Origin of the sequence: Actinomyces sp., from assembly GCF_030524025.1 — a bacterium.
Lineage (GTDB): Bacteria > Actinomycetota > Actinomycetes > Actinomycetales > Actinomycetaceae > Actinomyces.
On the sequence record NZ_JAUNHI010000001.1, the window covers coordinates 1 to 54,610 of the forward strand.

Below are 54,610 nucleotides of genomic sequence, written 5' to 3' on the forward strand. Positions count from 1 at the left end.
GGAGATCGCCGCGGATGCGGTGGAGGCCGAGCCCACGCCTGAGGATGAGGAGGGTGTCGAGCCCGAGGAGGTCGCTCCGGAGATCGCCGCGGATGCGGTGGAGGCCGAGCCCACGCCTGAGGATGAGGAGGGTATCGAGCCCGAGGCGGATGCCACGGAGCCCGAGCCCGTGGTTGAGGCTGAGGAGGGTGCTGAGCCCGAGGTCGAGCAGGACCTCGAGGCCGAGGAGGTCGTTTCGCAGATCGCCGCGGATGCGGTGGAGGCCGAGCCCATGGTTGAGGCTGTGGCCGAGCCCGCACCTGAGGATGAGGAGGGTGTCGAGCCCGAGGCGGATGCCGCGGTAATCACCGCGGATGCGGCGGAGCCTGAGCCCGTGGTTGAGGCTGTGGCCGAGCCCGGGGTTGAGGCTGTGGCCGGTGGTGTGGTGGTTGCTGTGGCGGAGCCCGTGGTTGAGGCGGAGGCCGAGCCCGCACCTGAGGATGAGACAGGCACGGAGCCCGATACGGACCAGTTCTCGGAACCGGTCGCCCCGGAGAGCGCCGCGCCGGAGGCCGAGGCGGCGCCCGCCCTCGAGGGGGCGGCCGACACCGAGCCCGAGACCGCTGAGGAGCCCATCGCCGAGGAGCCCGTCTTCGTGCTGCCCGCTGCTATCCCTCCAGCCGCCCGCGCGACAGGTGGGGCCGCGCCCGGGCCCACGGGCGTCGACCAGGTGCCACCGACGCCGGTGGCTGGGGTGGCCCAGAATGACGAGCCCGCCGAGGACGTTGAGGAGCCCGCCGGGGCGGGCGGCTCCGGGACGGGCGCATCGGTCCTCGTCAACGCCGAGCACGCGGTCCCCGAAACCCCCGAGCCTAACGAGGCCCTCGAACCTGACGAGCCCATCGAGTCAGCCGAGGTCACCGAGGCCGCAGCGGCCTTACAGCCCGCGGCGCGCTCCCGCGTGGTCAAGACGGCGGCAGCCACCGGCGTCCTTTCCCGCATCCGCCGCCTGCCCCGCGGGCGGGTCGCAGGGATCGCGACGGCCGCCATCCTGCTCCTCGTGTGGGGCGGCGCCGCCTGGGTCACCACCCTGAGCACATCGGCCGGGGCGACGATCGCCGGCGTCGACGTCGGCGGGATGAGCAGCCAGGAGGCCCGCGCCGCCGTCGAGAGCTCCATGACCGCGAGCCTGTCCCAGCCCGTGACCGTGACCGTGACCGACTCCTCCGACCAGCTCGTTCCGGCCGAGTCGGGGGTCACGGTCGACGCCGCGGCCAGCGTCCGGCAGCTGACGGGATTCACTCTCAACCCCGTCACGATCATCCAGCGCCTGACCGGCCCCGAGGTCGAGGCAGTCACCGTCGTCGACGACAAGGCCCTGACCGCCGCGCTCAACGACCGCCTGCCCGCCCTGTCGATCGGCACTGTCAACGCGACCGTTGCCCTGGAAGGGACCACCCCGGTCGTCACCCCCGCCGCCAACGGGACCGGGCTCGACGTGGCGGCCACGGTGAGCGCCCTGTCCCAGAACTGGCCCCTGGGGGAGTCGAGCATCGCGCTCCAGGAGGGTGTCGCCGTCCCCGCGATCACCGATGAGGACGCCGCCACCTTCGTCGACGGCACGCTGACCCCACTGCTGTCGGGCGACCTGACCATCACCGCCGCCGGCACCTCCGTGGAGTCCAAGGCCGTGACCCAGGACCTCGTGCTCACCCCCGAGGAGATCGCCGCCCTGCTGACCATCAGCACCGAAGGCGGCGACCTCAGCGCCGTGCTCAACAACGAGGCCCTCCACGCGGCGATCCTCGCGGCCATGGGCGAGATCGAGGTCCCCGCCCAGGACGCCACCTGGACCATCGACGGCACCGCCGCCGGCGCGGCCACCGCCACACCCCAGTACGTCGCGCCCTCCACGGGTGAGGGCGTGGACATGGCGGCGCTGAGCACCGCACTCATCGAGGCCGGCTCCTCGGGCACGACGCCCGCCCAGCGCACGGTGCCACTGCCGGTCACCGTCCTGGAGCCGACCAACACGACCCCGCAGGACCAGTGGGGGATCGTCGAGGTCGTCGGCGAGTACTCCACACCCTTCACCTCCGACTCCGCGCGCGACCAGAACCTCACCCGGGGCGCCGAGCTGATGAACGGGCAGGTCGTCCAGCCCGGACAGACCTTCTCGGTCAATGACGCCCTGGGCGAGGTCGATGCCGAGCATGGGTTCGCCGCGGCGGGTGTCATCTCCAACGGTGAGCATGTCGATGCCATGGGCGGAGGGCTGTCCCAGATCGGGACGACCATGTTCAACGCCGGGTTCGAGGCCGGGATGGACGACGTCGAGCACCACCCGCACTCCTACTGGTTCGAGCGCTACCCGGCGGGTCGTGAAGCGACGATCTGGACCGGAGACAAGGACGTCAAGTTCGCCAACACCACCCCCTACGCCGTCCTCATCCAGGCATGGGTCGCCGACGGCCAGGTGCACGCCCGGATCTGGTCGACCCACTACTACGACGTGACAATCACCAGCGGTGAGCGCTACAACTACCGGCCCATCCAGACGGTCACCAGGCCGGCGGGCCCCAGCTGCACCCCCTACGGGGGAGGCTCGGCAGGTTTCGACATCGTCGTGACCCGCACCCGCACCGCCCCGGACAAGACGGTCCCCGACGACGTCCTGACGACCAGCTACCAGGCCGACAACACCGTCCTGTGCGTCGCCGGGGCCTCCTCAACGTCCTCCGCCGCACCCTCGGCAGGCACAGCCACCGACTCCGGGAGCACGCCGGAACAGGCGGCAACAACCCAAGACGAGCCGGCACCTGCCAACCCCTCGACGCGCTCCACCCAGCCGGCCACCGCCCCGACGTCCAAGGCCACCTCCCCCGCCCCCGTAGAGACCCGCCAGCCGATCACCGGGGACAATGGGCCGGACGACGCGGGCACGGACGACTGACGCGCACGAACGTCACCCCGGTCCGGTTGCGTGCCCAGGACCACCACCGGCACGGCTTGGGCAGCGCGGGGCCAAGGACGATACTTGCTGCGTGACCGGCACGTGCCGGCACGGTCATCTCGATCAGGAGAGGAAACTCAGTATGACCTACGTCATCGCCCAGCCCTGTGTGGATGTCAAGGACCGTGCCTGTGTCGACGAGTGTCCGGTCGACTGCATCTATGAAGGCGAGCGCAGCCTGTACATCAACGCCGACGAGTGCGTCGACTGCGGTGCCTGCGAGCCGGTCTGCCCGGTGGAGGCGATCTACTACGAGGACGACGTCCCCGAGGAGTGGTCGGACTACACCCGGGCCAATATCGACTTCTTCGAGCTCAGGGGCCTGGGATCGCCCGGGGGCGCCCAGAAGACCGGGCCGCTCGACTACGACGACCCCATGATCGCCGCCCTGCCCCCGCAGAACGGCGGCTGAGGCGACTGCACGCCGCTGACGGCGCACGGAGGCGCACCCGTGCCCCGTCAGCGGCGCGCCGGCGACCGTGTGGGCGGACGGGCGCAGTGGGGCGCCGATAGGCACGGACAGGTACGGACAGGCACGGTGTCGGGCACGGTCGGGCCGGCGCACGCGGTCCTGGGGCGCGGTCGCGCCCCGGGGGAGAGCTGGTCGCGCACGTGGAGCCCGGGCCGGGGCACAATCGGCCTGTGAGCGACACTCCCTCCCGCCGGCACGCCGCCACGGCGTCCCGCGCACGCATCCTGCCGCGCCCTCCGGCCCTGCCCGACTTCCCGTGGGACTCTCTGCGCCCCTTCCGTCAGCGTGCGGCCGAGCACCCGGGTGGCGTGGTGGACCTGGCCGTCGGCACCCCCGTCGACCCCACCCCCGGGCTCGCTCGGTCCGCCCTCGCCGCAGCCTCGGACGCCCCCGGCTACCCCACGGCCGTGGGCACCCCCGAGGTCCGCGCGGCGATCATCGACTGGATGGGGCGCCGTCGCGGGGTGACCGGCCTGGGCCAGGACTGCGTCGTGCCCACGATCGGGTCGAAGGAGTCGGTGGCGCTCCTGCCGCTCCAGCTCGGGGTGGGGCCCGGCGACCTCGTCCTCCACCCCCGGGCCGCCTACCCCACCTACGACGTCGGCGCCCGGCTGGCCGGGGCCCGTCCCGTCGCCGTGGACACCGACGCTGACCCCGACACCTGGGAGCTGCCCGAAGGCGGCACGGTGGCCCTCATCTGGCTCAACAGCCCCGGCAACCCCGACGGCCACGTCCTGTCGGTCGCCCAGCTGCGCCGGATCGTGGAGTGGGCCCGCCGCTTCGGCGCGGTGGTCGCCGCCGACGAGTGCTACGCCGAGCTCGCCTGGGACGAGCCGTGGGCCACTGGGGGAGTCCCTAGCCTCCTCGACCCCGGCGTGACCGGCACGGGGAGCGGCTCCGCCCCCGACCTGTCCGGCCTCCTGGTCCTGTACTCCCTGTCCAAGCAGTCCAACCTCGCCGGTTACCGGGCGGCCTTCGTGGCCGGTGACCCCGTCCTGGTCGACGCCCTTACGCAGGTGCGCAAGCACGCCGGGCTGCTCGTGCCCGCGCCGGTCCAGGCGGCCATGGCGGCCGCGCTGGGTGATGAGGAGCATGTCCGCTCCCAGCGTGCGACCTACCGCCGGCGCCGCGAGATCCTCCTGGAGGCCACGGCGGCGGCCGGCCTGCTCAACGACCCCGCCTCCGCCGCCGGCCTGTACCTCTGGCTCTCGGGCCCGCAGCGCATGAGTGCCCTCGACCTCGTGGGCGCTTTCGCCGAGCTGGGGATCGTCGTCGCACCGGGCGACTTCTACGGTGAGGCGGGCACCGGCCGGGTCCGCATGAGCCTGACCGACACCGACGAGCGGGTGGCCGCCGCGGCCTGCCGGCTCAGGGCCACCGACCTGTTCCGTCCCTGAGTGCCGGAGCGGGGCGCGCCAGTGAGGCTCACGGCACGGAGCCCCGGGCGAGACGCGGCGGCACGAGGGTGCCCGACCCCGTACAGTGGTCTGAGGATGAGGACCACTGACCCCAGGACGCATGTCCCGGGGCCGTTCGCTGCCGCCAGCAGTTAAGGAGACACCATGACCGACGCGGTCACCGACCTCAACGACCTGGACGTCCCCGGCGTTCTGACTGTGGGTGGGACGAGCCTCGAGCTGCCCCGCACCCACGCCACCGACGGCTCGGACGGTCTGGGCGTCGGCCGCCTGCTGGGGGCCACCGGCCTGGTCACACTCGACCCCGGTTACACCAACACCGCCTCGTGCACCTCCGACATCACCTACATCGACGGCGACGCGGGCATCCTGCGCTACCGCGGCTACCCGATCGCCGAGCTCGCCACCTCCTCGAGCTTCCTGGAGGTCGCCTACCTGCTCATCAACGGCGAGCTTCCCGACGGCCAGACCCTGGAGCGCTTCGAGCGCCGCATCGGCCGCCACCGCCTCCTGCACGAGGACTTCCTCAGCTTCTTCACCTCCTTCCCCTCCTCGGGCCACCCCATGGCGATCCTCCAGGCGGGCATCGCCGGCCTGGCCACCTACTACGAGGACACCCTCAACCCGCATGACCCCTACGAGCGCGAGCTGGCCACCGTCCTGCTGCTGAGCAAGATGCCGACGATGATCAGCTACATCGCCCGGCGCGCCATCGGGCTGCCGCTGCTCTACCCCGACCCCAAGCGCGGCTACGTCGAGGACTTCCTCAACATGACCTTCGGCATGCCCTACCAGGTCCACGACATCGACCCGGCGGTCATCCGCGCCCTGGACATGCTGCTCATCCTCCACGCCGATCACGAGCAGAACTGCTCGACCTCGACCGTCCGGCTCGTGGGATCCTCGGACGCCAACATGTACGCCTCGGTGGCCGCCGGGGTGGGCGCGCTGTCCGGGCCGCTGCACGGCGGAGCCAATGAGGCCGTGCTGCGTATGCTCGACACGATCCAGTCCGAGGGGATGAGCACCGCCGAATTCGTCCGCAAGGTCAAGAACAAGGAGGACGGGGTCAAGCTGATGGGCTTCGGCCACCGGGTCTACAAGAACTACGACCCGCGCGCCGCCCTGGTCAAGGCCACTGCCCACGACGTGCTGACCCGGCTCGGCTCGGACGACGGGGACCGCAAGCTCGAGATCGCCATGGAGCTCGAGGAGGTCGCCCTGTCCGACGACTACTTCATCTCCCGCAAGCTCTACCCGAACGTCGACTTCTACACCGGGCTCATCTACCAGGCGATGGGCTTCCCGACGAAGATGTTCACCCCGCTGTTCGCCCTGGGGCGCCTGCCGGGCTGGATCGCCCAGTACCGCGAGATGATGGACGACCCGGCCAAGCGCATCGGCCGGCCCCGCCAGGTCTACACCGGCGAGCCCGAGCGGCACTACGTGGCCATGCACCGCCGCGAGCGGGCGGCCGCCTACCCCGGCACCCGTGCCGGCGTGCCCAGCCTCGACCAGGTCACCCGCGTGTGAGGCTCCGGGGCCTGACCCAGTCGGGCGCCGGTCCCCGCCCGCAAACGGGCCACCGCTCGACAGCGGTCGTCTAGGCTGGGGCGGTCCCGCACGAGCCTCGACGGAGAGGATCCCCTATGACCACGAGTGAGGTCGCCCAGGCCCTGACCACTGCCACGGGGGAGGACCGCTGGGTCGACCCCCGGCTCAGCGAGCTGGCGCGCCACGCCGCGGCACAGGGAACCGTCCTGCTGCGCAACGACGGCGCGCTGCCGTTGGCCGCCGACCAGCCGGTAGCCGTCTTCGGCCGGGTGCAGGTCGACTGGTTCGCCGTCGGCTACGGGTCGGGCGGCGACGTCAACGCCGCCTACACGACCACCCTGCTCGACGGGCTCGAGGAGCTGGGCGCCGCGGTCGACCCCGAGCTGGCTGCCACCTACCGTCGCTGGTGCGCCGCCCAGGAGCCCCCGGTCGAGGAGTGGGGCAACTGGCCGCGCTTCTACCCCGAGATGGAGCTCGACGACGCGGTCGTCACTAGTGCCGCCGCACGCGCCGCCACCGCGGTCGTCGTCGTCGGCCGGGCGGCCGGCGAGGACCGTGAGAACGTCCTGGAGCCCGGCTCCTACTACCTCACCGCCGCCGAGCGCACGCTCCTGGAGCAGGTGACCAGCCGCTTCGAGCGCACCGTGGTGGTGGTCAACACCGGCAACGTCATGGACCTGTCCTGGGCCGAGGAGCTGGGAGTCAACGCCCTGGTCCTGGCCTGGCCGGGCGGCATGGAGGGGGGCCGTGCCCTCGCGCAGGTCCTCACCGGCGTGCTCGAGCCCGGCGGGCGCCTGACCGACACGATCGCCCGCACCTACGAGGACTATCCCAGCGCCACCTTCTTCGGGGGCAAGGAGTTCAACAACTACGCCGAGGACATCTTCGTCGGCTACCGCTACTTCGAGACCTTCGCCCCCGACACCGTCCTGTTCCCCTTCGGCCACGGGCTGGGCTACACGACGATCACCCTGACACCCACCGGTCTGTCCGACGACGGCCGGACGGCCACACTGCGCCTGCGGGCCACCAACACCGGTGATCGTCCCGGCACGACGGTCGCGCAGGTCTATCACGGCGCCCCGCAGTCGGCGGCGCTGCCACGTCCGGCCCGCGAGCTCCTCGCCTTCATCCGCACCCCGGAGCTCGCGCCCGGCGCCTCCCAGGACCTTGAGCTGTCCTTCGACCTCGACGGCCTAGCCTCCTTCGACGACTCCGGCGCCACGGGCCGCAAGGACGCCTGGGTCCTGGAGCCCGGCACCTACCCCGTCCACGTCGGCACCTCGGTGCGCGAGACCGTCGAGGCCGGGCGGATCGAGGTCGCCGCCCTGCGCGTTGTCGAACAGCTCGCCGAGGCCCTCGCCCCGGACCCGGCCAACCCCTTCGAGCGGATGACCCTCGTGCCCGGGCCGGCAGGTCCGTCCCTGGGCTGGGAGCCCGTGCCCACCTCGACCATCGACCTGCGCGAGCGGATCCTGTCCCGCCTGCCCGAGACGATCACCCCCACCGGCGAAGGCGGCATCACCTTAGAGGACGTGGCCGAGGGCCGGGCCGGCCTGGAGGACTTCGTCGCCCAGCTGAGCGTGGCCGAGCTCGCCCAGCTGTCCTACGGCGACGTCGAGATGAACTCGCCCCTGGGCGCGCCCGGCAACGCCGGTGCCTTCGGGGGGCTGACCGCCCAGCTGCGCGCGCGGGGCATCCCCCCGGTCATCACGACCGACGGCCCCTCGGGGATCCGTCTGTCGGCTTGGGCCAGCCTCCTGCCCTGCGGCACCGCCCTGGCCTCGACATGGGACCCCGACCTGCTCGAGCGGATCGCCTGCCTGCACGGGCAGGAGATGATCCGCAAGGGCTCCGACGTGCTGCTGGCCCCGGGGATGAACATCCACCGCGACCCGCTGTGCGGACGCAACTTCGAGTACTACTCCGAGGACCCCCTCCTGACCGGGCTGTGCGCGGCGGCGGTCGTGCGCGGCATCCAGTCCCAGGGCGTGGCCGCCTGCCCCAAGCACCTGGCCTGCAACAACCAGGAGACCGAGCGGATCTACAACGACTCCCGGGTCTCGGCGCGGGCGCTGCGGGAGATCTACCTGCGCGGTTTCCGCATCTGCGTCGAGCAGGCCGGGCCGCGCACCATCATGACCAGCTACAACAAGATCAACGGCCAGTGGGCGCACTACAACTACGACCTGGTCACCACCATCCTGCGCGGCGAGTGGGGCTATGAGGGCATGGTCATGACCGACTGGTGGATGCGCTACGCCCCCGACCCGCACTTCCCCGCCCTGCAGGACTCGGCCACCCGCGTGCGCGCCGGGGTCGATGTCCTCATGCCCGGCGGGCGGACCTGGACCTCCACGCGCGAGGAGGGGCACGACGACGCCGTCCTGGCCGGGTATGACCCGCAGGACGCCAGTGGCGAGCACCTGACCCTCGGCGAGCTCCAGCGCACCGCGCTCCACGTCCTGCTCATGGCCCTGAGCACGAGCAAGGCGCGCCCGGCCGAGTAGTAGTCGCGCTCGGACTCGGGAATCTCGTGGGGCGGACGGTCGTCCTCGGCACGGGCGGCACCCAGGGGCGCTCATGGGATCACCCCGGTGACGATGAGCAGGGGGAGCGCCCCGTTGACCAGGGCGACCGCGGCCGCCACGGCCAGGGCGATGACCAGGACCGTGCGGCGCAGTCGCGCCCCCGTGCCGCCCAGGTCGTGGACGACCGACCACAGCCCGTGGGCCAGGTGGATCCCCAGGGTGAGCATGACCAGGGTGTAGAACACGGCCATGCCCGGGCGTGAGAGGCTGGCCAGGAGGTTCTCGTAGGCGTGGACCCCGGTGCCCGTCGGTGCGAGGAACCCCCCGGGGGCCACGAGCCTGCCGATCGTCAGGTCCAGGAGGTGGATGACGACGAAGGCGAGGATGAGGCCGCCGGTGACGACCATCGAGCGGGCCCCTGCCGTCCGGGATTGTCTCGTGGATCACACCCAATGGTGGGAGGGTGGGCGATCTTCCCGACATGCGGGCCGGACCGTCTCGCCGCGCGCCGGAGGCCGGCGCTCCCGGGGTGGCCACCGGCGGGCGGGGCGGCCGCTTACTGGTCGGTGTGCAGGGCCGAGTTCAGCTCGATGCCCTTGCCGCCCCGGGCCATGGCCTCGACGGCGCCGGACTGGGAGTTGCGGCGGAACAGGACGTTGGAGGCCCCGGCCAGCTCCCGGGCGGAGACCACCCGCGGCTCCTGGAACAGGCCGTGCTTGCCGGGCACGACGCCTCCGGAGGGCAGCACCGAGACCTTCGTCCCCGCGGTCACGTACAGGCCGGCCTCGACGACGCAGTCGTCGCCCAGGGGGATGCCCAGGCCCGAGTTTGCCCCGAGCAGGCACCGCTCGCCCAGGGCTACGCGCTGGCGGCCGCCCCCGGAGAGCATGCCCATCGTCGAGGCCCCGCCACCGACATCGGAGCCGTCCCCGATGACAACGCCCTGGGAGATGCGGCCCTCGACCATGGAGCGGCCGAGGGTGCCGGCGTTGTAGTTGACGAAGCCGGCGTGCATGATCGTCGTCCCCTCGGCCAGGTGCGCACCGAGGCGGACGTTCGAGGCGTTGCCGATGCGCACCCCCGAGGGCAGGACGTAGTCGGTCATGCGGGGGAACTTGTCGACCGACAGGACCTGGACCGGGCGGCCCAGTGCCGCGCGCAGGCGGGTCCGGGTGGTCTCGAAGTCCTCGGCGGCGCAGGGGCCCGCCGAGGTCCACACGACATTGGGGAGGCGGGAGAAGATCCCGTCGAGGTTGACCGTGTTCGGCAGCGCCAGGCGGTGGGACAGGACGTGAAGACGCAGGTAGGCTCCGGCGACCGTCTCAGGGGCGTCGTCGAGGTCGACCCAGGTGCGCACCACCGTCGTGTGGACGCCGCGGGCGGCGTCCCGCCGCTCCATCGCGGTCAGCGTCGACAGGAGAGCAGCGTCGCCGTCGGCGGGCTCGTCTCCGAGGATGGGCTTGGGGTACCACACGTCCAGGGTGTTGCCGTCGTCAGTCACGGTCGCCAGACCGAGACCCCATGCGCTGCGAGTCGTCATGGCCGACACGATACGGGACGGCCACCACCGACGCCCTGCGATGCCCGCGATCCGGGCGCGGCCGGGCCGCACCGGGCGCCGGTCCCCCCGCCGGCGCCGGAGGAGCGTCTCGATCACGGCCTGTCGGGCACCTGGTCGGGTGCCAAGAGGCTGCCGTTCTCCCATGGCGCTGCCGCGGCCGGAGGGACGGGTCGGTCCGGCCGGAGCGGAGCGCGGACCAGGCGTGACAGAATCGCCCCATGGCGCGCACGACGATCCACCTCATGAGGCACGGCGAGGTCTACAACCCCCAGGGCGTCCTGTACGGGCGCCTGCCCGGCTTCCACCTCTCCGAGCTCGGCCACCAGATGGCCGAGCAGGTGGCCGAGGTCCTGTCGGCCTCTGGCCACGACATCACCGCCGTCATCACCTCCCCGCTGGAGCGGGCCCGGGAGACCGGGGCGCCCACGGCCGCGGCCTACGGTCTGAGGGCCACAACCGACGAGCGTCTCATCGAGGCCGACAACCGCTTCGAGGGGCTCCCGGTCAACCGCGACCGCAGGACCCTGGTGCGGCCCGAGCACTGGCTGTCCTACGTCAACCCGCTGCGCCCGGGCTGGGGGGAGCCCTACACCGAGCTCGTGGCCCGGATGCGGGGCGCGATCATCGACGCCCTGGGGCAGGCCGAGGGGCATGAGGCCCTCCTTGTGTCCCACCAGCTGCCGGTGTGGACGGTGCGCCTGTGGCTGGAGGGGCGCCCCCTGGCCCATGACCCGCGCCGTCGCCAGTGCGCCCTGGCCTCCCTGACCTCCTTGACCTTCGACGGGCGCACGCTGGTCGGCCTGTCCTACTGGGAGCCGGCAGGCGACCTGCTGCGCCGCGCCCACGACATGGTGCCGGGAACCTCCGCGGCCGTCGAGGCGGTCGGCGCCCCCCAGGAGGGGGAGTGAGCCGTCCCCCGTCCCCCGATCTGTGGCCCGAGCCCCCAACCGGCGAGCTCGTCAGGCTGCCCGCCGCCGACCTGGCTCACGCCGCCCGGCCTGCGCCCCGACGGCCCTGGACCGGCCAGGACTTCGTGTGGTGGAACAGTGCCGCCGTGCTCACCGCGGTGTGCTCGGGGGCGCGGCCCAACCCCGTCTCCCCGGTCATCGACCCGGTGCGCCGCGCCTTCGCCTCCGACGAGGTCATGCTGGCCAGCTGCGACGCCGAACTGCTCATGTGGCGCCGCGGGGACGCGACCTACAACCCCTCGAGGGGCTTCTTCCTGGCGGCCGGTCCGGTGGGCCTGGCGCTGACGGCCGCCTTCTTCGGGGGCCAGGCCTACCTCAACTCCCGGCGCAAGAAGGCGGCGGAGGCCGACGCGGTCGAGAAGTGGCGCCACCTGGCCCGGGCCCGCCTGACCGTGTCGACGCACGGGATCTACCTGGGGACGGGCGAGGGAATCATGCCCGTGGGTTTCCGCGACGTCCAGGAGGTCCAGTGCACGGGGACCGGAGAGATCGTCATGGCGGCGGCCAACGCCTCGGGGTCGGCACGCTGGAAGCTGCGGGCCCAGTGGGCCGAGCTCGTCCTCATCCTGTGGGCCTGCCGTTACCTGCCCGACCATCCCCAGATCGTGGGTCGGACCTGGCTGCCCGCCGACTGGCTCATCCACGCCAGCGCGCACGGTTACGACGTCGACACCTCCTCCTGGCCCCGCGTCCTCCCCCGCGCCCTGCCCTGAGGGGCGCCCAGGACCCGCACCAGCCGCCCCCGGACCCACCCCTCACCGAGATCGGGACTTATGGCACCTCGAGATCGGGACTTATGGCACCTCGAGATCGGGGAAGGGGTGGGGCGGTCGATCCTCCTGCGGTGGGCCGCACCTGTGCGAGCGCCACCCGTGACACCCGGATGCCTCACCCCTGCCCTCGGGCCGCGCCGGAACCACCCCGACTGTCGCCACAGACCTTAGTGGCCTGGCGCTCCCGGCCCGCCGGTCGTGCCGTCGGGGTCGGTGCCCGGCTCCTCCGGCCCTTCCCCGTCGGGCCCCTCGTTCTCGCCGTCCTGGCCCGGGGAACCGGGCGTTGTCCCGTTGTCCGGCCGGTCTGCCCGACGGCGGCGGATGTCGCGCTCCAGCCCGCGCAGGAACTCGGGGTCGTCGTCGGGGGCCACCGGGCGCGGCCGCTCGGGCCGCTTGAAGGCGGTGCCCTCCCGCGAGGACCACACCGTCGGCTCGACGGTGCCGCCCCGCTCCTCGGCCGCCTTGACCCGCGAGGTGATGATCCACGCGATCGCCCCGATGGTTGGGAAGAGCACGATGAGCATGATCCACACGAACTTCGGGATCCTGGCGGGCATGTCCTCCTCCGGGGTGCGCGCGCAGTCCAGGAGGGAGTACAGCACGAGGGCGAGCACCACGACGATCAGGACAATACGCATGCCCACCACCTTAGAGGACTGCGGGCAGCCCGCCGAGGCGCGCACCAAAGGCCGGGACACCCCGGGTGCGGGTGTCCCGGCCCTCGGTGCCGGGCGGCTCACTTGACGGTGAGCGCCTCGGTCTGGGAATAGGCCTCGTAGCTGACCCCGGTCTCCACGCTCTCGAAGCGGTCGCGCTCGTAGACCATGGACCACGTGCCGTCGGCCAGATCGGTCGGCTCGGAGAAGTAGTTCTCCAGGGCGATCCAGCCGTCGGCGCTGCGCGTGTTCCACCCCGCGCTGATGGGGGTCAGGCCCGCCGCCTCGATCTCCTCGCCGGGCTCAGTGGTCTGCTCCTGGCCCTGCTGGCCCGCGCGCCGGCGGGATGGGACCCTTGTCGCGTGAGACCGATCCAAGCAGGGGACAGGGCCGTCACCCTCCTGCGGGGAGGGACGGCCCCCGAGGACGTCGCCGCCCTGAGCCGCGCCCTCCTGGCCCGCCTGGAGGACAAGGGGCTGCTCGCCGCAGGACCCCACCCGCCCGCAACCGCGCCGGCGCGCGGCGACCGTTCGCTGCTCGTCCCGGTGGCACCCGACGAGGAGCCCGGCGGTGTCCTGGCCGACCTCGGCCGTCGCCTGGGGGAGGTGCCCCTGGCCACCGACCTCATCCTGCGCACGTCGGGTTCGACAACCGGCACGGGCAGGCTGGTGGCCATGAGCGCCGAGGCACTCGTCACCTCGGCCCGGGCGACCCACGCCCGGCTGGACGGGCCGGGCCGGTGGGTCCTGGCCCTGCCCGCCCACCACGTCGCCGGGCTTCAGGTGCTCGTGCGCAGCGCGGTGGCGGGCACGGCCCCCGTCGTCGTCGATGGACGTCGGGGCTTTTGCCCCCGGGAGCTGGCCGGCGCGGTGCGCGCCGCGGTCCGGGCGGGCGGGCCGCCGGTCTACACCTCCCTGGTACCCACCCAGCTGCACGCCGTGCTGGCCCCGGGCCAGGAGCGCTGGGCCGCCGACCTGGCCCGGGCCGCGGGCATCCTCATCGGCGGGGCGGCCGCCGACCCCGATCTGTTGGCCCGCGCCCGGCGCGCCGGTCTGCGCGTCGTGACGACCTATGGGATGAGCGAGACCGGCGGCGGCTGCGTTTACGACGGGCTGCCCCTGGACGGGGTCTCGGTGCGTATCGAGGACGCCGGCCCCGACGGCGTCGGCAGGATCATCCTGGCGGGCCCGGTGCTGGCCGAGGGCTACGTCGAGGCCTCCGGCGTGGCGAGCTTCCCGGGCGAGGAGCTCGTCACCGCCGACCGGGGCCGCATCGGGCACGACGGGCGGCTCGAGGTCCTCGGACGCATCGACGACCTCATCGTGACCGGCGGGGTCAAGGTCGACCCCCGGCAGGTCGAGCAGGTCCTCCTCGACCTGCCGGGCGTCGGACAGGCCTGCGTCGTCGGCCTGCCCGACCCGCGCTGGGGCAGCGCCGTGGCGGCCGCGGTCGTCCCGCAGGCCGGCGCCTGCCTCGACCCCGAGACAATTCGGGCCCTGGCGCGCGAGCGCCTGGGCGGTGTGCGCGCCCCCAAGACCGTCGCGTTGCTCGCCGAGCTGCCCGTGCGCGGACCGGGCAAGGTCGACCGCCAGGCCCTCGTCGAGCGCCTCACCAGAGCCGCTCCCCGGTCCAGGGCCGGGGGAGCGGTAGGCTCCCAGGCCGATGGATGAGGATCGGGGAGCAGTGGCCGCGCCGGGCCGCGTGTCGGCGACGAGCTGGGCGGAGGTCGTGCGCCTGCGCACCCTGCCGGCGGCCCTCGCCCCCGTCGTGCTCGGTGCGGGGGCGGCCGTCCTCTTGGACTCCTTCTCCGCACCGCGCACCGTCCTGGCCGCCGGGGTCGCCCTGGCGCTGCAGATCGGCTCCAACCTCGCCAATGACTACTCCGACGGCGTGCGCGGCACCGACGACCACCGCGTCGGCCCGCCCCGCCTGACGGCCTCCGGGCTGGTGCCCCCGGCCACGGTCAGGAACGCCGCCCTGGGCTGCTTCGGTGCCGCCGGGGTGCTCGGCCTCGTGCTTGTCGCACTGAGCGGCCAGTGGTGGCTCCTGGGCGTCGGCGCCGCCGCCGTGGCAGCCGCATGGTTCTACACCGGTGGCTCCCACCCCTACGGTTACGCCGGATTCGGCGAGGTCTTCGTCTTCGTGTTCTTCGGGCTGGTCGCCGCCGCCGGGACGCTCTACGTCCAAGCGGGTTCCGTGCCCGGCTGGCTGTGGGCGGCGGCCTGCGGGATCGGCCTCATCGCCTGCGCCCTGCTCATGGTCAACAACCTGCGGGACATCGCCACCGACCCCGCCCACGGCAAGCGCACCCTGGCGGTGCGGCTGGGGGAGCGGCGCTCCCGGGGCACCTTCACGCTCATGGCCGGCGCCCCTGTCCCCCTGGCGGCGCTGGCCCTGACCTGGGCGGCGCAGGACTCCGGGGCCGGACCGCTCCCGGTGCCCGGATTGCTCGGCGGCGCCGCGGGCCTCGTGCTCCTCGGCCTGTTGGCGGGCAGGGCCATCGCGCCGGTCCTGCGCGGGGCCACGGGCGCCGACCTCATCGGCGTGCTGCGCGACGTCGGCCTCTACGAGCTGGCCTACGGCGCCGTCATGGCACTGGGGCTCGTGGCGCTGGGCGCCCGATAGGCCGACGCCTCCGCCTCGGGGCCGGTCTCGCCCCAGGACATGAGGGCGGTCTTCCTGTCCGACCGGGGGCTGGGGTACCGGCCGGTCGCCGAGGTCCAGACCCTCAACACCAACGACGACTGACACCCCGAGATCGGGACATATGACACCTCGAGATCGGTAGATTCCGTAGATATGGCGCGGCGGGGAGCGAGAAACGGCCTGTTCTCCACCCCCGAGGACATCACGCCCACCTCAGCGGGTGGCGTCGACCAGGGCGACCTCGGCGTCGGGCTCGTGGGTGATGCGGTTGCGCAGGTCGCGGCGCACGATCTCGATGCTCCACATCCACACGATGTGGCCGAAGAACTCCGAGAAGTGCTCCGACCAGGTCTGGGCGCCCTCGATCCACGGGAAGGGGTTGGGCGCCCAGCCCAGCAGCGGCATGACGACGACATGCGCCCCGATATACACGGCGATCCCGAAGACCGCGCCCTGCCAGAGCTTGATCCGGGGGTAGTACTCGGCGGCCACGCAGTACAGGAGGCCGAAGACGATCGCGAAGCTGAAGTGCACGATGAAGGACATGATCGGCAGCTCGTTGTTGCTGAAGGTGACCATCGTGTGCGAGGTCTCGGGGCTCATGCCGAACCACTCGAGCATCGCCTGGGGCGGGTTGGTGTCCGACCGCGGCCCGGGGGTGCGGGGAGGGAAGGGCACCTCCCAGCCGAACTTGACGATGGCGGAGAAGACTCCTGCGATGAGGCCAATGACTCCGGCCACCTTGACCCGACGGCGGGCCGGCTCGGTCGTGATGAGGTGCTGCGTGAGCCACTGGGTCATGGTGCTGCCTCCAGGGAAGCGGGTGATGCCGGGCTTCATGTCGGTGACGCCCCGGCTCGGGCCTCCCTAGGGTGTCACGTGCCGGGACCACGGTCTAACCAGTGCCCGGTGCCGGACCGGCCGGTGAACGCCGGTTGATGCCTGTCGGGACGGGGCCGGGTCAGAAGCTGCGTCAGAAGTAGTAGGGGAAGGCCGACCAGTCCGGGGCCCGGCGTTCCAGGAAGGCGTCGCGTCCCTCGGCGGCCTCGGCGGTCATGTAGGCCAGGCGTGTGGCCTCCCCGGCGAAGACCTGCTGGCCGGCCAGTCCGTCGTCGGCGAGGTTGAAGGCGAGCTTGAGCATCCGGATCGCCTGGGGGGACTTGCCCGCCACGATCGCGGCGTAGTCGAGCGCCCGCTCCTCGAGCTCGGCGTGGGGCACCGCCTCGTTGACCACCCCCCAGCGCTCGGCGTCCGCTGCCGAGTACTCGCGGGCCAGGAAGAAGATCTCGCGGGCGCGCTTGTCCCCGACCTGCCGTGCCAGCAGCGCCGAGCCGTAGCCGGCGTCGAAGGAGCCGACGTCTGCGTCGGTCTGCTTGAAGCGCGCGTGCTCGATGCTGGCCAGCGACAGGTCGCACACGACGTTGAGCGAGTGCCCACCACCGGCGGCCCAGCCACTGACCGCGGCGATCACCACCTTGGGCATTGTGCGGATGAGCCGCTGGACCTCGAGGATGTGCAGGCGCCCGGCGCGTGCGGCGTCGATACGCGCACGACGGGAGGCGACCTCGACGTCGTGGGGGTCCGGTGCTCCCTGGGGCGACGGCGGTGCGCCGGCGGGGGTCCCGGCCTGCCGAAGGTCTGCGGACGGTAACGCCTCCGACTCCTGCGGCCCGTCCTCGTGCTCGTAGCGGTAGCCGTCCGCGGCCCGGACGCGCTGGTCTCCGCCGGAGCAGAAACCCCACCCGCCGTCCTTGGGGCTCGGCCCGTTGCCGGTGAGCACGACTGCGCCGACGTCTCCGCTCATGCGGGCGTGGTCGAGGGCGAGGTAGAGCTCATCGACGGTGCGCGGCCTGAAGGCGTTGCGCAGCTCGGGGCGGTCGATGGCCACCCTGACGACGGGCAGGTCCCGCTGCCAGGTCCCGGCCTCGTCGCGCAGGCAGCCGCGGTGGTAGGTGACGTCGGTGAGGTTCTCGAAGCCCTCGACGGCGCGCCAGCGGGAGGGGTCTAAGATCTGGGAGACCCGCGGGGGCAGCGGGTGTGCGGTGGCCTCACTCATGGCTACCAGCGTAGGGGCAGTGCGCGTCGTTCCGGGGCCGGCGCCCATGGCCGTCGGGCTCCCCGGGGCAACGACCGGGGAACGCCACGCCGAGGGCAACGTGCCGGGGCGCGCCCGCGGGCCCGGTGTCCGGGGCGTCACCGAAGGGTGGCCGTACTGCAATCTGAGCGTGGACGCGGATGGCTATCCTTGTTCCGTGACAAGCCACTTCCTAGAGCACACGTTCGATGCCAAGAGCATCCGTGGTGAGATCGACCTCCTGGCCCTGCACGCCTCGGACCGTGCAGGGATCCTCGACGGCATCGACAGGGCCGTCGTGTGGGATGTGGCCTTGACGACCCGCTTCCGGGGCATCACCCGCCGCGACGGCGTCCTCCTCCACGGGCCCGGCGGGTGGGGGGAGGTCGCTCCGTTCTGGGACTACGGCCCGGAGGAGGCCGCGCCCTGGCTGGCCAGCGCCCTGGACTCGGCCGTGCGCGGGCACGACGACCTGCCGTGCCACCGGGACTCCGTCCCCGTCAACGTCACCGTCCCGGAGGTTGACGAGGTCAGTGCCCACGCCCTCGTCCTGTCCTCGGGCGCCACCACCGCCAAGGTCAAGGTCGGGGCCTGCCGCACCGTGCGCGGCTCGGCCCTCGCCGACGACCTGCACCGCCTGGCCGCCGTGCGCGACGCCCTCGGCCCCTCGGGCCGCATCCGTATCGACGTCAACGGCGCCTGGGACCTGGAGACCGCGCGGGCTAACGTCCCGCTGCTCAATGCCGCGGCCAAGGGTCTGGAGTACGTCGAGCAGCCCTGCGCCTCGGTCGAGGACATGGCCGCGCTGCGTCGCGTCGTGGACGTGCCGATCGCCGCCGACGAGTCGATCCGCCTGTCCGACGACCCCCTGGCCGTGGCCCGCCTCGAGGCCGCCGACGTCGCCGTGCTCAAGGTCGCGCCCCTGGGCGGGGTCCACCGTGCGCTGGCCCTGGCCGAGCGCCTCGAGATGCCGGTCGTCGTGTCCTCCGCCCTGGACACCTCCGTGGGCATCGCCGCCGGTGCCGCTCTGGCGGCCGCGCTGCCCGAGCTCGACCACGCCTGCGGCCTGGGCACCGTGTCGATGCTCACTCGGGACGTCGCCGTGCCCAGCGCCGCACCGGTGCGCGGGAGCCTGGCGGTCCGGCCGGCCCATGTCTCCAAGGCGCTGCTCGGCTCGACACTGGCCGACGCCGAGGTCACCGGCCACTGGCAGGTGCGCCTGTCCCATCTCGTCGCGGCACTGACCGCCCGCCGGGAGCGTGAGGCCTGGGGGCCGGCGACGGCGGTGGCGGGGCTGCCCCTGTGAGTGGGGCGCGCGCCTCGCAGGAGGCCCACGGCTCGCAGGCCTCGGCGGCGGCGCCGGAGGACGCCCCCTCCCTGAGCGCCGCGCGGACGGTGGTCGCCGCCCTGGTCGCCGCCGGGGTGCGCGAGGCCGTCCTGTCACCGGGCTCACGCAGCGCGCCCCTGGCCTACGCCCTGGCCGAGGCCGAGGACCGCGGCGCGCTGCGCCTGCGGGTCGTGCTCGATGAGCGCTCGGCCGGCTTCACCGCGCTGGGCCTGGCACGCGCCCACCTCCAGGCCGGCGGCGGCGAACCGGTCAGTCCCGTGGTGGTGGTCACCACCTCGGGCAGCGCCGTGGCCAACCTCCACCCCGCCGTCCTGGAGGCCGACGCCGCGGGAGTGCCGCTGCTCATCGTGTCGGCCGACAGGCCCCACGAGCTCGTGGGCACCGGCGCCAACCAGACCACCGAGCAGGCCGGCCTGTTCGCCACGGCGCCGCGCCTGGTCATCGACATCCCCGCCGACCTGGCCGGGCACAGGCCGGCCGGGTCGGCGGGCGCCCTCGCCCTCGGTGGGCAGGTGCGCCGCGCCGTGCTCGCCGCCAGCGGTGCACTGAGCCGGGACCCCGGCCCGGCCCATCTCAACCTTCGCCTGCGTCCGCCGCTGGCCCCCTCGCCCTCTCAGGCCCCCGTCCCGGAGGCGGTGGCCCTCCCCGATGCCCCGGCGGCCGGCGCCCCCCGGCCCGGCGGCCGCCCAGGCGTCTCGCCGCAGCCCGATGCCTTCGGCGGGGTCGGCGTGTCCGACGCCGGCGGCCCCGCGCAGCCGGCACCCGCCGCGGCGACCGCCGACCAGCCCGTGGCGGGTCAGGACCCGCGCTCCGGCCCGGCGCAGTGCGGCCTCGTCGTCGTCGGGGACTGCCCCGACCCGGCCACTGGACGCCTCGGCAGGGCCCTGGCCGAGCACCTGGCCTGGCCGCTCCTGGCCGAGCCGACCTCGGGCGCACGAGGGGGCGCCATGGCGTTGACCCGCTACGCCGAGCTGCTCGGCACCCCGGAGGGCGCCCGGCTCGTCGCGTCCACCGAGCGGGTCGTCGTCCTGGGCCACCCCAGCCTCACCCGCTCGGTCAGCGCGCTGCTGGCGCGCACCGATCTGCGCGTCGACGTCGTGGCCGACCGGGCCCGCTACACCGATGTCGCAGGAACCGCGCATGTCCTTCCCGCCCCGGCCGGCCACGGCGGCTGCGCCGGGGGCGAGCCGGGCGAGGTCCTCCTCGCGCGTGCCCTGGGCGCCGTGCCCGCCGACCCCGGTTGGGCACCGATGTGGCACCGGGCCCTCGAGTGCCTCGAGCCGGCCGCGCCCCGACGGCCCGACGGCGCCCGGCCGGGGCTGAGCGCGGACGCCGCCGTCCAGGCCGTGTGGGAGGCGGCGCTTAAGGCCTGCGCGGGCCCCGACCGCGGCGCGGCGGGCGGCCCCGCCGGCGACACCACTGAGGACACCGCCGGGGGCGCCGCGGGGGGTGGGGCGCCGGCGGTGCTCATGCTGGGCTCGTCGATGACGGTGCGGCGCCTCGATCGGCTCGCCGCCCCGGCCGCTGCCGGGCTGCCCGTCCCGGCGGCCGTCGCCAACCGGGGCCTGGCGGGCATCGACGGCACACTGGCCACGGCCGCGGGCGTGGCCCTGGGTGTGGGGGCTCCCGTGCGCGCCGTCGTCGGCGACCTCACCTTCCTCCATGACGCGATGAGCCTGGGGCGGGGGCTCCACGAGACCGAGCCCGACCTCCAGGTCATCGTCCTCGACGACGCCGGGGGCGCCATCTTCTCGACCCTGGAGTACGCCCGGGTCCCCGGTGCCGCCAGGTTCGACCGCCTCTTCACCACACCGCAGACCCCGAGGATCGGCGCGCTGGCACAGGCCCTGGGCGCCACCGTCCACAGCCCCGGGGACCTCGAGGGGCTCAGGCGGGTGCTGGCCGCCCCGGTGCGGGGCCTCAGCGTCGTCCACGTCGTGCTCCACCCCTGCGAGCCCCGGTGACTCCCGTCAGCCGGGGCGCCGGGGTTGCGGGGTGAGCGGAATCGCGTCGGTGCGACACGCTGAGCGGCATTGGTGCTGGCGCTCAGCGTGTCGCCCGGGTGAGGATTCACAGGTCAGACCCAGTCGGGAGTTGGTGAGGACCCAGACGAACGTTATTGGGTGTGCCCGACTGACAGGTGCTCCCTGGAGCCGAGGAGGAACCCCATGACCACGAACGACGAGTACCCCGGTTACGGCGCGCAGTCGGTCCCCGGTCAGTCCGACCAGCCCAGTCAGCCCAGTCAGCCCGGCCGGCCCGTTCAGCCGGGTGAGGTGCGGGACGAGCAGGAGGCGCCCGAGGCCGCGCAGGCCCCCGACCCCGGCGACACCACCCCCCTGCCCGCCGAGCAGCGCGAGGCCCCGGCTTCCGCGGAGACCAGCCGCTTCGCCCCACCGGCCCCGGAGGACGGCCGTGTGGCCCCGCCCGCCTCCACGCCCTACGGCACTGCGCCGCAGGCGCCGGCGGGCTACTCGGTGCCCTCCTCCTACTCGGCTCTCGGCTCCCCTGGCGCTCCCGGCGAGGCGGCGGAGCCTCCCGCGGCCCACACCTCCCCGGCCGCCTACGTTGCGCCGGGGAGCGCGCCGCAGCCCCCGGCGGCCTACTCGGCGCCGTCCTCCTACTCGGCTCTCGGCGCCCCTGGTGCTCCCGGCGAGGCCGGAGAGGCCCTCGCCGCCTACTCCGCCCCGGCGGCCGGGCCTCAGGACGCCGGTTCTCGACCCGCCCCCGTCGCGGCCGCGGGCGTGCCGCCCTACGTCCACGCCTCCTCCGAGCCCTCGGCCTCCCCGCGCCGGAGGCGCCGCGGACCGGGGTGGGGCGGTGTCGCCGCGATCTCACTGACGACGGCGCTGCTGGCCTCGGGCGGGGCGGTGGCCGCCACCCAGCTGCTCAACGACGAGCCCTCGCCGGCGGCCTCGACCCCGGCGCCGACCTCGATCGCCACCGGCCCGACCACGCAGACGGTGACCTCCACCGGCACGACCCCCGACTGGGAGGCCGTCACCGCGGCGGTGTCCAACGCCGTGGTGTCGATCACGGTCGCCACGGCCGCTGGCACCGGTGTGGGCTCGGGCGTCATCTACGACTCCTCGGGCCACATCATCACGAACAACCACGTCGTGGCCGGGGCCACCCAGATCCAGGTCTCCCTGGCCGATGGCCGTATCTACGACGCCGAGCTGACCGGCACCGACCCCGCCACCGACCTGGCGGTCATCGAGCTGGTCGACGCCCCCGACGACCTGACGGTCGCCCGTTTCGAGGACTCCGACAGCCTCGTGACCGGGCAGGACGTCCTGGCGATCGGCAACCCCCTCGGCCTGTCGTCGACCGCGACGACCGGGATCATCTCGGCGCTCAACCGCCCCGTCGTCACCACCCAGGAGCAGCAGTCCGAGGAGAACTCCTCGGACCTGCCCGACTCGCTGGGCGGGCTGCTCGGCGACGGCCAGTCGACCACGACCGAGGTGTACACCAACGCCATCCAGATCGACGCCGCCGTCAACCCGGGCAACTCCGGAGGCCCGCTGTTCGACGAGACCGGCGCGGTCATCGGCATCACGAGCTCGATCGCCTCGACCTCCGAGACCAGCGGCTCGATCGGCATCGGCTTCGCCATCCCCGCCAACCTGGCGACCAAGGTCGCCGACCAGCTCATCGAGACCAGCGCCGCCACCCACGCCTTCCTGGGGGTGGGCACCCAGAACGGCGGCGCGACGGCCGATGGCGTGACACGGGCCGGCGCGGAGGTCTCGACGGTCGAGGAGGGCTCACCGGCCCAGGACGCGGGGATCCAGGAGGGCGACGTCATCATCGCCGTCGACGGCAAGGCGACCAACCAGTCGGCCGCGCTCATCGGCTTCGTGCGGCAGTACTCCGCCGGCGACGAGGTGACCCTGACGATCATCCGCGACGGCCAGGAGATGGAGGTCCCCGTGACCCTGTCGGAGCGCAGCGACCAGTAGCCCTACCGGCGGCCCGGAGGGCCTGCGTCAGGGCGCCCCGAGCGCGTCGAGGACCGGGCGCATCTTGGCCGCCGTCTCCGCCAGCTCGTCGGCCGGGTCGGAGCCGGGCATGATGCCGCCCCCGCCCAAGACCCGCACGGGCGCCTGCGGGCCGGCCCCCGTGGCGCCGCCGTCGGCCAGCTGGGCGCTGCGCAGGGCGATGCACCACTCGCCCTCCCCGTGCCAGTCCACCCAGCCCACCGGCCCGGCGTAGCGGCCCCGGTCCATCCCCTCGAGCTCGACGATGAGGCGGGAGGCCGCGGGGGTGGGGGTGCCGCACACCGCAGCGGTCGGGTGCAGGGCGCCGACGAGGGCGAGCGCCCCAGTGTCTCCGGCGACGACGCCGGAGATGTCGCTGGCCAGGTGCAGCACGTTGGGCAGGGTGAGCACGAAGCGTTCGGGCGCCTCGACCACCGAGCACAGGGGCTCCAGGGCCGTCAGCGCCGAGGCGCGGGCCAGGGCGTGCTCGCGGTTGTTCTTCGGGTCCTTCTCCAGCCACGCCGTCAGGTGGGAGGGGTCCTCGTCGCGGCCGCAGGCCCGGCGACGACGCGCGGTGCCCGCCAGCACCCGGCTCGACAGGCGCCGGTCGCGCAGGCGCACGAGCAGCTCCGGGGAGGCCCCCACCATGCCGTCCACCGCGAAGGTCCAGCACGAGGGGTAGGCGGCGGCGAGCCTTGCCAGCAGCCCGCCGGTGGTTCGTGCCTGCCTCGGAACGGCCACGACATCGCGGGCCAGGACGACCTTCTCGGCCTGGCCGGCGCGCAGCCTGGCGCTCGCCGTGGCCACCGCCGCGCGCCAGGAGGCCTCGCTCCTGGCTCCCGGGGCGAGGGCCGCCCCGGGAGCGGTCGGGACTCCACCGCCGGTCGCGGCGGCCGTCAGCGCGGCGGCGTCGAGCCCCGCGTCGGGGTCCTCGCCGCGGGCGCCGACCGTCGTGACCCAGGAGCCCTGGGCGTCGCGCCCGACGAGCACGCGGGGGACCAGGAGCACGGAGGGCTCGCGGGAGGACGGTGCGAAGGTGATCGCACCCAGCGCCACCGGCCCGGTGCCCGGGCGCACCAGAGGGTCGGACCACCACGAGGCCTGCACGACCGCCCGCCAGGCGGCGCGCAGCTCCTCGATCCGCCCCGGCCCCGTGGCCTCGATCCGCAGCAGCGGGTCCCAGCCGGCCAGGCCATGGCCCTCGCGCACCCAGGCGACGACGTCGTTGCGCTCGGCCAGAAGCGACAGGGGCGGGCCGGAGCCCGTCCAGGGCGGGCCGGCGAGCGCCGTGGTGGAGAAGGTGAGGCGGGGAGGGCGGGCCAGAAGGTCGCGGGCGGCCAGCCGCAGGCAGCGGGTCACCTCAGCGGTCCGTCGGCAGCGTGCCGCGGTGCACCGCCACGATGCCCCCCGAGAGGTTCTTGTAGGCGACCGAGCGCCACCCGGCCTCCTGCATGAGTGCGGCCAGCCCGGCCTGGTCGGGCCAGGCCAGGATCGACTCGGCGAGATAGTCGTAGGCCTCGGTGTTGGACGACACGAGGCGTCCGGCGGCGGGCAGCGCGGTGCCGAGGTAGAAGCGGTAGAGGCGCCGGAAGGCGCCCGCAGTGGGGGTGGAGAACTCGGCGATGACGATCCTGCCGCCCGGCCGGGTCACCCGGGCCATCTCGCGCAGGGCCAGGGGGACGTCCTGGACGTTGCGCAGACCGTAGGAGATGGTGGTCACGTCGAAGGTGGCGTCGGCGAAGGGCAGTGCCGTGGCGTCCCCCGCCACGAAGTCGATCCCGGGGTGGCGGCGCTTGCCCTCGGCGACCATCCCGGTGGAGAAGTCGCAGGCGACCACCTGCGCACCGTCGGCGGCGTACTCCACCGAGGAGGTGCCGGTGCCGGCAGCCAGGTCGAGCACCCTCGTGCCGGGACCCGCGCCGACCGCCGAGCGTGTCACCGTGCGCCACATGCGGACCTGCCACAGGCTCATCACGTCGTTGGTCAGGTCGTAGCGGTGTGCGACCGCGTCGAACATGCCCGCTACCTCCCGCGGGTCCTTGAGGAGGGTGGCTCGGCTCATGGCCCGATCATCGCAGACCCCGGCCCCCGCGGGGACCACGGTCACGGCACACGGCCGCCGAGGACCGGCGCCGGCACACAGACAAGAAATACGTCATACCATGGGGTCTTAAATGCGGGCGAATTGGTGCCTGCGGCCGCGGCCGGCCTGCCCAGGGGTCGGTGCAATGATGCAGAAAACACTGGACCCGAGGTGGCTTGTCAGGACCGCCGGCGCGCCTCGGTAGAGTCGGGGCCGGTCCTCCACGTCCTGGGAGGACCTCGGTCGTGCCCAGCGGCCGACCTCGACAGCCCCATGCACGACGCGGACGACACCAGCGACGCGGACGACAGGGGCGACACGGACCACGCGGACCACACGGACACGACGCAGACAAGGAGGCACCATCGTGGCGCACAGCACCGCCCCCGCCTCCGCAGCGACGGACACCCTGCGCTCCCCGGTGCGTCGGGTCGAGGCCGCCGACGTCATCGTCGTGGGGGCGGGCCCGGCCGGCGCCTCGGCCGCCTACCACCTGGCCACCCTCGGCCTGGACGTCGTCGTCCTCGAGCGCCAGGAGCTGGGCCGGGACAAGGTCTGCGGCGACGGGCTGACGCCCTCGGCGGTGCGCGAGCTCATCCGCATGGGGGTCGACACCTCCTCCTGGCAGCGCAACGCGGGCCTGCGGGTCGTCGGTGGCGGCCACCTCCTCCACGTCCCCTGGCCCGAGCTGCCCTCCCTGCCCTCCTACGGGCTGGCCCGGCGGCGCGCCGAGCTCGACCGGGACCTGGCCGAGCACGCGGCCAACGCCGGCGCGCGCCTCCTGACCGGGGTGAGTGTCACGGCTCCGGTCACCACCGCCTCGGGGCGCGTCGTCGGGGTCGAGGCGCGGCCCTCGGCCCGCGCCGCCCACCCGGGCCTGAGCTCCCCGGCCACCCTGACCGCCCCGGTCGTCGTCGACGCCGGAGGGGTCTCGGCCCGCCTGGCCACGGCGGCGGGCCGCCTCAGGGACGAGGCGAGGCCGTTGGGGGTGGCCGTGCGCGCCTACTTCCGCTCCCCGCGCGCTGATGACAACTGGATGGAGTCCCGGCTCGAGCTGTGGGACGGCCCTGCCGGCCGCTCCGACCTCCTGCCCGGTTACGGCTGGCTGTGGCCGGTGGGTGACGGGCTGGTCAATGTCGGGCTCGGCTCGGTGTCCTCCGGGTCGGGGTCCTCGCGGCGCGTGCGGCTCTCCCGGCACCCGCGGTCGGCGGGGACGCGGAGCGCCCGGCGCCCCGGCGCCTCCCGCGGGCGCGTGCCGGCTCGTCCGGCGGGCCGCGCGGCGGGTGCCCGGTCGGGGGCGGGCATCGACTACAAGGCGGTCTTCGGGCGTTGGATGGCCGCGGCGCCCCCCGCGTGGGGACTGACCCCGGACAACCAGGTGGGGCGCCTGGCCTCGGCGGCCCTGCCCATGGCCTTCAACCGCAAGCCCCACTACGCCGATGGCCTCATGCTCCTGGGGGATGCCGGCGGGATGGTCTCGCCCTTCAACGGCGAGGGCATCGCCCAGGCCCTCATGTCCGGCCGCCTGGCGGCCGAGGCCGTCGCCCAGGCCGCCGCCCGCTCGACAGCGGCCGGCCGCGAGCAGGCCCTGGCCCAGTACCCCGTGGCCCTGCGCGCCGAGCTGGGCGGCTACTACACCTTGGGACGCGTCTTCGTGTCCCTCATCGAGCACCCCGAGGTGATGCGCCTGTGCACCCGGCACGGGCTGGGGCGCAAGCACCTCATGCGGCTCGTCACCAAGCTCCTGTCCGACGGCTGGGAGCGCCGCGGCGGCGACGCCGCCGACCACCTCATCCAGATCCTCACAAGAATGGTGCCGGCAGCATGAACCCCTATGTCTCCTTGCTCATCATGGCGGCGCTGGCCCTGCTCGTGGCCATCGGTGGGCTCGGGCTGTCGGCGATCGTCAGCCCGGGCCGACGCAACCGGGTCAAGGTGGCCGCCTACGAGTGCGGCATCGACCCCACCCCGGCCCACCCGGACAAGGGGCGCTTCCCCGTCGCCTTCTACCTCGTGGGCATGACCTTCATCATCTTCGACGTCGAGGTGGTTTTCCTCTACCCGTGGGCCACCGCCTTCGCCCGGCTGGGCCTGTTCGGACTGGGCGCCGCCCTCGTCTTCATCGCCCTCATCACGGTGCCCTACGTCCTGGAGTGGCGCCGCGGCGGACTGGACTGGGACTGATGCCCCCAGCCAGGACCCAGGACAGCGGGGCATCGGGGACATCGGGTACACCGAGGACACGGAGGGCGCGACGGCCATGAACATGAACGACTACAACGACAAGATGCGCGACATCCCCTCCAAGAGGGATGACCCGTACGCCCAGGCGGCCGCGGAGGTCGACAGCCCGGGCTTCCTGCTGACCAGTGTCGAGCGGCTCACCGGCCTGGCCCAGGCGCGCTCGCTGTGGCCGGTGACGATGGGCCTGGCCTGCTGCGCCATCGAGATGATGGCCGCGGGCACGCCCCGCTTCGACATGGCGCGCTTCGGATGGGAGGTCTTCCGCGCCTCGCCCCGCCACGCCGACGTCATGATCGTCTCGGGCCGCCTGTCCCACAAGATGGCCCCGATCGTGCGCAACGTCTACGACTCGATGCCCGAGCCCAAATGGGTCATCTCCATGGGGGCCTGCGCCTCGAGCGGCGGCATCTTCAACAACTACGCCATCGTCCAGGGCTGCGACCACGTCGTGCCGGTGGACATCTACCTGCCCGGCTGCCCGCCGCGGCCCGAGATGCTCATCAACGCCATGCTCGAGCTGACCCGTCAGATCGAGAAGCGGCCCGTCCTGGCCCACCGCGAGCAGATCGCGCGTGCCGTCGAGGCCGCCGCCCTGTCCGCAACCCCCACCTCCGAGATGAAGGGCCTGCTCGCATGAGTGAGAACACCGTCGACGACGGCGTCCCCGCAGAGGCGGCCGACCTCGCCGCCCCGGCCGTGCCCGAGGTCGCGGGCCGGCCCGTGCGCCCCGAGCTGCGCCTGGAGGTCGTCTCGGCCCACACCGGCCACTTCGGCGCCCCGGACGCCGGCGACACCTCCGGCTACGGCGGGACGAGGAGCGTGGTCGCCCTGGCCCCGGCCGCCGTGCGCCCTTACGGCTCCTGGTTCGACGAGGCCGTCGACGCCCTCATCGAGGACCTGGCCGAGGCCGGTGTCGACCCGGCCGACGCCATCGAGAAGGTCGTCGTCGAGCACGACCAGCTGACGCTGTTCATCGCCCGTGAGCACCTTCTCGACGTCGTGCGCCCCCTGCGCGACGACCAGGACCTGCGCTTCGAGCTGTGCCTGGGGGTGACCGGGGTGCACTACCCGGGCGACGCCGGGCGCGAGCTGCACGCCTGCTTCGAGTTCCTGTCCCTGACCCACGGCTCGCGGGCCATCCGCCTGGAGGTCACCTGCCCCGAGTCCGACCCGCACATCCCCTCGATCGTGCCGGTCTACCCCGGCGACGACTGGCATGAGCGGGAGGCCTGGGACCTCATGGGGATCGTTTTCGACGGGCACCCCCACCTCACCCGCTCGGCGATGCCCGACGACTGGGTGGGCCACCCCCAGCGCAAGGACTACCCGCTCGGCGGCATCCCCGTCGAGTACCGGGGCGCCTCGACCGCCCCCGCCGACTCCCGGAGGTCGTACCGCTGATGAGCACCGCGAGCACGAACGAGGCCTTCACCGCCGCCGGCCCGGCCACCGACTCACTGGCCGACGGCGCCCCCCAGTTCACCGCCCACGGCGGGGACTGGGACGAGGTCGTCGCCCAGATAGCCGCCCGGGACGAGGCCGACCGCCTCGAGCACGACCGCATCGTGGTCAACATGGGCCCGGTCCACCCCTCGACGCACGGCGTGCTGCGCCTGGTCCTGGAGATCGACGGCGAGCGGGTCACCGAGGTCCGCGTCGGCACCGGCTACCTCCACACCGGCATCGAGAAGAACATGGAGTACCGCACCTGGGTCCAGGGCGAGACCTTCGTGACCCGGATGGACTACGTCGCCCCCTTCTTCCAGGAGGTCGGCTACGCCCTGGCCGTCGAGAAGCTGCTGGGCATCACCGAGGACATTCCCGAGAAGGCCACCGTCACCCGGGTCCTGCTCATGGAGCTCAACCGGATCGCCAGCCACGCCGTGGCCATCGGCACCGGCGGCAACGAGATGGGCGGCACGACCCTCATGACGATCTCCTTCCGGCTGCGCGAGCACATCCTGCGCGCCTTCGAGATGGTCTCCGGCCTGCGCATGAACCACGCCTACATCCGCCCCGGCGGCCTGGCCCAGGACATCCCCGAGGGGCTGACCGGTTTCGTCCGCTCGATCATGCCCGAGATCAAGAAGGACCTCGGTGAGCTCGAGGCGCTCCTTGTGGAGAACCCGCTGCTCAAGTCGCGCTTCATGGGGGTCGGCGAGATCTCGCTGGCCGGGGCGATGGCCATGGGGCTGACCGGTCCCTGCCTGCGCGCCACCGGCTACCCCCTCGACCTGCGCAAGTCCCGGCCCTACTGCGGGTACGAGACCTACGACTTCGACGTGCCCGTCTACACCTCCTCGGACTGCTACACCCGGCTGCTTCTGCGCTTCGACGAGTGCTTCCAGTCCCTCAAGATCGTCTCCCAGGCACTGGACCGCCTCGAGGAGATCAGCGAGCGGGGCGCCGACCCCTCCAACACGACGATGGTCGCCGACCCCACGATCGCCTGGCCCGCGAGGATGGCCATCGCCACCGACGGCCAGGGCCAGTCCCTCGAGCACGTCCGCCGGATCATGGGCACCTCGATGGAGTCCCTCATCAGCCACTTCAAGCTGGTGACCCAGGGCTTCCACGTGCCCGCCGGGCAGGTCTACCAGACCATCGAGCACGCCAAGGGCGTCATGGGCATCCACGCCGTGTCCGACGGCGGCACCCGCCCCTACCGGGTCCACTTCCGCGACCCTTCCTACTCCAACCTGCAGTCGCTGGCCCTGATGGGCGAGGGCGGCATGATCGCCGACCTCGTGCCCACGCTGGCCTCGATCGACCCCGTCCTGGGAGGCGTGGACCGCTGATGAGCACGAACGCAACCGGCTACAGCCCCGAGGTCGCCCAGCGCCTCGAAGCCGACATCGACCAGATCATCGCCCGCTACCCCCAGGGCCAGGAGCGCAGCGCCCTCATCCCCATGCTCCACCTCGTGCAGTCCGTCGACGGCTACGTCTCGCCGGCGGGCATCGCCCTGTGCGCCGCCCGGCTCGGCCTCAACCGCTCCGAGGTCAGCGCCGTGGCCACCTTCTACAGCCAGTTCCGGCGTCACCCGGCGGGCGCCTACCACGTGGGGGTGTGCACCAATGCCCTGTGCGCGGTCATGGGCGGCGACGACATCTGGTCGGCCGTCTCGGAGCACACCGGCCTGGGCAGCGATGAGACGAGCGAGGACGGGACGATCAGCCTCGAGCGCGTCGAGTGCAACGCCGCCTGCGACTACGCCCCGGTGGTCATGGTCAACTGGGAGTTCTTCGACAACCAGACCCCCGACAGCGCCGTCGACCTCGTGCGGCGCCTGGAGCAGGGGGAGGACATCGTTCCCACCCGCGGCCCGGAGACGGTGCCGACCTTCCGTGAGAACGCCCGGCTGCTCGCGGGCTTCGAGGACGGCCGGGTCCAGGAGGGCGCGGGACCCGGCGAGCCGACGCTGCGCGGCCTGCGCCTGGCCCGCGAGCACGGCTGGACCGCGCCCGAGGCCCTCGAGCAGGCATCCCCCGCCGGCCCCGGATCGACGGCACGAGCGCAGGAGGAGACGAAGTGAGCGCCGACAAGCCCGCCGCCCCCCAGCCCGAGGGACCTGCCCTCAGCGCTCCGGGCAGGCTGACCCCCGTCGTCACCGACATGTGGGACGTCGCGGACTCGTGGACCCTGGCCGCCTACCGCGCGCACGGCGGCTACGAGGGCCTGGCGCGCGCCAAGACCCTCAGCCCTGAGGAGCTGATCGCCCTGGTCAAGGACTCGGGCCTGCGCGGGCGGGGCGGCGCCGGCTTCCCCGCCGGCCTCAAGTGGTCCTTCCTGCCCCCCTCCGACGGCGGCCCGCGCTACCTCGTGGTCAACGCCGACGAGTCCGAGCCCGGCACCTGCAAGGACATTCCCACGATCCTGTCCAACCCGCAGGCCCTCATCGAGGGCATCGCCATCACGAGCCGGGCCATCGGCTGCGACCACGCGTTCGTCTACCTGCGCGGCGAGGTCCCTCACGTCTACCGGCGCCTGCTGCACGCCGTGCGTGAGGCCACCGAGGCGGGGCTGCTCGACACCGGCTTCGGCCTCGACGGCGACCAGCCGCTGCGGATCACCGCCCACGCCGGTGCCGGGGCCTACATCTGCGGGGAGGAGACCGCCCTGCTCGACTCCCTCGAGGGGCGTCGCGGGCACCCCCGTCTCAAGCCGCCCTTCCCCGCGGTGGCCGGGCTCTACGCCCGGCCCACAGTGGTCAATAATGTTGAGACCATCGCCCAGGTGCCGGCGATCCTGGCCCGCGGGGTGCCGTGGTACGCCGCGATGGGCACCGAGCGCTCCCGGGGACACGGGATCTTCTCGGTGTCGGGGCACGTGGCCCGGCCCGGGCAGTTCGAGGCCCCCTTCGGCATCACGATGCGCGAGCTCATCGAGCTGGCCGGCGGGATCCGGCCCGGCCATCGGCTCAAGTTCTGGGTCCCCGGGGGCTCGTCGACCCCGATCTTCGGCCCCGAGGAGCTCGACGTGCCCCTCGACTACGAGTCCGTGGCGGGCGCCGGCTCGATGCTGGGGACCCGCGCGCTGCAGGTCTTCGACGAGACCGTCTCGGTGGTGCGGGTCGTGGCCCGGTGGACCGAGTTCTACCAGCACGAGTCCTGCGGCAAGTGCACGCCCTGCCGGGAGGGCACCTACTGGATGCGCCAGATCATGGCGCGCCTGGAGCAGGGCAGGGGCCTGCCGGGCGACGTCGAGAAGCTCGAGGACATCGCCGCCAACATCGCCGGCCGCTCCTTCTGCGCGCTGGGCGACGCCGCCGCCACGCCGGTGCTCTCGGGCATCGCGCGCTTCCGCCCGGAGTTCGAGGCCGGGTGCACGACCCCGGCCCGCGAGCTCTTCCCCTACGCGGCCTCCGCACTCGTTGAAAGCGCACGGTGACACATGACTGACACGGTCCACCTCTCCATCGACGGGATGCCGGTCGAGGTCGACGCCGGCACCCTCATCATCCGTGCCGCCGAGCGCGCCGGGGTGCGCATCCCGCGCTTCTGCGACCACCCGCTCCTGGCGCCCTCGGCCAACTGCCGCCAGTGCCTGGTCGATGTGGCCATGCCCGGGCGCGACGGCGTCGTGCGGCCCATGCCCAAGCCCCAGCCCGCCTGTGCCATGACCGTCACCGAGGGCATGGAGGTGGCCACCCAGGCCACGAGCGAGGTGGCCGCCAAGGCCCAGGCCGGCACGATGGAGTTCCTCCTCATCAACCACCCCCTGGACTGCCCGGTGTGCGACAAGGGCGGGGAGTGCCCCCTGCAGAACCAGGCCCTGGAGCTGATGGCCAGCGGCGCCCAGTCGGCCACCCGCTTCACCGACGTCAAGCGGGCCTTCCCCAAGCCCCTGCGGCTGACAAGCAACGTGCTGCTCGACCGCGACCGGTGCATCCTGTGCCAGCGCTGCGTGCGCTTCGCCGACGAGATCGCCGGTGACCCCTTCATCGCCCTGCAGGGCCGTGGCGCCGGGCATGTGGGCGGGCATATCACGCCCGGGCTGTACTCCGAGCAGATCGGCCGCTTCGACGCCTCGGTCCTCGACTTCCACGACCCGCGGGACGAGGGGCCGCGCACGCGGACCATCCGCGGCGAGGCGGGTCTCGTGCCCACCGAGGACCTGTCCGGTCCCGGCGGCGAGCCCGGGGTCCTCGACGGCCCGGTCGACGGTGCCGCCGGCCTGCCCGAGGGGCAGGACCTGTCCGGCAGGCCCTTCGCCTCCTACTTCTCGGGCAACATCATCCAGATCTGCCCTGTCGGCGCGCTGACCAGCGCCCGCTACCGCTTCCGCGCCCGCCCCATGGACCTGGTGTCGACCGACTCGGTCACCGAGCACGACGCCTCGGGGTCGGCCCTGCGCGTCGACATGCGCCGCGGCGTCGTCCTGCGCCGGCTCGCCGGTGAGGACCCCGAGGTCAACGAGGAGTGGATCACCGACAAGGACCGCTTCGCCTTCACCTGGTCCTCCCAGCCCGACCGGCTCACCGTCCCGCTCGTGCGCGACGAGGACGGCGCGCTCGTGCCCACGAGCTGGTCGGACGCCCTCGACGTCGCCGCCACCGGACTGGCGGCGGCCGCCGAGCGGGGGGTGGGCCTGCTGCCCGGCGCCCGCCTCACCCTCGAGGACGCCTGGGCCTGGTCGCGCTTCGCCCGCACCGTCCTGGGCACCAACGACATCGACCAGCGGGTGCGCGACCACAGCCCCGAGGAGGACACCTTCCTGGCGGCCCGGGTGGCCGGTACCGGCCTGGGGCGGGTGACCTACCGCTCCTTGGAGCAGGCGGGTCAGGTCCTCCTGGTCGCCCTGGAGCCCGAGGACGAGTGCGGCTCCCTGTTCCTGCGGCTGCGCAAGGCCGTGCGGGCCGGGGGCGCCGAGGTGGCCGCCGTGACGGCCACGGCCACCGCCGGCACCCGCAAGCTCGACGCGACCACCGTCTTGGCCGCCCCCGGCCAGGAGGCCCGCGCCGTGGCGCTGCTGAGCCGGACCCACCCGGGCATCGTCGAGGGCCTGTCCCGGCCGGGCGCCACCATCCTCGTCGGTGAGCGCGCCGCGGCCGTGCCGGGGCTGCTGTCGGTGGTCGACGCCCTGGCCACCGCCACGGGCGCCCGCCTGGCCTGGGTGCCGCGCCGCGCCGGCGAGCGCGGTGGCATCGAGGCCGGTGCGCTGCCCTTCCTCCTGCCCGGCGGCCGGCCCGTGGCCGACGCCCACGCCCGCGCCGAGGTGGCCCGCGCCTGGAACGCGGGCACCGGGGACGTGCACGCCAACCCGCCGCTGCCCGAGGCTCCCGGCCGCGACACGACGGCGATCCTGACCGCCCTGGCCGACGGCGAGCTCGAGGGCCTGGTCATCGGCGGCGTCGACCTGCGCGACTTCCCCGACCCCGGCCTGGCGCGCACCGCCCTGGCCTCCTCGGGCTTCACCGTGCAGCTCGAGGTGCGCCGCACCGAGGTGTCCGAGCACGCCGACGTCGTCCTGCCCGTGGCGCCGCCGGTGGAGAAGAACGGCACCTTCGTCAACTGGGAGGGCCGCGTGCGGCCCTTCGGCCAGGCCCACGTCTCGCGCGCCCGCACCGACCGCCAGGTCCTGGGGGCCCTGGCCCTGGAGATGGGGACCGACCTCGAGGCCGAGGACCTGACCGTCCTCCACACCGGGATCGCCGAGCTCGGGCTGTGGTCGGGGACGCGCGGCCCCGTCGCCTTCACCGAGGAGGCGCAGCGGGAGGACCGCCCCGAGGAGACGGGAACCGCCCCCGCGGGCCTCGAGGCTGTCCTGGCCACCCACAAGCCGATGCTCGACGACGGCCGGCTCCAGGACGGCGAGCCCTTCCTGGCCGCCACCGCACGGCGCCCGGTGGCCCGCCTGGCCGCCGACCTGGCCGCGCGCCTCGCCCTGGACCCGGGCCAGGAGGTCGAGGTCTCCACGCCCACCGGCACGGTCACGCTGCCCGCCGTCGTGGGAGGGGTGGCCGATGGCGTCGTGTGGCTGCCCGAGTGCTCCCCGGGCTCGACCGTGCGCCAGACCCTGGGCGCGGGGCACGGCTCGCCCGTCCGGATCTCGCTGCCCGCACCGACCAGCACGGAGGTGTCCCCGTGACCACCGCAGCCCTTGTCCGCGCCGTCGTCCAGCCGACGGCAACGGGAGGTGTGACCGCCGACTTCTCCGACGAGACCTGGTGGCTGTCGGTCATCAAGGCGGTTTTCATCGTCCTGTTCCTCATCGTGTCCGTCATCATGGTCCTGTGGGTCGAGCGCCGCGGCCTGGCCAGGATGCAGGTGCGCCGCGGCCCCAACGTCAACGGCCCCCTGGGTCTGCTCCAGGCGGTCGCCGACGCCGCCAAGCTCATCCTCAAGGAGGACTTCTGGCTCAAGGGCGCCGAGAAGTTCATCTACATCCTGGCGCCGGTCATCGCGGCCTTCTGCGCCTTCATGGTCTACGCGGTCATCCCCTTCGGCCCCGAGGTCTCCATCCTGGGCCACGTCACCCCGCTGCAGCTGGCCGACTTCCCCGTCGCCGTGCTCTACATCCTGGCGGTGACGGCCTTCGGCGTCTACGGCATCATCCTGGGCGGCTGGTCGAGCCACTCGACCTACCCCCTGCTGGGCGCCGTGCGCAGCGCCGCCCAGGTCATCTCCTACGAGCTGGCGATGAGCCTGTCGATGCTCACCGTCTTCCTCGCCTCGGGCACCATGTCGACCTCGGGCATCGTCTCGGCCCAGGAGCGCCTGTGGTGGGGCCTGGCCATGCTCCCCAGCCTCGTCATCTACGTCGTGTCGATGATCGGCGAGGTCAACCGGCTGCCCTTCGACCTGCCCGAGGCCGAGGGCGAGCTCGTCGCGGGGCACATGGTCGAGTACTCCTCGATGAAGTTCGCCTGGTACTTCCTGGCCGAGTACATCAACATGTTCAACGTCTCGGCGGTGTGCGTCACCCTCTTCCTGGGCGGCTGGCGCTCCTTCATCCTGGCCTCCTTCTGGGACGGGGCCAACTCGGGCTGGTGGCCGCTGCTGTGGTTCGTCCTCAAGGTCTGGGCGGTCATGTTCTTCATGATCTGGACGCGCGGCACGCTCGTGCGCATCCGCTACGACCACTTCATGAAGCTGGGCTGGAAGGTCCTCATCCCGGTGTCCCTGGCCTGGTTCGTGCTCGTCGCGGTCGTCCAGGCCTACCGAAGCTTCACCGACGGCTCCACCCAGGGGCTGCTGGGCGTCCTGGCGGCCATCTTCCTCGTGGCCATGCTCATCCTCTTCTTCGCCCCGGCCGCCCCCGAGGAGGACGAGGACGGCGAGCCCGAGGACCAGTGGGACGACGACGAGCTCATTGCACCGGGGGAGGGGGACCACCTTCTCGCGGGGGGCTTCCCCGTGCCGCCGCTGCCCGGCCAGACCCTGCCCCCCTCGCCGCGGGCCAGGCGCGCCGAGCCGGTCCCCGCCTCCGGGGGCGGGGCCGCCGCCCTCGGCCTCCAGCAGGTGGACGGCGCCGAGGGGGCCATGGCCGCCCCCGCGGCGGTGCCCTCGGTCATCTCGGACATCGCCGCCTCGCTGACGATCCACGCCACCGGGGCCGACGCCCCGGGCTCCACGACCATCCATCCCGACGCGGCCGCCCCCGCCGACGGCGCCCAGGAGGACAACGATGACTGAGCACACCGACGGCCCCCGCCGGTCCCGGTCCGACCACAACCGGTGGCTGCGTGACGCACCCGGAGCACTGGCCCGCGTCTTCGCGCCCGTAGCCGGTTACGGCGTGACCATCTCCTCGATGTTCAGGCCCACGGTCACCGAGCTCTACCCCTTCGAGCCCGCGGTGCTCATGCCGCGCTACCACGGGCGCCACCAGCTCAACCGCTACGATGACGGCCTGGAGAAGTGCATCGGCTGCGAGCTGTGCGCCTGGGCCTGCCCCGCCGACGCCATCTACGTCGAGGCCGCCTCCAACGCACCGGGGGAGCAGCACTCGCCGGGGGAGCGCTACGGACGCGTCTACCAGATCAACTACCTGCGCTGCATCTTCTGCGGCCTGTGCATCGAGGCCTGCCCGACGCGGGCCCTGACGATGACCCACGAGATCGACGAGCTGGTCGGGCCCACCCGCACGGGCCTGATCTACGACAAGGAGGACCTGCTCGTCCCGCTGCCCGAGGGCGCCCTGGCCTCCCCGCACCCCATGGTCGAGGGGACCGAGGACGCCGACTACTACCGCGGCGCGGTCACCGGACCCACCCAGGCGCAGGTCGACTGGGTGCGCGCCCACCGCCCCGACGACCCCTCACTGGCAACCGCCGCCCCGGTCCCGGCCCCGTCCAAGGAGGTCGTCCACTGATGTCCGTCCTGCACGCACCCGCCGCCCTGACCAGCGCCGGAGAGCTCTCCGGCGGTGAGACGATCCTGTTCGGGGTCGTCGCCCTGGTCACGGTCGGCTGCGCCCTGGGCCTGCTCACCGCCAAGAGGGCGGTCAACGCCGCGGTCAACATGATCACGATCATGATCTGCCTGGCGATACTCTACGTGGCCTCCGAGGCGCCCTTCCTCGGGGTCACCCAGGTCGTCGTCTACACCGGCGCAGTCATGACCCTCGTCCTGTTCGTCGTCATGATGGTGGGCCTGGGCGGCGACGAGCCGGTCAATGCCACCGGCTCGCCGGCCAACAAGTGGCTCGTCGCCCTCCTGGGCGCCGGGCTCGCCACGGTCCTGGTCTGCGTCGTCGTGACGACCGCCTTCCCACAGGCCGCCGGACTCCAGGCCGGTCAGGGCGCCACCCCCCAAGCCCTCGCCGAGGTCCTCTTCGGCAGCCACGTCGTCGTGATGGAACTGACCGGCATCCTGCTCGTTATCGCCGCCGTCGGGGCGCTGAGCCTGACCCACCGGGAGCGGATCCGCCCGGCCCTCAGCCAGCGGCGCAGCGCCCAGTCCAAGATGCGGGCCTACGCGACCCGCGGCCTTCACCCCGGCCAGAAGCCGATGCCCGGGGTCTACGCCGCCACGAACGCCGCCACGGCCCCGGCCCTGGACGCCGCCGGCCAGGCGGTCGAGGAATCCGTCCCCCGCGTCCTGCGGGCGCGTGGGGACGCCCTGGAGGTCGCCGAGGTCTCCCCGGAGACCGGGCGAGCCCAGCGCTCCGGGAGCATCGCGGCCCGGACCGAGGCCGCCGTGGGCCGCTCCGGCATGGCGACGATGCCCGGCGCCCCGGCGCCCGTCGTCGTCCAGCCCCTCGCCCAGGAACCCCAGGAGGCCGACGCGCCGGACAAGGAGCCGGCCGATCAGGACCAGGACAAGCAGGACAAGGAGGACAAGCAGTGACCGTCCCCGTGACCGCCTACGTCGTCCTCGCCGTCGTCCTGTTCAGCATCGGGGCGCTGACCGTGCTCCTGCGGCGCAACGCCATCATCGAGCTCATGGGTGTCGAGCTGATGCTCAACTCCGTCAACCTCGCCCTGGTCAGCTTCTCCCGCCTCCACGGGGACCTGACCGGCCAGCTCTTCGCCTTCTTCGTCATGGTGGTGGCCGCCGCAGAGGTCGTCGTGGGGCTGAGCATCGTCGTGTCCATCTTCCGCACCCGCAGGTCGACCTCCGTCGACGACGAGAACCTGCTCAAGAACTGAAGGGGGCCGGCACTTCCATGACCTCAACGCCTCTCACCCTGGCCGCCCTGGCCGACACCGCCGCGGCGCCCCTCACCCCGGCCACGGGGGCCGCAGCACTGTCCTGGCTGCTCATCGCGGTGCCGGCGGCCAGTGCCGCCCTGCTCCTGCTGGCCGGGCGGGCCTCGGACCGCTGGGGCCACTGGCTGGCGGTGGCAGCCTCCTTCGTCAGCGCCGGACTCGGCATCGCCATCCTCCTCCAGGTCCTGGGCACCGACCCGGCGGACAGGGTCCTGGGCGTCCACCTGTGGCGCTGGTTCGCCGCCGGGGACCTCACTGTCGACCTCGGGCTGCGCCTCGACCCCCTGTCGCTGACCTTCGTCGCCCTGGTCACGGTGGTCGGCTCCCTCATCCACCTGTACTCGGTGGCCTACATGGCCTACGACCGCGACCGGCGCCGCTTCTTCGCCTACCTCAACCTGTTCGTCGCCGCGATGCTCACCCTGGTCCTGGGGGACTCCTACATCGCCCTGTTCATCGGCTGGGAGGGCGTGGGCCTGGCCTCCTACCTGCTCATCGGCTTCTGGAACACCGCCGAGGCCGACGACGAGCCCGCGCTACAGGCCACGAGCCGTGAGAACGCGACGGCCGCCAAGAAGGCCTTCATCATGAACCGCGTCGGGGACCTCGGCCTCCTGGCCGCCATGATGGCCATGGTCTCCCAGGTCGGCTCGGTGGCCTTCGACGCCGTCCTGCCGGCTGCCGGCTCGACCCTGTCGACCGGGTGGCTGACCGCCATGGGCTTCTTCCTGCTCCTGGCGGCCTGCGGCAAGTCCGCCCAGTTCCCGCTCCAGGCGTGGCTCGGTGACGCCATGGCCGGCCCCACCCCGGTCTCGGCCCTCATCCACGCCGCCACGATGGTCACGGCGGGGGTCTACCTCATGGTGCGCTCCGCCCCGATCTTCGAGGGCGCCCCCTCGGCCCAGACGGCCGTCGCGGTGGTCGGCGCCCTGACCCTGGTCCTGGGGGCGGTCATCGGAAGCGCCAAGGACGACATGAAGAAGGTCCTGGCCGCCTCGACGATGAGCCAGCTCGGCTACATGATGCTCGGCGCCAGCTTGGGGCCGATCGGCTACGCGGTCGCGATCTTCCACCTGCTCACCCACGGCTTCTTCAAGGCCCAGCTGTTCCTCGCAGCCGGCTCGGTCATGCACGCCATGGGCGACCAGGTCGACATGCGCCGCTTCGGCGCCCTGCGCACGGCCATGACCGTGACCTGGGTGACGATGGGCATTGGCTGGCTCGCGATCCTCGGCATCCCGCCCTTCTCCGGGTTCTGGTCCAAGGACCTCATCATCGAGGCCGCCTTCGTCGGCGAGGGACTGCGCCCGTGGGTACTGGGGACGGTCGCCCTGCTGGGTGCGGGCCTGACCGCCTTCTACATGTCGCGCCTGTTCTTCATGATCTTCCACGGCACGCCCCGCTGGACCACCGCCAAGGACGCCGAGGGCGAGGTCCACCCCCACGAGTCGGGCTGGCTCATGACCGCGCCACTGATCATCCTGTCGGTCTTCTCCGTGGGCCTGGGCGGCCTGCTGGCCTCCGGGGACGCCTTCGTCACCTGGCTCGAGCCGGTGACCGGCCACGTCGAGCACCATGAGCCGGTGCTGGCCGTCCCGGTCATCATGTGCCTGACCCTGGCGCTGGTCGTCATCGGCGCCCTGACCGCCTGGGTCATGTACGCCCGGCGCGAGGTGCCGGTCGTCGTCCAGCCCGGCAACGCCCTGGTCGAGGCCGCCCGCCACGACCTCTACCAGGACTCGGTCAACGAGGCCCTCGCCATGCGCCCCGGGCAGGGGCTCGTCATCGCCGCCACCGTCAGCGACCGTCACCTCGTCGACGGCGCCGTCGAGGGGGTCGCCCGGGCGACCGCGGGCCTGGGCAGGCTCGTGCGCCGCACCGAGTCGGGCTTCGTGCGCTCCTACGCCGGCTACATGCTGGCCGGAGCGGTCCTTGCCCTCATCGCCGTCCTGGCCAGCAGGTACTGAGAGGACACGACCCCCTATGCAGTCCAACACCGCAGACCTTCCCGTGCTCACCATCACGGCGCTCATCCCGCTGACCGGGGCGCTACTCCTGTGGGTGCTTCCCCCGCTGCGCGCCCGGGCGCGTGCCGTGGGCCTCCTGTTCTCCTTGGCCGCGCTCGCGGCGGGGGTGTGGGCCCTGACCCTGTTCGACCTCGACGCCGGGGGCACGGTCCAGCTCGCCCAGACCCGGGCGTGGATCCCCTCCCTGGGCGTGTCCTGGGCGCTGGGCGTCAACGGCCTGGGGCTGGCCATGGTCCTGCTCACCGTCTTCCTCACCCCCCTTGTGCTGCTGGCCAGTTGGGGGGAGGTCCCGGCCGAGCGTCAGGGCCTGTTCACGATCCTCGTGCTCGTCCTGGAGTTCCTCGTCGTCGTCCTGTTCGCCGCCCGCGACGTCTTCCTGTTCTACGTGTGCTTCGAGGCCATGCTCGTGCCCGTCTACTTCCTCATCGGCCGCTTCGGCGGGGCCGACCGCAGGCGGGCGGCCCTCAAGTTCCTCCTGTACTCCCTGGCGGGCGGCCTCGTCATGCTCGTGGGGGTCGTCGCCCTGTACGTCTACGGGCCGGGGGGCGAGACGAACTACCTCATCGACTCCCTGGCCTCGGGGCTGAGCGCCTCGAGCGGCGTGAGCCGGTGGATCTTCGTGTCCTTCCTCGTGGCCTTCGCGATCAAGGCGCCCATGGTGCCGCTGCACACCTGGCTGCCCGACACCGCCGAGCAGGCCACCCCGGGGACCTCCGTGCTGCTCATCGGCGTGCTCGACAAGATCGGCACCTACGGGATGATCGCCCTCATCCTTCCCCTGTTCCCGCAGGCCACGACCTGGGCCGCCCCGGTGGTGATCGTCCTGGCCCTCGTGGGGATCGTCTACGGGGGGCTGGCGGCCATCGGCCAGGACAACCTCTACCGGCTCATCTCCTACACCTCGATCAGCCACTTCGGCTTCATGGTGCTGGGCATCTTCATCGGCAACCAGGTGGCGGCCACCGGCGCCATGGTCTACATGGTCGCCCACGGCCTGTCGATCGCGGGCCTGTTCCTCGTCACCGGCTTCATGGCGCGGCGCACCGGCACGGTGGCGGTCTCCGAGCTCGGCGGGCTCGCCCGGGTCATGCCCCTGGTGGCCGGCACCTTCCTCGTCTCGGGCCTGGCCTCGATCGCCCTGCCGGGCCTGTCGGGCTTCGTGCCGGAGTGGATGGTCCTGACCGGCACCTTCTCGGAGTCGGTGGTCGTCGGCCTGGTCGCGCTGGCCGGGGTCGTCATCGCCGCGGTCTACCTGCTCCTGCCCTACCAGCGCGTCTTCACCGGTGCGCCAGCCCCCGACCGCGTCGGCTCACCCGACCTCGACTGCCGCGAGCGGATCGTGCTGGTCCCGGTGATCGCCGCCATGCTCGTCCTGGGCCTGGCCCCTGCCGGCCTGACCGGCGTCCTCGACCCGGTCGCCGCGCAGGTCGCCGCCGTCGCCGGGGCCGAGCAGGCCGCGGCCTCCTCAGCGCCAGCACCCACCGCCACGGAAGGGAACCCCCAGTGAGCTTCACCGCCCCGACCATCACCTGGGCCGGACTCACGCCGGTCCTGCTCGTCCTGGGCGCCGGGGTCCTCGGGGTCCTCCTCGAGGCCCTCGTGCCCCGCCGCAGCCGCCTGACCACCCAGACGGTGCTCGCTCTGGGCGCCATCCTCGCGGCGGGCGTCGCCCTGAGCGACCGCTGGGCCAAGGTCTCGGCCGGCACCGGGTCGGCACTGACCACGGGCATCAACGAGGACCCCTTCGGGGTGGCCGCCCAGGGCGTCCTGCTCGTCATTGGCCTGCTCGCGGTCCTCGTCATCGCCGACCGCACCTCCGCGGGGGACGGGGCCTTCGCCGCGCAGGGCGCCGACCGTCCCGGATCGGCCGAGGAGAGCGAGTCCCTTCACGCGGGCTGGACCTCCACCGAGGTGCTCCCGCTGACGATGCTCTCCCTGGGCGGCATGATGCTCTTCGGCATGGTCAGCGACCTCATCGCCCTGTTCGTCGTCCTCGAGCTGATCTCCCTGCCCCTGTACGTCATGGCCGCCCTGGCCCGCCACCGCCGGCTGCTCAGCCAGGAGGCGGCCCTCAAGTACTTCGTCCTCGGCGCCTTCGCCTCAGCCTTCCTGCTCATGGGCGCGACCCTCCTATACGGCTACTCCGGCTCGGTGTCCTACGCCGGCGTCGCCCAGGCCCTCCAGGACGGCACGCAGGCGGGGATGGACCGGCTCGTCCTGGCGGGCACCGCCCTGGTGACCATCGGACTGCTGTTCAAGATCGCCGCCGTGCCCTTCCACGCCTGGAGCCCCGACGTCTACCAGGGCGCCCCCACCCCGGTCACCGGCTTCATGGCCGCCGGGGTCAAGGCGGCCGCCTTCCTCGCCCTCGTGCGCTTCTACTACATCGTGGGCGGCAACCTCGGCTGGGACATGGCGCCCCTCCTGTGGAGCGTGGCCCTGCTCACCATGGTCGTGGGCACTGTCGTCGGCGTCGTGCAGGGCGACGTCAAGCGCATGCTCGCCTACTCGGCGATCGCCCACACCGGCTACATGCTCATCGGCATCATCGCCCTGGACGTGCGCGGCATCCACGCCCTGCTCCTCTACGCCCTCGTCTACGGGACCGCCACCCTGGGCGCCTTCGGCATCGTCGCCCTCGTGCGGGCCGACCACGACGGCGCCGCCGGCGCCGAGGCCACCGACCTCGAGTCCTTCTCCGGGCTGGGGCGCACCAACCCCTGGCTGGCCGGGGCGATGACCATCTTCCTCCTGTCCTTCGCCGGCATCCCCCTGACGGCGGGCTTCGTGGCGAAGTTCGACCTGTTCGTCGCGGGCGTGACGGGGGGAGCGGCCTGGCTGGTCGTCGCCGCGGTCGCCTCCTCGGCGGCCACCGCCTTCTTCTACGCCCGGCTCATCGTCCTCATGTTCTTCCACGAGCCGGGCCCCGGGCGTGTCGTCGTGTCCTCCAACGGGCTGTCCGCGGTGGCGATCGTCCTGGCCGCCGTCGTGACGATCGGGCTGGGAGTGCTCCCCGAGGCGCTGCTCAGCGCGCTGGGTGACGCCGTTATGCTCGTGCCGTGATCGGATCGCTACCACTGCACGCCCCCGAGCTCGAGGGGCGGATCGTGCCCGCCCTGGAGGCCGTTGAGACGCGCCTGCTCGATGTCGTCAGCAATGCCGACGAGACCATCAACCCACCGACCTCCCACCTGGCCGAGGCCGGGGGCAAGCGGCTGCGCCCGGTCCTGACCCTCCTGACCGCCCAGCTGGGCGACCCGGACCTGGCGGTGGGGGAGGCCGTGCGGGACGCGGGGGTGGCGGTCGAGCTGACGCATATCGCCACCCTCTACCACGACGATGTCATGGACGACGCCCCCCTGCGCCGGGGGGCGCCGAGCGCCCAGACGGTGTGGGGCAACTCCGCGGCGATCCTGACCGGCGACGTCCTGGTGGCCCGCGCCTCCCAGCTCGTGGCGGGGCTGGGGCCCGAGGCGGTGCTCGCCCACGCCAAGACCTTCGAGCGCCTGTGCATGGGCCAGCTCCACGAGACGCTGCCGCGCCCGGCGGGCACCGACCCGGTGGCCCACTACATCCAGGTCCTGGCGGACAAGACGGGGTCCCTCATCGCCGTCTCGGCCCGCTACGGCGCCATGCTCTCCGGTGCCGGGGCCGCCACCGAGCGGATCGTCGAGACCTTCGGGGAGAAGATCGGGGTGGCCTACCAGCTCGCCGACGACTGCCTGGATGTGACCAGCGACGCCCGGACCTCCGGCAAGACCCCGGGGACGGACCTGCGTGAGGGCGTCGACACGATGCCCGTGCTCCTCCTGCGCCAGGCCCTGGCCGCCGGGGAGCTCGACGCCGCGGGGCAGTCGATCCTGTCGGCCCTGTCCACCGCGGACCTCGCCGACGACGCCGTCCTGGCCGAGGTCGTCGCCCGGCTGCGCGCCCACCCCGTCCTGGCCCGCACCCGCCAGATGGCGGTGCGTTGGGCCGAGGAGGCCGTCGAGGCGCTCGGGGGCCTCGAGGAGGCCGTCCTGGAGGGCACACGAGCCCGGCTTGAGGCCGCGGGCCTCGACGCCGCGGCGCGCCAGGCCGAGCTGTCCGTGGCCCGCGAACGGGTGCGGCTCGTGCGCGCCGGCCTGGAGCAGCTCGCCCGGCTGCTCGTCGACCGGGCCGCCTGAACCGTCACCGGTCGGCGCCGGCCCCTCCTGCGACCATGGACCGCCGGTGCCGGCGAGTCGGCGGTCCGGCGTCGGCCAGTGGGAGCGGCTCCGGTCAGGACTTCCAGTCGGTGGCGAGGATAATGGTGCTCTGGGCGTCGACGGCAGCCATCGGGCTGACCCCGGCGACCGTCTGGGACGGGTAGGCGGTCGAGGTGATGTCCGCGCCGGTGGTCAGGTCGATGAGGGTGATCGTCTCGGGCTGGTCCTCGAAGCACAAGTAGAGGACGTCGTCCAGGACGGTGGCCGAGGACGGGATGGGCCGGCCGGAGTCGGCCGACCAGCTGACCGCGGGGGCGGGGTCGCCGGGCTTGCGCGCCTCGACGTACTTCTGGCCGATGGTGACGAGGTAGCCGTCGTGGTAGGCCGCCTCGGTCGTCAGGTCGACGGTGTCGGGGATGGGGCCGGTCTGGTCGACCTCGGTGCCCGTGCTCAGGTCGTAGGCGCCCAGGCCCTCCGTGCCGTCCCACGTGACCCCGTAGGCGATGTGCCCGACGATCCGCGAGACCGTCATCGTCTCGGGCGGGTCGACCTCGGTGCCGTCGGTCAGCGAGATGAGCGTGCCGCCCTCCCACTCGCCGGTCACGTAGTCGCAGGCGTCCCGTGAGGAGAAGTAGCCGTCGAGGTCCTGGGGGTCGGACACGACCGTGGACAGGTCCTCGGTGCGCACCGAGGCGATGTGGTCGGTGCCCCACTGGGCGATGAGCACCGAGCCGTCGGTCGACAGGCGCAGCCCGGCCATCGTCCCCTGCTCCTCGGGGACGATCCCCGTGTCCCACAGGGTGGTCGTGGCGCTGACCGTGCCGTCGGCCAGCGCGATCTTGAGCAGGTCGACCCGGGCGGGGCCCTCGGTCGTGTCGGTCGCCGTGGTGGAGGCCTCGTCCTCCTCGGTCAGCGCCTCGGAGTCCTGGGCGGACGATGCCGTGCCGGGTCCGCCCAGAATGACCAGCGCGTAGCCGTTGTCGTCCTCGACGACGATGGTCGAAGCGGTCAGGGAGTAGGCGGCCTCGCCCTGGGCGGGGGCCGTCACGTCGGTGGTCGTCGCCGTCGCGTACTCGCCGGTGGCGGGGTCGGCGGTGATGACCCGGGTGTCCATGGTCGTCAGGTCGGTGTAGAAGGTGACCGAGCCGCCGCCGGTGAACAGCCGGGCGATCCCCGCCGCGTAGCGCCCGCCGACCCGGGCGAAGCGGGACCCCGAGCCCTCGACCGACACGGGCAGGTCGGCCGTCTCACCGAAGGCGGTCGGCGGGGTCGTCGGCGCCGAGGCATCCCCGGCGGCCCCGCTCGCGGCGGAGCCCTGCGACGGGTCCGACCCCTGCGACCCTGAACCGCAGGCCGCCAGGATGGGCAGGAGCAGTGCGCCCAGGGCAGCGCGGGACAGGAAGGCACGACGCTTCATTGAGAACTCGCTCCATCGGGATCGGTGCGGCGGTGCCGCGACGGGATGGCTAGGTGTCTCGTACTCTAACGTCACCGAATCGTGATGGCGCCCCGGGGACGCCCGCATGTTGAGCGGCGAGAGGCGGGGCGCGGACCCTCCTGGTTCTGGACGGCGAGGACGGCAGGCACATTGTCGGTGGCCGAGGCCGGTGGCGCCATGGGGAGCACTATCACTGGACAGGGTCGGGCAGCTGTGTCCGATGCCATGGGGGACAGGGGCTCGGGCCCCATAAACTGGTCGCGCCGCGAGCCCCGGCTCTCCGGGCCGTCGTGGCGCCACCCGTCCCCCAGCAGGAACGAAAGAGCAGTGAACGCACGTCCTTTGAATGTCGCCGTCATCGGAGCCGGTCCCGCGGGCATCTACGCCTCGGACATCCTCTCGAAGTCGGGCATGGAGGTCTGTATCGATCTGTTCGAGCGTCTGCCTGCACCCTATGGGCTCGTCAGGTACGGCGTGGCCCCCGACCACCCGCGCATCAAGCAGATCATCGTCGCGCTGTACAAGATCCTCCAGCGCGGGGACATCCGCCTCATCGGGAACGTCGAGGTCGGCCGCGACATCACGGTGGCCGAGCTGCGCGAGCACTACGACGCCATCATCCTGTCCACCGGCGCCGACACGGACGCCCCTCTCGACATCCCCGGGATCGACGCCCCCGAGGTCTACGGCGGGGCCGACTTCGTGTCCTGGTACGACGCCCACCCCGACCACCCGCGCACCTGGCCCCTGTCCGCCTCCGAGGTCGCCGTCATCGGTGTGGGCAACGTGGGCCTGGACATCGCCCGGGTCCTGGCCAAGAACGTCCAGGACCTACTCGTCACCGAGATCCCGGGCAATGTCGCACAGGCCCTGGCCGACTCCCCGCTGACCGACGTCCACATCTTCGGACGCCGCGGCCCCGCCCAGGTCAAGTTCACCCCGCTGGAGCTGCGCGAGCTTGGCAAGCAGCCCGGTGTCAACGTGACGGTCGACGAGGAGGACTTCGAGTACGACGAGGGCTCCCAGGCCGCCCTGGCCACCTCCAACCAGCAGCGGCAGGTCGTCAAGACCCTCGAGGGCTACGCGATGCAGGACCCCGAGGACCTCACCGGGGCGCGCACCATCCACATCCACCTCTTCCAGTCCCCGGTCGAGGTCCTCACCGACGAGGAGGGTCACGTGCGCGCCCTGCGCACCGAGCGCACCCGCCTCAACGGCGACGGCACCGTCACGGGCACCGGGGAGATGCGCGACTGGCCCGTCCAGGCGGTCTACCGCGCCGTCGGTTACGCGGGCAGCCCGATCGAGGGCCTGCCCTTCGACCACAAGCGCCACGTCCTGCCCAACGACGGCGGCCGGGTCCTGGGCGAGGACGGCCGTCCTCTGACCGGCGTCTACGCCACCGGCTGGATCCGGCGAGGGCCGGTGGGGCTCATCGGCTCGACCAAGTCCGACGCGCAGGAGACGATCTCCAACCTCGTGTCCGACGCCGAGGCCGGTCTGCTCGGCGCCGGCGGCGGGGAGGCGGGCGAGCTCGGCCACGACGCGGTCATGGCCCTGCTCTCGGCGCGGGAGGTCCCCTTCACCACCTGGGAGGGCTGGGAGCTCCTCGACGCCTACGAGCGGGAGCTGGGCGAGGCCTACGGCGAGGTCGAGGGGGGACGCGGCGGGCGCGAGCGCGTCAAGGTCGTCGCCCGCGACGCCATGACCGCCATCTCCCGGTCCTCCGACGTTCCGGTCGACCTCATCGGACGGCCCGACGCCGACCGCGTGCCGCAGCGGGTGGCCCACCGGCTCGACGGCTGAGACCCCTACGGCGGGGGAGCCCCGGCGGTCCTGGGCCGCCGGGGCTCCCCTCGCCGGTCGGTGGTCGTGACCTTCATTGCCGATATGGGGCCCACAACGGCGGTGTGACGCGTATCCTTCCTCTCCTGGGCGAGCACGCAGTCCTGTGCCGTCGAGAAGGGTACTGACCGTGCCGGTGGCACGGCCACCGACGACGAGGAGACAGCCACGATGAGGATCGGGGTCCCCACCGAGATCAAGAACAACGAGTTCCGTGTCGCCATCACCCCCTCCGGTGTGCATGCGCTCACCCAGCGCGGGCACGAGGTGGCCGTCCAGGCCGGCGCGGGCCTGGGCTCGGCGATCCCCGACGAGCAGTACGCGGCGGCCGGGGCGGTGCTGGTCGAGGACGTCGAGGAGCTGTGGGCCGGCGCCGACATGATCCTCAAGGTCAAGGAGCCGATCGCCCCGGAGTACGCCCGTATGCGCCCGGGGCAGCTGCTCTTCACCTTCCTTCACCTGGCCGCCGAGCCCGCCCTGACCGAGGAGCTCCTCGCGCGGCGGGTCACCGCCATCGCCTACGAGACCGTCGAGTCCGACTCGGGGGGCCTGCCGCTGCTGGCCCCCATGTCCGAGATCGCCGGAAGGCTGGCCGCGCAGGTCGGCGCCGACGGCCTGCTCAAGCCCCGCGGCGGCTCCGGGGTGCTCCTGGGCGGGGCCTCCGGGGTGCGCCGGGGCTCGGTGGTCGTCCTGGGCGGGGGGACCGCGGGGCTGTGCGCGGCCCGGGTCAGCGCGGGCATGGGCGCCGAGGTCACGGTCTTCGACCTCGACCCCGTGCGCATGCAGTACATCGAGGAGATCTCCCAGGGGGCGATCCGCACCCGCTTCTCGACCTCCCTCGACATCGCCCAGGCATGCGCCGGGGCCGACCTCGTCATCGGCGCGGTCCTCGTGCCCGGTGCCCGCGCCCCGCGCCTGGTCACCCACGAGATGGTCGAGACGATGCGACCCGGCTCCGTCCTGGTCGACATCGCCATCGACCAGGGGGGCTGCTTCGAGGACTCCCGCCCCACGACCCACTCCGAGCCGACCTACGAGGTCGCCGGCACGACCTTCTACTGCGTGGCCAACATGCCCGGAGCCGTGCCCTACACCTCGACCCACGCCCTGACCAACGCGACCCTGCCCTATGTCACCGCCCTGGCCGACTCCGGGTGGCAGGCCGCCTGCCGCCGTCGGCGCGACCTGGCCCGGGGCCTGTCGACCCACGACGGGACGCTGTTGACCCCCGGCGTCGGCCAGGCCCTGGACCTGGAGGTCGGCGAGCTCGACTCCCTGCTGGCCTGAGCCGGCCCCGGGTCCGCCCGCCACCTCACTCCCTCCGTATCCCTCCGTACACCCTCCGCACATCCCTCAGCACCAAGGAGAGCCATGACACGCATCGGTTCCGCGACGCCGACGCACTGGTACAACCTCGCCGCCGACTTCCCCGAGCCGCTCCCGCCCGCCCTCCACCCGGGCACCGGGCAGCCGCTGGAGCCCGCGGACCTCGAGCCCCTCTTCCCCCGGGCGCTTATCGAGCAGGAGGTCTCCACCGAGCGTTTCATCGAGATCCCCGAGGCAGTGCAGGAGGTCTACGCCAAGTGGCGCCCCTCCCCGCTCATCCGCGCCGACCGCCTCGAGAGGGCGCTGGGCACCTCGGCGCGCATCTTCTACAAGTACGAGGGTGTCAGCCCTGCGGGCTCCCACAAGCCCAACACCGCCATCGCCCAGGCCTGGTACAACGCCCAGGAGGGCACCACGCGCCTGACCACGGAGACCGGGGCGGGCCAGTGGGGCGCCTCCCTGGCCCTGGCCTGCTCCCTGTTCGGCATGACCTGCGAGGTCTGGCAGGTGCGCGCCTCCTACGAGGCCAAGCCCTACCGCCGCCACCAGATGGAGGTCTACGGCTCGACCTGCCACTCCTCGCCCTCGGAGCTGACCGAGGCCGGGCGCGCCCTCCTGGCCGCCGACCCGCAGACCACCGGCAGTCTGGGCATGGCTATCTCCGAGGCCGTCGAGGTGGCCGCCACCTCCGAGGGCGTCCACTACGCCCTGGGGTCGGTGCTCAACCACGTCATGCTCCACCAGACCGTCATCGGTCAGGAGGCCATCGCCCAGCTCCACGCCGCCGGGGTTGAGGCTCCCGACGTCGTCTTCGGCTGCGCCGGCGGCGGCTCCAACCTGGCGGGCCTGACCTTCCCGATCATTGGACGCAACCTGACCGAGGGCACCGCCTCACGGGTCGTGGCCTGCGAGCCGGCCGCCTGCCCCACGATCACGCAGGGCGAGTACCGCTACGACTACGGCGACGTGGCCGGTCTGACCCCGATGCTCAAGATGCACACCCTTGGGGCGGACTTCGTGCCCCCGGCGATCCACGCCGGCGGCCTGCGCTACCACGGCATGTCCCCCATGGTCTCCCACGCGGTCGAGCTCGGTCTCATGGAGGCCGTCGCCGTGTCCCAGGACGAGGCCTTCGCCGCGGGCATCACCTTCGCCCGCGCCGAGGGGATCATCCCGGCACCCGAGTCCACCCACGCGGTGGCGGCGGCCCTGGCGCACGCCCGTGACGCCGCCGACGGGGAGGTCATCCTCATCGGCCTGTCCGGCAACGGCGTGCTCGACCTGCCCGCCTACGAGGCCTACCTCTGAGCCCGGTCGCAGTGTCGTGAGAACGCGACGCATCACCTGGGGCGGGAGCGGATCCGCCCCCGGAGCGGCTGATCCCGGCCGGCACCCACCTCATGGGTGCGGTGTCGAGCTCACGGGTGTGGTGGCGCCCCGTGGGCTCTGGCGCACCCAGCCCGAGGCTCCCGATCGTCGACGGCCAGGGGCGCACCCCTTGGTGGCCGTCACGTAGGACCCGGGGCAGGGACCCGGACGGAGCAGGCTCGTCCGGCGGAAGGAGCCCGGGGGCAGCGGCATCGACCTCGTCAGCCAGGGCGCCCAGGCCTTCACCGCAGACCTGCGCGCACGCTTCGACATCATCGGCTTCGACCCCCGGGGCGTAGGCGCCTCGACCCCCTGACCTGCCTGAGCCCCGAGGAGGTCGAGCAGGTGGCCCAGGACCCCACCGGGGCCCAGGGCGACACCCCCGCCGAGCAGGAGGCCGCCGCCGAGGAGGAGTCGGCCCAGGCCGCGCTCGGGATGGGCCAGCAGGAGGCCGCCCCCTGCGAGCGCCACACGCCGGTGCCCGGGCTCATCGACCACATGGACACCGCCTCGGTGGCCCGGGACCTCGACGTCCTGCGGGGAGTCGTGGGCGACCCGCGCCAGTCCTACCTGGGCACCTCCTACGGCACCTACCTGGGTGCCCGCTACGCCGAGCACTGTCAGAGCGGTCAGGACTGTCCGCTCAGCGGTGGCGTCGAGGAGGGCATGTCCCAGCTGAGGGACTTCTTCACCCGAACGACCGACAACCCGCTGCCCACTGACGCCGAGGGGGTCGTGCTCGACGGCGCGACCGCCCGGAGCGCCGTCGGCCAGATGATGTACGACGAGACCGCCTGGGAGTACCTCACCACGGCCCTGACCGCCGCGATGAAGAACGGCGACGGCACCGACTGGCGGCCCTGGCCGCACCAGCCGTCGACGAGGAGCAGGATCCCCAGGCCGCAGCGCAGGCGCAGGCCGCCGAGGCCGCCAACGCCCCCGCCATCAGCGCCATCGACTGCCTCGACTACCCCGTGCGGGGAGACCAGGCGCAGTAAGACGCCCAGGCCGCCCAGACCGCCCAGACCAAGAAGGTCGCCCTCACGATGGGTGAGGGTCAGTCCTACCCCGACGCCTTCTGCCGGGGCTGGGGCCACCACTCGGACCACGAGCCGGCGGCGCCCCGGGCGCAGCCGGGACACAGACGGGATCGATAGAATGAGCCTCATGACAGGCACGAATCATCACAACGGGCTGAAGACCGCCGTCCTCATGGGCGGGTTGTGGAGTCTGCTGCTGCTGCTCGGCTGGCTGCTCGCCCAGGGCACGGGATCGTCGGTCTGGCTGTTCATCATGCCGCTGATCGGCGTGGCCCAGACCGCCTACTCCTACTGGAACTCCGACAAGCTGGCCGTCCGCTCGATGGGCGCCATCGAGGTGACCGAGGCCCAGCGGCCCGAGATGTACGCGATCGTGCGCGAGCTGTCGACCGCCGCCGGCCAGCCGATGCCGCGGCTCTACGTCGCACCGACGATGAGTCCCAACGCCTTCGCCACGGGACGCGACCCCCAGCACGCCGCCGTGTGCTGCACCCAGGGGATCCTCCAGCTGCTCGACCGGCGCGAGCTGCGCGGAGTCCTGGGCCACGAGCTGTCCCACGTCTATAACCGGGACATCCTCACCGGCTCGGTGGCCGCCGGGATCGCCGGAGTCATCTCCTCGGTGGCCACGATGGTGCTGTGGTTCGGCGGCGGGCGCGACCGGCGCGACGGCAACGTCATCGTCCTGCTGCTCATGGCGCTGCTCGCCCCACTGGCCGCCAGCCTCACCCAGTTCGCCGTGTCGAGGACCCGGGAGTACGACGCCGACCACGACGGCGCCGTCCTGACCGGCGACCCGCTCGCCCTGGCCAGCGCCCTGCACAAGCTCGAGACCGGGGTCGCCCGCGCCCCGCTCGCCCAAGACCCGAAGGTCGAGCCGGTCAGCTCGATGATGATCGCCAACCCCTTCGGCACCGTGCGCAGCCTCTTCGCCACGCACCCGCCCATGGCCAAGCGCATCGCCCGCCTCGAGCAGATGGCCGGGTACTGAGCCCGGGCGCCTGCGTGTTCGGGCTAGCCGGACATGCAGGTGACCGGGTGACGGGATGCCGCGCGCCGGCGCCCTCGACCACGATTGCCCCATGAACATCCTGAAGTCCTGGACCGCCCGCCTCCCGCAGATGTGCCGGGACGCCCCCTATCTCCTGTTCGCCTGGCCCTTGAGCCTGTTCGCCTTCTGCCTGGTCATCCCGCTGCTGGCCACCGGCGTCAGTACCGTCATCATCTGGGTGGGTCTGTTCGTCCTCGTGGCCGCCCTCGTCGTCGCCGGGGGATTCGCCTAGATCGCACGGATGGCGGCGGGCGCCGTCAACGCCACCGGCCGCCTGCCCTCCTCCTACCTGCGCGCCGAGGCCGACACCCGCCGCCAGCTGGAGCGCGACATTCACGACGGCCCGCAGCAAAGGCTCGTGCGGCTGGGCATGGACCTGGCTCGCGCCCGCCGCCAGGCCGGCACGGACCCGGCGGCCACCGCGGCGATCCTCGACGAGGCGATGACCCAGACCCAGGACACCCTCGATGAGCTGCGCCGCCTCTCGCGCGGCATCGCCCCGCCGGTGCTCATCGACCGGGGGCTGTCCGCCGCCCTGTCGGAGGCCGCTGCGCGCTCGGCGGTGCCGGTGACCGTGCGCGCGACCTTCCCGACCTACCCGACCTTCCCGACCACGTCTCCTACGCGGCCTACTTCGTGGCCAGCGAGGCCCTGGCCAGCGTCAACAAGCACTCCGGCGCCACCCAGGCGCACCTGGGGGCGGCCGTTGACAACAACAACCTGCTGCACGCGTGGGTCGACGACAACGGCGTCGGGGGCGCCGGGGTGTCCAAGGGCCACGGGCTGGCCGGTCTCGTCCAGCGCCTCGAGGGCGTCGACGGACGCCTGGCGGTCAACTCACCGGCCGGCGGCCCGACCCGGGTGGAGGCGGTGATCCCATGCGCGTCCTGATCGCCGACGACTCCGTCCTGCTGCCGGACGCGGCCACCCACCGCCGGGTCAAGGCGGTGCTCACCCTCCTGTCAACCTGAGGCAGGCGCGGAGTCAGGCGGAGGGTGGCTCAGCGGTAGTTGACGAACTGGAGAGGGACGTCGACGTCGAGGTCCTTGAGCAGCGCGATGACGGCCTGGAGGTCGTCGCGCGACTTCGAGGACACCCGCACCTCGTCGCCCTGGATGACGGCCTTGACCCCCTTTGGCCCCTCCTCGCGGATCGCCTTCGTGATCCTCTTGGCGACATCCTGGGTCAGCCCCTCCTTGAGGGGGCACACGAGCTTGTAGACCTTGCCCGAGGGGCGCGGCTCCTTGTCGCCCAGGTCGAGGACCTTGAGGGAGACGCCGCGCCGGAAGAGCTTGGACTGCAGGACGTCGAGGACGGCCAGGACCCGCTCGGCCGAGTTCGCCTGCAGGGTGATCGTGTCTCCGCTCAGTTCCACGCCGGCGTCGACCCCCCGGAAGTCGTAGCGTTGCGAGATCTCCTTGGCGGTCTGGTTGACGGCGTTGTCGACCTCCTGGCGGTCGAGCTTGGAGACGACGTCGAAGGACGAGTCGGAGGCCATGGCGGTCCTTTCGAGGCAGAGGCGCGAGCACGGTGACGCCGAGCGCCCACACACGGGCTCCCGGCGCTCCGATCGTAGAGGATCGACCTGAGCGGGTGCGGCCGGTCCTCGTGGGCGGCTGCGGGTGGTGGCAGGCGGGGGAGGGCAGTGGGGCGATCCAGGGGTGTCGGCGGGCGGCGCGGCTCGGACAGAACCGTGAGCACCGTCCATGAGGCACTGTGAGCAGGGTCCCAGGCGGGTGGTTGGCGCGCGTGGCGCCTGGCTTGCTATTCTTCCACGGCACCACGCGACGCCCCTGTCGGCCGAGTACGGTGCGAGGCGGGTTGCCCGAGCGGCCAATGGGAGCTGACTGTAAATCAGCCGCGGAATGCT

General features: G+C 72.8%; 44 protein-coding genes and 1 pseudogene. 35 read left to right on the forward strand and 10 right to left on the reverse strand.

The window, feature by feature from the left end; translation table 11 throughout:
* The 5 genes from Q4C85_RS00005 to Q4C85_RS00025 form a co-directional block, all read left to right on the forward strand.
* On the forward strand, positions 1 to 2,932 hold a 2,932-nt coding region (locus Q4C85_RS00005; RefSeq protein WP_303138266.1), incomplete at its 5' end, for a VanW family protein.
* A 142-nt stretch (positions 2,933 to 3,074) separates the two neighbouring features.
* Entirely contained in the window at positions 3,075 to 3,404 is a 330-nt protein-coding gene (gene fdxA, locus Q4C85_RS00010) for a ferredoxin (protein WP_303138269.1), read from the forward strand.
* A 230-nt stretch (positions 3,405 to 3,634) separates the two neighbouring features.
* Positions 3,635 to 4,861, forward strand: a complete 1,227-nt coding sequence (gene dapC, locus Q4C85_RS00015) for a succinyldiaminopimelate transaminase (RefSeq protein WP_303138271.1) — start codon at positions 3,635 to 3,637, stop codon at positions 4,859 to 4,861.
* Positions 4,862 to 5,026: 165 nt separating this feature from the next.
* Complete coding sequence (locus Q4C85_RS00020) at positions 5,027 to 6,415, forward strand: citrate synthase (RefSeq protein ID WP_303138273.1); 1,389 nt, start codon at positions 5,027 to 5,029, stop codon at positions 6,413 to 6,415.
* Positions 6,416 to 6,531: 116 nt separating this feature from the next.
* A complete protein-coding gene (locus Q4C85_RS00025) occupies positions 6,532 to 8,946 on the forward strand; it encodes a glycoside hydrolase family 3 C-terminal domain-containing protein (protein ID WP_303138275.1) in 2,415 nt (804 codons plus the stop codon).
* Positions 8,947 to 9,017: 71 nt separating this feature from the next.
* Here the strand turns inward: Q4C85_RS00025 and Q4C85_RS00030 are convergent, their stop codons facing one another.
* Both Q4C85_RS00030 and dapD read right to left on the reverse strand, forming a co-directional pair.
* Positions 9,018 to 9,374, reverse strand: a complete 357-nt coding sequence (locus Q4C85_RS00030; protein WP_303138278.1) for a hypothetical protein — start codon at positions 9,372 to 9,374, stop codon at positions 9,018 to 9,020.
* Positions 9,375 to 9,523: 149 nt separating this feature from the next.
* Positions 9,524 to 10,507 (reverse strand): 2,3,4,5-tetrahydropyridine-2,6-dicarboxylate N-succinyltransferase, encoded by a 984-nt coding sequence (dapD, locus tag Q4C85_RS00035; RefSeq protein WP_303138281.1) that lies wholly within the window; start codon positions 10,505 to 10,507, stop codon positions 9,524 to 9,526.
* A gap of 239 nt (positions 10,508 to 10,746) precedes the next feature.
* On the opposite strand from dapD, the gene Q4C85_RS00040 reads away from it, so the two are divergent.
* Both Q4C85_RS00040 and Q4C85_RS00045 read left to right on the forward strand, forming a co-directional pair.
* The gene (locus tag Q4C85_RS00040; protein ID WP_303138283.1) at positions 10,747 to 11,436 is read left to right on the forward strand and encodes a histidine phosphatase family protein; all 690 of its coding nucleotides are present in this window, start codon (positions 10,747 to 10,749) and stop codon (positions 11,434 to 11,436) included.
* The gene (locus Q4C85_RS00045) at positions 11,433 to 12,209 is read left to right on the forward strand and encodes a hypothetical protein (protein WP_303138284.1); all 777 of its coding nucleotides are present in this window, start codon (positions 11,433 to 11,435) and stop codon (positions 12,207 to 12,209) included. Before Q4C85_RS00040 ends, Q4C85_RS00045 begins: the two co-directional genes overlap by 4 nt.
* A gap of 227 nt (positions 12,210 to 12,436) precedes the next feature.
* Here Q4C85_RS00045 and Q4C85_RS00050 read toward each other — a convergent pair whose 3' ends face one another.
* Positions 12,437 to 12,907, reverse strand: a complete 471-nt coding sequence (locus tag Q4C85_RS00050) for a PLD nuclease N-terminal domain-containing protein (protein ID WP_303138286.1) — start codon at positions 12,905 to 12,907, stop codon at positions 12,437 to 12,439.
* A gap of 98 nt (positions 12,908 to 13,005) precedes the next feature.
* Positions 13,006 to 13,302, reverse strand: a complete 297-nt coding sequence (locus tag Q4C85_RS00055; RefSeq protein ID WP_303138288.1) for a hypothetical protein — start codon at positions 13,300 to 13,302, stop codon at positions 13,006 to 13,008.
* Here Q4C85_RS00055 and Q4C85_RS00060 point away from each other — a divergent pair.
* Both Q4C85_RS00060 and Q4C85_RS00065 read left to right on the forward strand, forming a co-directional pair.
* Positions 13,288 to 14,595, forward strand: coding sequence for an AMP-binding protein (locus tag Q4C85_RS00060; RefSeq protein WP_303138291.1), 1,308 nt, complete (start codon positions 13,288 to 13,290; stop codon positions 14,593 to 14,595). The two genes, Q4C85_RS00055 and Q4C85_RS00060, sit on opposite strands and share 15 nt — an antisense overlap.
* A complete protein-coding gene (locus Q4C85_RS00065) occupies positions 14,588 to 15,550 on the forward strand; it encodes a 1,4-dihydroxy-2-naphthoate polyprenyltransferase (RefSeq protein WP_303138293.1) in 963 nt (320 codons plus the stop codon). The genes Q4C85_RS00060 and Q4C85_RS00065 overlap by 8 nt, the downstream gene beginning before the upstream one ends.
* Before the next feature lie 234 nt (positions 15,551 to 15,784).
* Here Q4C85_RS00065 and Q4C85_RS00070 read toward each other — a convergent pair whose 3' ends face one another.
* Both Q4C85_RS00070 and Q4C85_RS00075 read right to left on the reverse strand, forming a co-directional pair.
* Positions 15,785 to 16,372 carry a DUF1440 domain-containing protein gene (locus Q4C85_RS00070; RefSeq protein WP_303138295.1) on the reverse strand — a complete coding sequence of 196 codons (588 nt, stop codon included), beginning with the start codon at positions 16,370 to 16,372 and terminating at the stop codon, positions 15,785 to 15,787.
* A 172-nt stretch (positions 16,373 to 16,544) separates the two neighbouring features.
* A complete protein-coding gene (locus Q4C85_RS00075; protein ID WP_303138296.1) occupies positions 16,545 to 17,627 on the reverse strand; it encodes a 1,4-dihydroxy-2-naphthoyl-CoA synthase in 1,083 nt (360 codons plus the stop codon).
* A gap of 196 nt (positions 17,628 to 17,823) precedes the next feature.
* Between Q4C85_RS00075 and Q4C85_RS00080 the strand changes: the two genes are divergently transcribed.
* The 3 genes from Q4C85_RS00080 (at position 17,824) to Q4C85_RS00090 (ending at position 22,958) form a co-directional block, all read left to right on the forward strand.
* The gene (locus tag Q4C85_RS00080) at positions 17,824 to 18,951 is read left to right on the forward strand and encodes an o-succinylbenzoate synthase (protein ID WP_303138298.1); all 1,128 of its coding nucleotides are present in this window, start codon (positions 17,824 to 17,826) and stop codon (positions 18,949 to 18,951) included.
* Entirely contained in the window at positions 18,948 to 20,957 is a 2,010-nt protein-coding gene (menD, locus tag Q4C85_RS00085) for a 2-succinyl-5-enolpyruvyl-6-hydroxy-3-cyclohexene-1-carboxylic-acid synthase (RefSeq protein ID WP_303138299.1), read from the forward strand. Before Q4C85_RS00080 ends, menD begins: the two co-directional genes overlap by 4 nt.
* A 204-nt stretch (positions 20,958 to 21,161) precedes the next feature.
* Positions 21,162 to 22,958: a trypsin-like peptidase domain-containing protein gene (locus tag Q4C85_RS00090; protein ID WP_303138302.1), complete on the forward strand. Its 1,797-nt coding sequence runs from the start codon at positions 21,162 to 21,164 to the stop codon at positions 22,956 to 22,958.
* Positions 22,959 to 22,985: 27 nt separating this feature from the next.
* Here Q4C85_RS00090 and Q4C85_RS00095 read toward each other — a convergent pair whose 3' ends face one another.
* Positions 22,986 to 24,335 carry an isochorismate synthase MenF gene (locus Q4C85_RS00095; protein WP_303138304.1) on the reverse strand — a complete coding sequence of 450 codons (1,350 nt, stop codon included), beginning with the start codon at positions 24,333 to 24,335 and terminating at the stop codon, positions 22,986 to 22,988.
* 1 nt (position 24,336) lies between these two features.
* Positions 24,337 to 25,038: a demethylmenaquinone methyltransferase gene (locus Q4C85_RS00100; protein ID WP_303138307.1), complete on the reverse strand. Its 702-nt coding sequence runs from the start codon at positions 25,036 to 25,038 to the stop codon at positions 24,337 to 24,339.
* Positions 25,039 to 25,468: 430 nt separating this feature from the next.
* Here Q4C85_RS00100 and Q4C85_RS00105 point away from each other — a divergent pair, with 430 nt between their 5' ends.
* The 16 genes from Q4C85_RS00105 (at position 25,469) to Q4C85_RS00180 (ending at position 44,651) form a co-directional block, all read left to right on the forward strand.
* Positions 25,469 to 26,887, forward strand: a complete 1,419-nt coding sequence (locus tag Q4C85_RS00105; protein ID WP_303138722.1) for an FAD-dependent oxidoreductase — start codon at positions 25,469 to 25,471, stop codon at positions 26,885 to 26,887.
* A complete protein-coding gene (ndhC, locus tag Q4C85_RS00110; RefSeq protein WP_303138310.1) occupies positions 26,884 to 27,243 on the forward strand; it encodes an NADH-quinone oxidoreductase subunit A in 360 nt (119 codons plus the stop codon). Before Q4C85_RS00105 ends, ndhC begins: the two co-directional genes overlap by 4 nt.
* A 76-nt stretch (positions 27,244 to 27,319) precedes the next feature.
* Complete coding sequence (locus tag Q4C85_RS00115) at positions 27,320 to 27,940, forward strand: NADH-quinone oxidoreductase subunit B (RefSeq protein WP_303138313.1); 621 nt, start codon at positions 27,320 to 27,322, stop codon at positions 27,938 to 27,940.
* Positions 27,937 to 28,704 carry an NADH-quinone oxidoreductase subunit C gene (locus Q4C85_RS00120; protein ID WP_303138316.1) on the forward strand — a complete coding sequence of 256 codons (768 nt, stop codon included), beginning with the start codon at positions 27,937 to 27,939 and terminating at the stop codon, positions 28,702 to 28,704. The genes Q4C85_RS00115 and Q4C85_RS00120 overlap by 4 nt, the downstream gene beginning before the upstream one ends.
* Positions 28,704 to 30,101 carry an NADH-quinone oxidoreductase subunit D gene (locus Q4C85_RS00125; protein WP_303138319.1) on the forward strand — a complete coding sequence of 466 codons (1,398 nt, stop codon included), beginning with the start codon at positions 28,704 to 28,706 and terminating at the stop codon, positions 30,099 to 30,101. Before Q4C85_RS00120 ends, Q4C85_RS00125 begins: the two co-directional genes overlap by 1 nt.
* Positions 30,101 to 30,838 (forward strand): NADH-quinone oxidoreductase subunit NuoE, encoded by a 738-nt coding sequence (gene nuoE, locus Q4C85_RS00130; RefSeq protein ID WP_303138321.1) that lies wholly within the window; start codon positions 30,101 to 30,103, stop codon positions 30,836 to 30,838. Before Q4C85_RS00125 ends, nuoE begins: the two co-directional genes overlap by 1 nt.
* An 80-nt stretch (positions 30,839 to 30,918) precedes the next feature.
* A complete protein-coding gene (gene nuoF, locus Q4C85_RS00135) occupies positions 30,919 to 32,193 on the forward strand; it encodes an NADH-quinone oxidoreductase subunit NuoF (protein WP_303138724.1) in 1,275 nt (424 codons plus the stop codon).
* Positions 32,194 to 32,196: 3 nt separating this feature from the next.
* A complete protein-coding gene (locus tag Q4C85_RS00140) occupies positions 32,197 to 34,893 on the forward strand; it encodes an NADH-quinone oxidoreductase subunit G (RefSeq protein ID WP_303138324.1) in 2,697 nt (898 codons plus the stop codon).
* Entirely contained in the window at positions 34,890 to 36,440 is a 1,551-nt protein-coding gene (gene nuoH / locus Q4C85_RS00145) for an NADH-quinone oxidoreductase subunit NuoH (RefSeq protein ID WP_303138325.1), read from the forward strand. Before Q4C85_RS00140 ends, nuoH begins: the two co-directional genes overlap by 4 nt.
* Positions 36,433 to 37,119: an NADH-quinone oxidoreductase subunit NuoI gene (gene nuoI / locus Q4C85_RS00150; protein WP_303138326.1), complete on the forward strand. Its 687-nt coding sequence runs from the start codon at positions 36,433 to 36,435 to the stop codon at positions 37,117 to 37,119. Before nuoH ends, nuoI begins: the two co-directional genes overlap by 8 nt.
* On the forward strand, positions 37,119 to 38,096 hold the full coding sequence (locus Q4C85_RS00155; RefSeq protein WP_303138328.1) for an NADH-quinone oxidoreductase subunit J: 978 nt from the start codon (positions 37,119 to 37,121) through the stop codon (positions 38,094 to 38,096). Before nuoI ends, Q4C85_RS00155 begins: the two co-directional genes overlap by 1 nt.
* The gene (nuoK, locus tag Q4C85_RS00160) at positions 38,093 to 38,398 is read left to right on the forward strand and encodes an NADH-quinone oxidoreductase subunit NuoK (protein WP_126383247.1); all 306 of its coding nucleotides are present in this window, start codon (positions 38,093 to 38,095) and stop codon (positions 38,396 to 38,398) included. The genes Q4C85_RS00155 and nuoK overlap by 4 nt, the downstream gene beginning before the upstream one ends.
* Positions 38,399 to 38,415: 17 nt before the next feature.
* Positions 38,416 to 40,425 (forward strand): NADH-quinone oxidoreductase subunit L, encoded by a 2,010-nt coding sequence (nuoL, locus tag Q4C85_RS00165; protein ID WP_303138332.1) that lies wholly within the window; start codon positions 38,416 to 38,418, stop codon positions 40,423 to 40,425.
* 16 nt (positions 40,426 to 40,441) lie between these two features.
* The gene (locus tag Q4C85_RS00170) at positions 40,442 to 41,992 is read left to right on the forward strand and encodes an NADH-quinone oxidoreductase subunit M (protein WP_303138334.1); all 1,551 of its coding nucleotides are present in this window, start codon (positions 40,442 to 40,444) and stop codon (positions 41,990 to 41,992) included.
* The gene (gene nuoN / locus Q4C85_RS00175) at positions 41,989 to 43,548 is read left to right on the forward strand and encodes an NADH-quinone oxidoreductase subunit NuoN (RefSeq protein ID WP_303138337.1); all 1,560 of its coding nucleotides are present in this window, start codon (positions 41,989 to 41,991) and stop codon (positions 43,546 to 43,548) included. Before Q4C85_RS00170 ends, nuoN begins: the two co-directional genes overlap by 4 nt.
* Positions 43,545 to 44,651: a polyprenyl synthetase family protein gene (locus Q4C85_RS00180; protein ID WP_303138340.1), complete on the forward strand. Its 1,107-nt coding sequence runs from the start codon at positions 43,545 to 43,547 to the stop codon at positions 44,649 to 44,651. The genes nuoN and Q4C85_RS00180 overlap by 4 nt, the downstream gene beginning before the upstream one ends.
* Positions 44,652 to 44,745: 94 nt before the next feature.
* Here the strand turns inward: Q4C85_RS00180 and Q4C85_RS00185 are convergent, their stop codons facing one another.
* Complete coding sequence (locus tag Q4C85_RS00185) at positions 44,746 to 46,089, reverse strand: hypothetical protein (protein ID WP_303138342.1); 1,344 nt, start codon at positions 46,087 to 46,089, stop codon at positions 44,746 to 44,748.
* Positions 46,090 to 46,437: 348 nt separating this feature from the next.
* On the opposite strand from Q4C85_RS00185, the gene Q4C85_RS00190 reads away from it, so the two are divergent.
* The 7 genes and pseudogenes from Q4C85_RS00190 to Q4C85_RS00220 all read left to right on the forward strand — a co-directional run bounded on the left by Q4C85_RS00190 (position 46,438) and on the right by Q4C85_RS00220 (position 53,631).
* Entirely contained in the window at positions 46,438 to 47,916 is a 1,479-nt protein-coding gene (locus Q4C85_RS00190; RefSeq protein WP_303138344.1) for an FAD-dependent oxidoreductase, read from the forward strand.
* 210 nt (positions 47,917 to 48,126) lie between these two features.
* Positions 48,127 to 49,242 (forward strand): alanine dehydrogenase, encoded by a 1,116-nt coding sequence (gene ald / locus Q4C85_RS00195; RefSeq protein WP_303138346.1) that lies wholly within the window; start codon positions 48,127 to 48,129, stop codon positions 49,240 to 49,242.
* An 84-nt stretch (positions 49,243 to 49,326) separates the two neighbouring features.
* Complete coding sequence (locus Q4C85_RS00200) at positions 49,327 to 50,589, forward strand: TrpB-like pyridoxal phosphate-dependent enzyme (protein WP_303138348.1); 1,263 nt, start codon at positions 49,327 to 49,329, stop codon at positions 50,587 to 50,589.
* Between the two features lie 1,227 nt (positions 50,590 to 51,816).
* Positions 51,817 to 52,680, forward strand: a complete 864-nt coding sequence (htpX, locus tag Q4C85_RS00205) for a zinc metalloprotease HtpX (protein ID WP_303138726.1) — start codon at positions 51,817 to 51,819, stop codon at positions 52,678 to 52,680.
* Positions 52,681 to 52,771: 91 nt separating this feature from the next.
* Positions 52,772 to 52,972: a hypothetical protein gene (locus tag Q4C85_RS00210; protein ID WP_303138349.1), complete on the forward strand. Its 201-nt coding sequence runs from the start codon at positions 52,772 to 52,774 to the stop codon at positions 52,970 to 52,972.
* 138 nt (positions 52,973 to 53,110) lie between these two features.
* Positions 53,111 to 53,188: pseudogene (locus Q4C85_RS00215) on the forward strand (hypothetical protein); the annotation flags it as partial.
* A gap of 188 nt (positions 53,189 to 53,376) precedes the next feature.
* Positions 53,377 to 53,631, forward strand: a complete 255-nt coding sequence (locus Q4C85_RS00220; RefSeq protein ID WP_303138748.1) for a hypothetical protein — start codon at positions 53,377 to 53,379, stop codon at positions 53,629 to 53,631.
* 109 nt (positions 53,632 to 53,740) lie between these two features.
* On the opposite strand, the gene Q4C85_RS00225 is transcribed toward Q4C85_RS00220, so the two are convergent.
* Positions 53,741 to 54,238 (reverse strand): YajQ family cyclic di-GMP-binding protein, encoded by a 498-nt coding sequence (locus Q4C85_RS00225; protein WP_303138351.1) that lies wholly within the window; start codon positions 54,236 to 54,238, stop codon positions 53,741 to 53,743.
* Positions 54,239 to 54,610 lie beyond the last annotated feature (372 nt).

What these genes read in the sequence shown, in the direction of transcription:
- nuoF (WP_303138724.1), top strand. Translation starts at nt 30,919, where the DNA reads ATGTGGGACGTCGCGGACTCGTGGACCCTGGCCGCCTACCGCGCGCAC.
- ald (WP_303138346.1), top strand. Translation starts at nt 48,127, where the DNA reads ATGAGGATCGGGGTCCCCACCGAGATCAAGAACAACGAGTTCCGTGTC.
- Q4C85_RS00040 (WP_303138283.1), top strand. Translation starts at nt 10,747, where the DNA reads ATGGCGCGCACGACGATCCACCTCATGAGGCACGGCGAGGTCTACAAC.
- Q4C85_RS00025 (WP_303138275.1), top strand. Translation starts at nt 6,532, where the DNA reads ATGACCACGAGTGAGGTCGCCCAGGCCCTGACCACTGCCACGGGGGAG.
- nuoE (WP_303138321.1), top strand. Translation starts at nt 30,101, where the DNA reads ATGAGCACGAACGCAACCGGCTACAGCCCCGAGGTCGCCCAGCGCCTC.
- nuoL (WP_303138332.1), top strand. Translation starts at nt 38,416, where the DNA reads ATGACCTCAACGCCTCTCACCCTGGCCGCCCTGGCCGACACCGCCGCG.
- Q4C85_RS00020 (WP_303138273.1), top strand. Translation starts at nt 5,027, where the DNA reads ATGACCGACGCGGTCACCGACCTCAACGACCTGGACGTCCCCGGCGTT.
- Q4C85_RS00050 (WP_303138286.1), bottom strand. Translation starts at nt 12,907, where the DNA reads ATGCGTATTGTCCTGATCGTCGTGGTGCTCGCCCTCGTGCTGTACTCC.
- Q4C85_RS00225 (WP_303138351.1), bottom strand. Translation starts at nt 54,238, where the DNA reads ATGGCCTCCGACTCGTCCTTCGACGTCGTCTCCAAGCTCGACCGCCAG.
- Q4C85_RS00200 (WP_303138348.1), top strand. Translation starts at nt 49,327, where the DNA reads ATGACACGCATCGGTTCCGCGACGCCGACGCACTGGTACAACCTCGCC.
- Q4C85_RS00155 (WP_303138328.1), top strand. Translation starts at nt 37,119, where the DNA reads ATGTCCGTCCTGCACGCACCCGCCGCCCTGACCAGCGCCGGAGAGCTC.
- Q4C85_RS00185 (WP_303138342.1), bottom strand. Translation starts at nt 46,089, where the DNA reads ATGAAGCGTCGTGCCTTCCTGTCCCGCGCTGCCCTGGGCGCACTGCTC.
- Q4C85_RS00125 (WP_303138319.1), top strand. Translation starts at nt 28,704, where the DNA reads ATGAGCACCGCGAGCACGAACGAGGCCTTCACCGCCGCCGGCCCGGCC.
- Q4C85_RS00075 (WP_303138296.1), bottom strand. Translation starts at nt 17,627, where the DNA reads ATGAGTGAGGCCACCGCACACCCGCTGCCCCCGCGGGTCTCCCAGATC.
- dapD (WP_303138281.1), bottom strand. Translation starts at nt 10,507, where the DNA reads ATGACGACTCGCAGCGCATGGGGTCTCGGTCTGGCGACCGTGACTGAC.
- Q4C85_RS00065 (WP_303138293.1), top strand. Translation starts at nt 14,588, where the DNA reads ATGGATGAGGATCGGGGAGCAGTGGCCGCGCCGGGCCGCGTGTCGGCG.
- Q4C85_RS00115 (WP_303138313.1), top strand. Translation starts at nt 27,320, where the DNA reads ATGAACATGAACGACTACAACGACAAGATGCGCGACATCCCCTCCAAG.
- Q4C85_RS00210 (WP_303138349.1), top strand. Translation starts at nt 52,772, where the DNA reads ATGAACATCCTGAAGTCCTGGACCGCCCGCCTCCCGCAGATGTGCCGG.
- Q4C85_RS00170 (WP_303138334.1), top strand. Translation starts at nt 40,442, where the DNA reads ATGCAGTCCAACACCGCAGACCTTCCCGTGCTCACCATCACGGCGCTC.
- Q4C85_RS00090 (WP_303138302.1), top strand. Translation starts at nt 21,162, where the DNA reads ATGACCACGAACGACGAGTACCCCGGTTACGGCGCGCAGTCGGTCCCC.
- Q4C85_RS00120 (WP_303138316.1), top strand. Translation starts at nt 27,937, where the DNA reads ATGAGTGAGAACACCGTCGACGACGGCGTCCCCGCAGAGGCGGCCGAC.
- htpX (WP_303138726.1), top strand. Translation starts at nt 51,817, where the DNA reads ATGACAGGCACGAATCATCACAACGGGCTGAAGACCGCCGTCCTCATG.
- nuoI (WP_303138326.1), top strand. Translation starts at nt 36,433, where the DNA reads ATGACTGAGCACACCGACGGCCCCCGCCGGTCCCGGTCCGACCACAAC.
- ndhC (WP_303138310.1), top strand. Translation starts at nt 26,884, where the DNA reads ATGAACCCCTATGTCTCCTTGCTCATCATGGCGGCGCTGGCCCTGCTC.
- fdxA (WP_303138269.1), top strand. Translation starts at nt 3,075, where the DNA reads ATGACCTACGTCATCGCCCAGCCCTGTGTGGATGTCAAGGACCGTGCC.
- Q4C85_RS00030 (WP_303138278.1), bottom strand. Translation starts at nt 9,374, where the DNA reads ATGGTCGTCACCGGCGGCCTCATCCTCGCCTTCGTCGTCATCCACCTC.
- Q4C85_RS00100 (WP_303138307.1), bottom strand. Translation starts at nt 25,038, where the DNA reads ATGAGCCGAGCCACCCTCCTCAAGGACCCGCGGGAGGTAGCGGGCATG.
- Q4C85_RS00070 (WP_303138295.1), bottom strand. Translation starts at nt 16,372, where the DNA reads ATGACCCAGTGGCTCACGCAGCACCTCATCACGACCGAGCCGGCCCGC.
- Q4C85_RS00140 (WP_303138324.1), top strand. Translation starts at nt 32,197, where the DNA reads ATGACTGACACGGTCCACCTCTCCATCGACGGGATGCCGGTCGAGGTC.